This is a genomic window from Streptomyces sp. NPDC037100 (genome assembly GCF_055606225.1).
On record NZ_JBVJSX010000002.1, the window covers coordinates 228,245 to 285,915 of the forward strand.

45 protein-coding genes and 1 pseudogene (1 of these 46 cut by a window edge) are annotated in these 57,671 nt (G+C 72.1%); 19 read left to right on the forward strand and 27 right to left on the reverse strand.

Features of this window, described 5'->3' with window-relative positions:
* Positions 1–1,505: the 5' portion of a TerD family protein gene (locus ACZ7EG_RS06190; RefSeq protein ID WP_471073031.1), read on the reverse strand. Its footprint begins 232 nt before the window's first position; only the first 1,505 of its 1,737 coding nucleotides appear in the window; the start codon lies at positions 1,503–1,505; its stop codon lies off the left edge, out of view.
* A 142-nt stretch (positions 1,506–1,647) separates the two neighbouring features.
* Positions 1,648–2,256, reverse strand: coding sequence for a M48 metallopeptidase family protein (locus ACZ7EG_RS06195; protein WP_471073034.1), 609 nt, complete (start codon positions 2,254–2,256; stop codon positions 1,648–1,650).
* 527 nt (positions 2,257–2,783) lie between these two features.
* Here ACZ7EG_RS06195 and ACZ7EG_RS06200 point away from each other — a divergent pair.
* A complete protein-coding gene (locus ACZ7EG_RS06200) occupies positions 2,784–3,998 on the forward strand; it encodes a ThiF family adenylyltransferase (RefSeq protein WP_471073037.1) in 1,215 nt (404 codons plus the stop codon).
* The gene (locus ACZ7EG_RS06205) at positions 3,991–5,361 is read left to right on the forward strand and encodes an ABC1 kinase family protein (RefSeq protein WP_471073040.1); all 1,371 of its coding nucleotides are present in this window, start codon (positions 3,991–3,993) and stop codon (positions 5,359–5,361) included. Before ACZ7EG_RS06200 ends, ACZ7EG_RS06205 begins: the two co-directional genes overlap by 8 nt.
* Positions 5,362–5,377: 16 nt before the next feature.
* On the opposite strand, the gene ACZ7EG_RS06210 is transcribed toward ACZ7EG_RS06205, so the two are convergent.
* From ACZ7EG_RS06210 to ACZ7EG_RS06230, 5 genes are all read right to left on the reverse strand, one after another.
* Positions 5,378–5,596, reverse strand: a complete 219-nt coding sequence (locus ACZ7EG_RS06210; protein ID WP_471073043.1) for a hypothetical protein — start codon at positions 5,594–5,596, stop codon at positions 5,378–5,380.
* A 323-nt stretch (positions 5,597–5,919) separates the two neighbouring features.
* Positions 5,920–6,243 carry a hypothetical protein gene (locus ACZ7EG_RS06215; RefSeq protein WP_471073046.1) on the reverse strand — a complete coding sequence of 108 codons (324 nt, stop codon included), beginning with the start codon at positions 6,241–6,243 and terminating at the stop codon, positions 5,920–5,922.
* Entirely contained in the window at positions 6,240–6,608 is a 369-nt protein-coding gene (locus ACZ7EG_RS06220; RefSeq protein WP_471073049.1) for a WhiB family transcriptional regulator, read from the reverse strand. The genes ACZ7EG_RS06215 and ACZ7EG_RS06220 overlap by 4 nt, the downstream gene beginning before the upstream one ends.
* 173 nt (positions 6,609–6,781) lie before the next feature.
* Positions 6,782–7,108 (reverse strand): hypothetical protein, encoded by a 327-nt coding sequence (locus tag ACZ7EG_RS06225; protein ID WP_471073052.1) that lies wholly within the window; start codon positions 7,106–7,108, stop codon positions 6,782–6,784.
* Positions 7,109–7,272: 164 nt separating this feature from the next.
* Positions 7,273–9,525, reverse strand: coding sequence for an ATP-dependent DNA helicase UvrD2 (locus ACZ7EG_RS06230; RefSeq protein ID WP_471073055.1), 2,253 nt, complete (start codon positions 9,523–9,525; stop codon positions 7,273–7,275).
* Between the two features lie 126 nt (positions 9,526–9,651).
* On the opposite strand from ACZ7EG_RS06230, the gene ACZ7EG_RS06235 reads away from it, so the two are divergent.
* Positions 9,652–9,894 carry a mycoredoxin gene (locus tag ACZ7EG_RS06235; RefSeq protein WP_003992805.1) on the forward strand — a complete coding sequence of 81 codons (243 nt, stop codon included), beginning with the start codon at positions 9,652–9,654 and terminating at the stop codon, positions 9,892–9,894.
* 87 nt (positions 9,895–9,981) lie between these two features.
* Here ACZ7EG_RS06235 and nudC read toward each other — a convergent pair whose 3' ends face one another.
* From nudC to ACZ7EG_RS06260, 5 genes are all read right to left on the reverse strand, one after another.
* The gene (gene nudC, locus ACZ7EG_RS06240; protein WP_471073059.1) at positions 9,982–10,926 is read right to left on the reverse strand and encodes an NAD(+) diphosphatase; all 945 of its coding nucleotides are present in this window, start codon (positions 10,924–10,926) and stop codon (positions 9,982–9,984) included.
* Positions 10,927–11,081: 155 nt separating this feature from the next.
* A complete protein-coding gene (locus ACZ7EG_RS06245; protein ID WP_471073062.1) occupies positions 11,082–12,485 on the reverse strand; it encodes a dipeptidase in 1,404 nt (467 codons plus the stop codon).
* Between the two features lie 10 nt (positions 12,486–12,495).
* Entirely contained in the window at positions 12,496–16,134 is a 3,639-nt protein-coding gene (locus ACZ7EG_RS06250; RefSeq protein ID WP_471073065.1) for a UvrD-helicase domain-containing protein, read from the reverse strand.
* 91 nt (positions 16,135–16,225) lie between these two features.
* Positions 16,226–19,723 carry an ATP-dependent helicase gene (locus ACZ7EG_RS06255; protein WP_471073068.1) on the reverse strand — a complete coding sequence of 1,166 codons (3,498 nt, stop codon included), beginning with the start codon at positions 19,721–19,723 and terminating at the stop codon, positions 16,226–16,228.
* Between the two features lie 266 nt (positions 19,724–19,989).
* On the reverse strand, positions 19,990–20,382 hold the full coding sequence (locus ACZ7EG_RS06260) for an MGMT family protein (RefSeq protein WP_471073071.1): 393 nt from the start codon (positions 20,380–20,382) through the stop codon (positions 19,990–19,992).
* Positions 20,383–20,568: 186 nt separating this feature from the next.
* Between ACZ7EG_RS06260 and ACZ7EG_RS06265 the strand changes: the two genes are divergently transcribed.
* The 3 genes from ACZ7EG_RS06265 to ACZ7EG_RS06275 all read left to right on the forward strand — a co-directional run bounded on the left by ACZ7EG_RS06265 (position 20,569) and on the right by ACZ7EG_RS06275 (position 26,650).
* Positions 20,569–23,298, forward strand: coding sequence for a lysylphosphatidylglycerol synthase transmembrane domain-containing protein (locus ACZ7EG_RS06265; protein WP_471073074.1), 2,730 nt, complete (start codon positions 20,569–20,571; stop codon positions 23,296–23,298).
* Positions 23,299–23,503: 205 nt separating this feature from the next.
* Complete coding sequence (locus ACZ7EG_RS06270; protein WP_471073077.1) at positions 23,504–25,048, forward strand: alpha/beta hydrolase; 1,545 nt, start codon at positions 23,504–23,506, stop codon at positions 25,046–25,048.
* Positions 25,049–25,183: 135 nt separating this feature from the next.
* Entirely contained in the window at positions 25,184–26,650 is a 1,467-nt protein-coding gene (locus ACZ7EG_RS06275) for an alpha/beta hydrolase (protein ID WP_471073080.1), read from the forward strand.
* 71 nt (positions 26,651–26,721) lie between these two features.
* Here the strand turns inward: ACZ7EG_RS06275 and moeZ are convergent, their stop codons facing one another.
* The 8 genes and pseudogenes from moeZ to ACZ7EG_RS06315 form a co-directional block, all read right to left on the reverse strand.
* Positions 26,722–27,900, reverse strand: coding sequence for an adenylyltransferase/sulfurtransferase MoeZ (gene moeZ / locus ACZ7EG_RS06280; protein ID WP_104777511.1), 1,179 nt, complete (start codon positions 27,898–27,900; stop codon positions 26,722–26,724).
* Positions 27,901–27,963: 63 nt separating this feature from the next.
* Entirely contained in the window at positions 27,964–28,713 is a 750-nt protein-coding gene (locus tag ACZ7EG_RS06285) for a spherulation-specific family 4 protein (RefSeq protein ID WP_471073084.1), read from the reverse strand.
* Entirely contained in the window at positions 28,701–29,660 is a 960-nt protein-coding gene (locus ACZ7EG_RS06290) for an NAD-dependent epimerase/dehydratase family protein (protein ID WP_471073087.1), read from the reverse strand. The genes ACZ7EG_RS06285 and ACZ7EG_RS06290 overlap by 13 nt, the downstream gene beginning before the upstream one ends.
* A 144-nt stretch (positions 29,661–29,804) precedes the next feature.
* Entirely contained in the window at positions 29,805–31,400 is a 1,596-nt protein-coding gene (locus ACZ7EG_RS06295) for a hypothetical protein (protein WP_471073090.1), read from the reverse strand.
* A complete protein-coding gene (locus tag ACZ7EG_RS06300; protein WP_471073093.1) occupies positions 31,400–33,142 on the reverse strand; it encodes a DUF3492 domain-containing protein in 1,743 nt (580 codons plus the stop codon). The genes ACZ7EG_RS06295 and ACZ7EG_RS06300 overlap by 1 nt, the downstream gene beginning before the upstream one ends.
* A 189-nt stretch (positions 33,143–33,331) precedes the next feature.
* Positions 33,332–34,547 (reverse strand): annotated as a pseudogene (locus ACZ7EG_RS06305) (ATP-binding cassette domain-containing protein); the annotation flags it as partial.
* A gap of 1 nt (position 34,548) precedes the next feature.
* Positions 34,549–35,937, reverse strand: coding sequence for a DUF3152 domain-containing protein (locus ACZ7EG_RS06310; RefSeq protein ID WP_471073096.1), 1,389 nt, complete (start codon positions 35,935–35,937; stop codon positions 34,549–34,551).
* 8 nt (positions 35,938–35,945) lie between these two features.
* A complete protein-coding gene (locus ACZ7EG_RS06315; protein WP_471073099.1) occupies positions 35,946–36,992 on the reverse strand; it encodes an alpha/beta fold hydrolase in 1,047 nt (348 codons plus the stop codon).
* Positions 36,993–37,249: 257 nt separating this feature from the next.
* Between ACZ7EG_RS06315 and ACZ7EG_RS06320 the strand changes: the two genes are divergently transcribed.
* The 4 genes from ACZ7EG_RS06320 (at position 37,250) to ACZ7EG_RS06335 (ending at position 39,342) form a co-directional block, all read left to right on the forward strand.
* The gene (locus ACZ7EG_RS06320) at positions 37,250–37,474 is read left to right on the forward strand and encodes a hypothetical protein (RefSeq protein ID WP_344458652.1); all 225 of its coding nucleotides are present in this window, start codon (positions 37,250–37,252) and stop codon (positions 37,472–37,474) included.
* 207 nt (positions 37,475–37,681) lie between these two features.
* Positions 37,682–38,329: a TetR/AcrR family transcriptional regulator gene (locus ACZ7EG_RS06325; RefSeq protein WP_471073102.1), complete on the forward strand. Its 648-nt coding sequence runs from the start codon at positions 37,682–37,684 to the stop codon at positions 38,327–38,329.
* A 136-nt stretch (positions 38,330–38,465) separates the two neighbouring features.
* Positions 38,466–38,693, forward strand: coding sequence for a DUF3107 domain-containing protein (locus ACZ7EG_RS06330; protein WP_030854792.1), 228 nt, complete (start codon positions 38,466–38,468; stop codon positions 38,691–38,693).
* Positions 38,694–39,072: 379 nt separating this feature from the next.
* Positions 39,073–39,342, forward strand: a complete 270-nt coding sequence (locus ACZ7EG_RS06335) for a hypothetical protein (protein ID WP_471073105.1) — start codon at positions 39,073–39,075, stop codon at positions 39,340–39,342.
* Positions 39,343–39,487: 145 nt separating this feature from the next.
* Here the strand turns inward: ACZ7EG_RS06335 and ACZ7EG_RS06340 are convergent, their stop codons facing one another.
* Positions 39,488–40,237 (reverse strand): ferritin-like fold-containing protein, encoded by a 750-nt coding sequence (locus ACZ7EG_RS06340; RefSeq protein WP_389976222.1) that lies wholly within the window; start codon positions 40,235–40,237, stop codon positions 39,488–39,490.
* 475 nt (positions 40,238–40,712) lie between these two features.
* Between ACZ7EG_RS06340 and ACZ7EG_RS06345 the strand changes: the two genes are divergently transcribed.
* Positions 40,713–43,406 carry a DEAD/DEAH box helicase gene (locus tag ACZ7EG_RS06345; RefSeq protein WP_471073108.1) on the forward strand — a complete coding sequence of 898 codons (2,694 nt, stop codon included), beginning with the start codon at positions 40,713–40,715 and terminating at the stop codon, positions 43,404–43,406.
* A gap of 318 nt (positions 43,407–43,724) precedes the next feature.
* Positions 43,725–44,624 (forward strand): alpha/beta fold hydrolase, encoded by a 900-nt coding sequence (locus ACZ7EG_RS06350; protein WP_471073111.1) that lies wholly within the window; start codon positions 43,725–43,727, stop codon positions 44,622–44,624.
* Here ACZ7EG_RS06350 and ACZ7EG_RS06355 read toward each other — a convergent pair.
* Positions 44,621–45,514, reverse strand: a complete 894-nt coding sequence (locus ACZ7EG_RS06355; protein ID WP_471073114.1) for an NYN domain-containing protein — start codon at positions 45,512–45,514, stop codon at positions 44,621–44,623. The genes ACZ7EG_RS06350 and ACZ7EG_RS06355 overlap by 4 nt on opposite strands.
* Positions 45,515–45,743: 229 nt before the next feature.
* Between ACZ7EG_RS06355 and ACZ7EG_RS06360 the strand changes: the two genes are divergently transcribed.
* Complete coding sequence (locus ACZ7EG_RS06360; protein WP_003992775.1) at positions 45,744–45,896, forward strand: hypothetical protein; 153 nt, start codon at positions 45,744–45,746, stop codon at positions 45,894–45,896.
* Between the two features lie 133 nt (positions 45,897–46,029).
* Entirely contained in the window at positions 46,030–48,123 is a 2,094-nt protein-coding gene (locus ACZ7EG_RS06365; protein WP_471073117.1) for a trypsin-like serine peptidase, read from the forward strand.
* A 9-nt stretch (positions 48,124–48,132) separates the two neighbouring features.
* Here the strand turns inward: ACZ7EG_RS06365 and ACZ7EG_RS06370 are convergent, their stop codons facing one another.
* The 3 genes from ACZ7EG_RS06370 to ACZ7EG_RS06380 form a co-directional block, all read right to left on the reverse strand.
* Positions 48,133–48,738, reverse strand: coding sequence for a MarC family protein (locus ACZ7EG_RS06370; RefSeq protein ID WP_471073120.1), 606 nt, complete (start codon positions 48,736–48,738; stop codon positions 48,133–48,135).
* A gap of 145 nt (positions 48,739–48,883) precedes the next feature.
* The gene (locus ACZ7EG_RS06375) at positions 48,884–49,762 is read right to left on the reverse strand and encodes a PHP domain-containing protein (RefSeq protein WP_471073123.1); all 879 of its coding nucleotides are present in this window, start codon (positions 49,760–49,762) and stop codon (positions 48,884–48,886) included.
* Positions 49,763–50,011: 249 nt separating this feature from the next.
* Positions 50,012–50,653 carry a DUF6758 family protein gene (locus ACZ7EG_RS06380; RefSeq protein ID WP_471073126.1) on the reverse strand — a complete coding sequence of 214 codons (642 nt, stop codon included), beginning with the start codon at positions 50,651–50,653 and terminating at the stop codon, positions 50,012–50,014.
* 159 nt (positions 50,654–50,812) lie between these two features.
* On the opposite strand from ACZ7EG_RS06380, the gene ACZ7EG_RS06385 reads away from it, so the two are divergent.
* Positions 50,813–52,075 (forward strand): MFS transporter, encoded by a 1,263-nt coding sequence (locus tag ACZ7EG_RS06385; RefSeq protein ID WP_471073129.1) that lies wholly within the window; start codon positions 50,813–50,815, stop codon positions 52,073–52,075.
* Between the two features lie 30 nt (positions 52,076–52,105).
* Here ACZ7EG_RS06385 and ACZ7EG_RS06390 read toward each other — a convergent pair whose 3' ends face one another.
* Positions 52,106–52,690, reverse strand: coding sequence for a suppressor of fused domain protein (locus ACZ7EG_RS06390; RefSeq protein WP_471073132.1), 585 nt, complete (start codon positions 52,688–52,690; stop codon positions 52,106–52,108).
* A 456-nt stretch (positions 52,691–53,146) separates the two neighbouring features.
* Here ACZ7EG_RS06390 and ACZ7EG_RS06395 point away from each other — a divergent pair, with 456 nt between their 5' ends.
* Positions 53,147–54,262 (forward strand): magnesium and cobalt transport protein CorA, encoded by a 1,116-nt coding sequence (locus tag ACZ7EG_RS06395; RefSeq protein ID WP_471073135.1) that lies wholly within the window; start codon positions 53,147–53,149, stop codon positions 54,260–54,262.
* A 23-nt stretch (positions 54,263–54,285) separates the two neighbouring features.
* Positions 54,286–54,798 carry a hypothetical protein gene (locus ACZ7EG_RS06400; protein WP_471073138.1) on the forward strand — a complete coding sequence of 171 codons (513 nt, stop codon included), beginning with the start codon at positions 54,286–54,288 and terminating at the stop codon, positions 54,796–54,798.
* Positions 54,799–54,802: 4 nt separating this feature from the next.
* Here ACZ7EG_RS06400 and ACZ7EG_RS06405 read toward each other — a convergent pair whose 3' ends face one another.
* Entirely contained in the window at positions 54,803–55,558 is a 756-nt protein-coding gene (locus ACZ7EG_RS06405) for a hypothetical protein (protein WP_471073141.1), read from the reverse strand.
* Between the two features lie 225 nt (positions 55,559–55,783).
* Here ACZ7EG_RS06405 and ACZ7EG_RS06410 point away from each other — a divergent pair, with 225 nt between their 5' ends.
* Positions 55,784–57,067, forward strand: coding sequence for a magnesium transporter MgtE N-terminal domain-containing protein (locus ACZ7EG_RS06410; protein ID WP_471073144.1), 1,284 nt, complete (start codon positions 55,784–55,786; stop codon positions 57,065–57,067).
* Complete coding sequence (locus ACZ7EG_RS06415) at positions 57,057–57,656, forward strand: DUF1003 domain-containing protein (protein ID WP_184559941.1); 600 nt, start codon at positions 57,057–57,059, stop codon at positions 57,654–57,656. Before ACZ7EG_RS06410 ends, ACZ7EG_RS06415 begins: the two co-directional genes overlap by 11 nt.
* The last annotated feature ends 15 nt before the right edge of the window (positions 57,657–57,671 follow it).

Here is a 57,671-nt window from a genome sequence, read left to right on the forward strand (position 1 = left end):
GTGCCCTGGAACTGCATGGTGAACAGTGCGCCGCCGGGGATGCCGTGGCCCTCGATGCGGCGGACCTCGTAGGTGAGGCTCTCGTCGAACGCGAGGACGTTCTCGGCGGAGACGCACACGGCGTCGCCCTGCAGCTCCAGGGGGTGCAGCATGGTCGAGTTCTCGGCGAGGAACACCTGGCCCTGACCCGTACAGCGCATCAGCTGCATCTCCTGGCCGGTCGCGTTGCCCACGATCCGGCCGGAGAAGCCTGCGCCCTTGTAGCTGAAGTCGACCTTGCCCTGGTAGAGCACCATGCTGCCCTGCCGGGCGAGCACGGGCTGTCCGCCGATGCCGAGGTCGACGCGGACGAGTTTCTTGTTCTGCTGCGTCCAGCGCTGCCCGGTGGGGGTCTCCTTGAACTGCTGGAGCGCGGCGGATACGCCGGGGCCCTGGGGAGCGCTTTGCGCGGCGCCCTGCGGCGCTCCGTAGGGGGCCTGCCCGAACGGCGGCTGCTGCTGGCCGTAACCCGGGGGCGGCGTGGGCTGGCCATAGCCGGGGGGCGGGGCCGGGGCGTGGGGGGCCTGTGGCGCATGAGGTGCCTGGGGCTGGCCGTAGCCGGGAGGCGGCGGGGCCGTCTGGCCGGGGACCTGGCCGTACTGAGGCGGCTGCTGGCCGGGCTGGCCGTACGGCGCGGGCGCCGGGGCCGGGGGCGGCACCGGGGAGCCACCGGGCGGGGTGTGCAAGGGCGCGACGATGGTCGGGGCGGCGTGCACCTGGGGCGCCGGGGGCGGGGTGGGGCCGGGCGGGGGCGCGAAACCCTGCGCGGCGGGCTGGGGCGCGGGGGCCGGAGGCGCCGCGGGTGCGGGGGCCTGAGCCGCCGCGGGTGCGGGGGCGGGCGCGGGTTCCGGAGTGGCGGGGACACCGAACGCGGGCGGGGCGAAGCCCGGCGCGGCGCCGGCCTGCGGCTGCTGCGGGGCCGGTGCCGGCGTCTCCTCCTCGGCAACCTCGCCGCCGAAGTTCTTCAGCAGCGCGTCCAGCCCTCCGTCGAAGCCCTGCCCGACGGCGGCGAACCGCCAGACGTCCTTCAGGTAGAAGTCGCCGAGCATCACGGCCCGTTCGGTGGAGAACTCCGAGCCGTTGAAGGAGTAGCGCGCCACCTCCTCGCCGCCCGCGACGATACGGATGTATCCGGAGGCGATCTGCGACATCTGGCCGGCGCCGTCGATCGTCGCCGTGAAGGACAGCTTCTGGATCTGCGACGGGATCCGGTCGAGCGTCACCCGGAAGGACTCGGTGTCGCCCGCCTGGGCGCCCAGGAGCTGAATGGACTCCTCGGGGGATTTCGGCTGGTTGAAGAAGACGAAGTACCGGTCGTCCGAGAGCCGTTCGTCGGCGTCGAGGCCGAAGCAGCTGATGTCGAAGCTCAGTCCGGGGCCGGCGATCTGTACACCTACGTACAGATCCGTACCCGCGGTGAGGTCACTGATCCTGGCCTTGTGGCCGCGTTGGAATTCCCTGGCCATGCGTAACGACCGTCCCCCATCCAGAACGTGAGTGCGTCGCGCCAGGCTAACGGCAAAATCGGACACCGGACGAGGTCGGTACAGAGCCGGTACACAACGCCCGCTCCGCCGTATCGGCCGTTCGCTCGCGGAAAGCGGTCGGTCACTCCGCGGGGCCGTCACTCCTTGCGCCGGGTACATGGGGCAACCGCTCGGCGGCGACCACGCCTTCGAGGTATCCCCGGGCCCGTTCCGTGCGCGGATAAGCCTCCAGCAGTTCCCAGAAGCGTGGTCCGTGTCCGGGAACGAGCAGATGCGCGAGTTCGTGGACGAGGACGTAGTCGACGACGTACTCGGGCATGCCCTGGAGGCGGTGCGAGAGGCGGATACTGCCCTCGGCGGGGGTGCAGGAACCCCAGCGCGTGTTCTGGTTGGTCACCCAGCGCACCGACGCGGGCCGGGCCCGTCCCTCGAAGTACTGGTCCGAAAGACGCCGGGCTCGCTCGGCCAGCTCGGCGTCGCCGAGGGCCCGCTTGCTCTCCTGGGCGGCCAGCTTGTCGAGCATGACGGTCACCCAGCGCTGTTCCTCCGCCTCGGACATCCGGGCGGGGATGAGCACCACGGTGCGATCGCCCTCGCGGTACGCGGAGACCGTTCTGCGTCGGCGGGCACTCCTGCGGACCTCGATCGCGCTCGACCTCGAGCCGCTCGGCGGCTGGCTCGTCGTGCTGCGCTGTGTGGTTCCGGCGCGGTGCAGTGGGTCGGCGGGCACGCCCCGACGTTACCCGCTGCACACGGGGAAGTCCCGACTCGGGGACGCTTCGGTGCCGCCGCGCCCACCGGCCGCCGGACGGGTACGACCCGGTTGCCGGATTTGTACGACACGGTCGCCTGATCGTGTGAGCGGGCCGTCGGGTGGCATGAGCCGGCCACCGTCCTGGTGCGAACTGGCCCCGGTGTTGGTCGGACCCGGCCGCTGGATCGGCGGGACCCGGCCGCTGGAGTTGAGGAGAGCCGGCCGCTGGAGTTGGCGGGGCCCCGCCGCGGGAATTGGCGGGACCCCGCCGCGGGAGTTGGCGGGACCCCGCCGCGGGATAGGTGCGACCCGGCCGCGGGATAGGTGCGACCCCGCTCCGGGGTTTGTACGACGAATGCCCGCTCCTGTGGACAACTTTCAGCAGTCGGCGGCGGGTTTGGGCATGCTGGGTCTCGTCGGCGAAGCGATGGCGAGGCCGGTCCGGGCCAGCACGCTCGCTCCACCGGCGTACGGGGACGATCTACGGCATACGGGGGCCTGTCATGCATCCGATGGTGAAACCCGCGCTCAGGCGCGGCTGGCGCGACCTCAACACCGTGCAGTTCGGGATGACACCGGCGCATGCGATGACGCTCGGCCCGGTGGACCTGGCGACGGGCAGCTTCCTCGACCTGCTGAACGGCACGCGGGGGCTGGAGCTGCTCCGCGAGGAGGGGCGCCGCATGGACCTGCCCGACGGTCATGTCGACAAGCTGGTACGTGGGCTCGCCGAGGCCGGGCTGCTGGACGACGCCCGCGGCGGCGGGCCGGCCGCTGACGCGCTGCGGAAGAAAAAGGAGGTCCTCGACCGGCTGCGCCCCGACCTGGCCTCCCTCTCCCTGACGGCATCGTCCCCCGGCGACGCGATAGGGCAGCTGGCCGCTCGGCGCTCGCAGCGCGTGCAGGTGCGAGGCGCGGGCCGGGTGGGTGCCGTGCTGGCCTCGCTCCTGGCCGGTGCCGGCGTGGGCGGGGTGGACGTGACCGACGGCGGCCGTGTGGAGCCGTGGGACGTGGCGCCCGGCGGGCTTCCCCCGGATGCCGTCGGCGACCGCAGAGACGAGTCGGCCCGCCGTGCCGTGCGCCGGGCTGCCCCCGACCGGCCGCCGCGCCGCGCGACGACGCAGGCGGGCCCAGAGGATGGCGACCCGGGATTCTCACTGGTGATCCTCGCCCCGCGGGACGACGTCGCCGTGCACGCGCCCGACCCGGCCGCCGCAGAGCCGTATATGGCCTCCGGGACACCCCATCTGTACGCCGGTGTCGTGGAGGGCACCGGCGTGGTCGGTCCTCTCGTCCTGCCCGGCGAGACGGGATGCGCGGGATGCCTGCACGAGGACCGTGCCGACCGGGACCCCACCTGGCCGCGTCTGGTCGCCCAGTGGCGCTCCGGCAAACAGCGGCAGGTGCCGCCCTGCGACCTGACGCTGGCCATGGCCGTGGCCGGACTCGCGGCCGCCCACGCACTCGCTTTCCTGGACGGCCGGGCCCCCTCCAGCGCCGGGGCACGCTGGGAGTGCTCCGTGCCTGATCTCCACTGGCGTGCGCGGCCGGTCAGGGCGCATCCGGCATGCCCGTGCGCAGCGGCGAAGAGAGGAAAAGGGGAGCACCTCTCGGAGGACGGGGAGCCACACGAGACAATGGCTGTGCAACGGCCGTCGGAGCAGTGCCGTGAGGCAGAGGCGGAGCGGCCGGCTGGGACTTGGAGGGCGCATGTCTGATCTTCCCCGGAAGGCGGTTACCCGGACCGCCAAGCTCGCCGCGCTCCCGCTCGGCATCGCCGGGCGGGCGACCTGGGGATTCGGCAAGCGGATCGTCGGTGAATCCGCTGAGCTCGTCGGCCGCGAACTCCAGCAGCGCACGGCGGACCAGCTGTTCAAGGTGCTGGGTGAGCTCAAGGGCGGCGCGATGAAGTTCGGCCAGGCCCTGTCCGTCTTCGAGTCCGCGCTGCCCGAGGAGGTGGCCGGCCCTTACCGGGCCGCGCTGACCAAGCTCCAGGAGGCGGCGCCGCCCATGCCGACCCGGGCCGTGCACGCGGTGCTCGCGGAGCGGCTCGGCGAGGGCTGGCACGAGCTGTTCCTGGAGTTCGAGGACAAGCCCGCCGCGGCGGCCTCGATCGGCCAGGTCCACCGAGGGGTGTGGCACGACGGCCGCGAGGTGGCCGTCAAGGTGCAGTACCCGGGCGCCGGCGAGGCCCTGCTGTCGGATCTGAACCAGCTGAGCCGCTTCTCCCGCCTGCTCGGCCCGCTGATTCCCGGCATGGACATCAAGCCCCTGCTCACAGAGCTGAAGGACCGCGTCTCGGAGGAGCTGGACTACGGACTGGAAGCCCAGGCCCAGCAGGCCCACGCGGAGGAGTTCACGGACGACCCGGACGTGGTCGTGCCGCAGGTGGTGCACCAGTCCGACCAGGTCCTGGTCACCGAGTGGATGGACGGCATCCCGCTGTCGGAGATCATCTCGGACGGCACCCGGGAACAGCGCGACCGTGCCGGTCAGCTTCTGGCCCGCTTCCTGTTCTCCGGCCCCGCCCGCACGGGCCTGCTGCACGCCGACCCCCACCCCGGCAACTTCCGGCTCCTGCCCGGCGGCCCGGAAGGGGAGGACGACTGGCGCCTGGGCGTGCTGGACTTCGGCACGGTCGACCGGCTCCCGGGTGGCCTGCCGGCCACCATCGGCGAGTCCCTGCGGATGACCCTCGACGGTGAGGCCGAGGCGGTCTACGAGTTGCTCTGCGCGGAAGGGTTCGTCAAGGAGACCATAGAGCTGGACCCGGACGCCGTCATGGACTACCTGCTGCCGATCATCGAGCCGGCCCAGGTCGAGGAGTTCACCTTCACCCGGGGCTGGATGCGCAGCCAGGCGGCACGAGTCGCCGACCCCCGTTCCCCGGCCTACCAGCTCGGCAAGCAGCTCAACCTGCCCCCGTCCTATCTGCTGATCCACCGGGTGACGCTGAGCACGATCGGCGTGCTGTGCCAGCTGGGGGCGACGGTGCGGCTGCGCGAGGAGCTGGAGGAGTGGCTGCCGGGGTTCGTCCCGGAGGATCCGGCGGACGGCGAGGAGGCGGTGGCGCAGGCCTGAGTGCCGGCCGCGGGCTTCACCACCAGCCCGAATCCAGGCGCCCCTCGATGGATCTGAGGTTCTCCCGGGAGCATGCCTCGCAGTAGTGGCGAAGGGCGCCGTCCTCCACGGAGTACGTCCAGGTGAGAGGTGGGCCTTCGGTCAGGACCTCGGCCGATGTGCCGCAGCGCGCGCAGGCGAAGCGCCGCGGTTCCGCGGCGGGACCGCCGTCGCTGCCTCCAGGAGGACTACTCACCCGGCGACGATATCTCCGCACCCGGCAATGCGGCAGTCACACGCCCCGGGGGACGCCCCATCGGCTCGATGGCGCCAAGCCCAGGGTTCGGTCAGCACACCCGCGCCGGCCCGGCGGGTACCGCACCCCGGCCCGGCGGGCACCACACGCAGACCAGGCAGGCGCCGTGCGCAGACCAGGCAGGCGCCGTGCGTGCGCTCTCTCGGGCGGACAACGCGCCGCGGGGGCCGGTCCGTTCGGTACGGATCGGCCCCCGCGGTGAGAGGTCGGCGGTCGCAGCCCGGTGTTATGAGCCGGAGAGCCCCCGCTTCAGGTGCAGCGGATTACTGCATGACCGCCATGGCGAGCGCCCGGCGGGCACGCCGTGAGGCGCGCTCCGCCCTGCGCTGCATCCGGCGGGCGGACGCCAGGCGCACGGCCAGGCGATCCCGCTCCGCCTCTTGCAGTCGCTCGCGCATATGCGCGCGAGCCATGGCTTCTGGGATGAGTTGCATCTCTCGGGTCCTGTTCTGACGCGAGTCCTTCGCGCCGCTGATGGTGAAGTCTTGGGTCGCCGAGCCGGCGGGCTCGTTAGTGGACGGCTTCATCGGGGCCTGCTTCTGGGGGTCGTGCGTGAAGGGACGGTCGATTGTTCCTGCGGTGTTCATGCCGTGACCGGGTTCTTGCGCGGGCGGCCACGCGGCCGCTTCCGGGCGACGACGACACCCTGGACGAACAGCTCGCCACCCCAGACGCCCCAGGGCTCACGCCGCTCCTTGGCACCGGCGAGGCAGGCCTCGACCAACGGGCAGGTGCGGCAGAGGGACTTGGCGTACTCGACGTCCGCGGGCGACTCGGCGAAGAAGACCTCCGGGTCGTAGGAACGGCACGGGACGGGTACGCCGAGGTTCTCGATGGCGTCGTCGAGCGCGGTGAGCGCGGTGAGCGGGGTCAAGGCGGGGTCCTCCGTGGAGCCGGGCTTGGGGATCGTGCCGGAAGGCGGTACGGACGGGGCGTGCGCTTCGAGTTGCACGGTTGGGCTTCCTCGTCAGGTCGTTCCGGCCTGTTGGCCGGGGGGTGGTGGTACCGGGTTCTTTTCTTGTCCCGAGGCTCCTTCGGTCCGTCATCCCTGTTCAGGGACAAACAGAAGGGCCGCGGATCCCGGATGGGGTTCCGCGGCCCTGAAGGCGCCGGCCTGATCGGCGATCAGGCTGGATGACTCCAGGGTTCTGGCCCACGGAAGGCCCACATCTGGTGGTGCTGCGTCGTCTGCTTCCGGAATCCGGCACCGGTCGCCGTAAAGGCATAGGCCTGTGCCTGTGCCGTTACTGCCGCTTCCAGTGCCTTGGTCGGTCGCTCATCGCGCTCACGGACGGGAAGGCCCGCGGGAGCAACGGAGGAGGACGCCGGGAGGACGGCACGAATGCCGGACAGACCGGTGCCCAGGTTCGAAACGCCGAGCATGCACGCGGAGACGGCCGAGCGATCGGTCATTTTCACGATGCTGACGGAGCTGGTGTTGATGCTGATCACTGGACTCGCCTCCTCTCGGCGTCTCGGGGGACTGGGTGAACCAGTCCGACGGATATGCAAGTACAACACGGAATCAGCGCCTCCGAGAAGGCCGCTGCTCTCGTGCCTAAGAACCTATGGGGATTGCTGGGGCATGCGCAAACTGTTTTTTCGACGAGTTCGTGTCAGTCCCGATCCGTGCTCTGTGCGCCAGACTGGCCTGCGCAGATGGCCAGTACGTCGGCCCCGTAGCGGTTGAGCTTGCGCATCCCGACGCCCGGGATGCGGGCGAGCTCGCGTTCGTCGTCGGGGGCGGACTCGGCGATCGCCATCAGCGTCCTGTCCGTGAACACGCAAAAGGCGGGCTGGCCACTGCTGCGTGCCTGGTCGGCCCGCCACTCGCGCAGCCGCTCGTACAGGCCCTCGTTCATGTCGGAGGGGCAGTCGTCGCAGCGCATCAGCTTCATCTCGCCCGCGTCCGTCAGCGTGCGACCGCAGACCCGGCAGCGGGCGGGAACTCGTTGGGTCCGCCTCGGGGCGGAATCCCTGGTTCCGGAAATTCCACGCTCGATTCCGCCCGCCCCGCCGGAAGTGGCACGGCCCGTGGTGGCCGTCGAGCCCGGGCGCAGTCCGTCGAGGAAACGGCTGGGACGGCGGTTGGGACGGCCGCCGGGCGAGCGGGAGAGCGCCCAGGAGACATGGAGGTGTTCTCGCGCGCGGGTGACCCCGACATAAAGAAGCCGGCGCTCCTCCTCGACCTGTTCGTCGGTCTTCGCGTAGGTGATCGGCATCATGCCCTCGGCCACACCCACCAGAAAGACGACGTCCCATTCCAGGCCCTTGGCCGAGTGCAGGGAGGCGAGGGTGACGCCCTGCACGGTGGGGGCGTGCTGGGCGTTCGCTCGTTCGTCCAGTTCGGCGACGAGGTCGGCCAGGGTGGCGCCGGGTTTGGCGGCGGCGAAGTCCTGGGCCAGGTTCACCAGGGCGGCCAGGGACTCCCAGCGCTCTCTGACGGCACCGGAGCCGGCTGGTGGCTGGGTCGTCCAGCCCTCTCCCGACAGGACGGCGCGCACCTGCGAGGGCAGGTCGACGACATCGTCGAGAAGGGAGTCGTTGCCGCCGAAGCGGGCCGCGCCGCGCAGGGCGATGCCGGCCTTGCGCACCTCCGGACGGTCGAAGAACCGCTCGGCGCCGCGCAGCTGGTAGGGCACCGCGGCGTCGGCGAGGGCCTGCTCATAGGTCTCGGACTGCGCGTTCGTACGGAAGAGGATCGCGATCTCGGAAGCCGGGACCCCCGAATCGATGAGCTCCCGGATCCGGCGGGCCGCGCCTTCCGCTTCGGCGGGCTCGTCGGTGTACTCGCAGTAGACCGGCTCGGGCCCCGGGCCGCGCTGGGAGACGAGCTCCAGGCGGTGGTCGGCGGCCCGGCCCCGGGCCTGGGCGAGCAGGCCGTTGGCGAGGTGGACGACCTGGGGGGTGGAGCGGTAGTCACGGACCAGCTTGACGACGGTGGCACCGGGGTGGCGGGTGCGGAAGTCGAGCAGATGGTCGGGGGTGGCTCCGGTGAAGGAGTAGATCGTCTGGCTGGCGTCACCGACCACACACAGGTTGTCCCGTTCACCCAGCCACAGTTCGAGCAGGCGCTGCTGGAGGGGGCTGACGTCCTGGTACTCGTCGACCACGAAGTGCTGGTACTGAGTGCGGATCTGCTCCGCGATGTCGTGCCGGTCCTGCAGGACGGCCACGGTCAGCAGCAGCACGTCCTCGAAGTCGATGACGGACCGCTCGCGCTTGACGTCCTCGTAGGCGGCGTAGAGCTGGGCGATCTCGGCGGGGTCGCGCGGGGACTCACGGCCGGCCTTGGCGGCGGCGGGCGCGTAATCGGCGGGGACGGTCTGGGTGACCTTGGACCATTCGATCTCGGCGGTGACATCCCGTAGCTCGCCACGGTCGAGTCGGATGCGGCAGGCCGCCGCCGCGTCGGCGACGAGCTGGATCTTGCGGTCGACGAGCCGGGGCATGGAGCCACCGATCGCTTTCGGCCAGAAGTACTGGAGCTGGCGCAGGGCGGCCGAGTGGAACGTACGCGCCTGGACGCCGGCGGCGCCGAGCTGGCGCAGCCGGCCGCGCATCTCTCCGGCGGCGCGGGCGGTGAAGGTGACGGCGAGGACGCTGGAGGGATGCAGGATGCCTGCGCGCACCCCGTAGGCGATGCGGTGGGTGATCGCCCGGGTCTTGCCCGTGCCCGCGCCCGCCAGGACGCACACCGGACCGTGCAGGGCCGTGGCCACCTCGCGCTGCTCGGGGTCGAGCCCTTCGAGCACGGCGTCGGCGGAGTCCGGTGCCTGCGGGAACAGGGTGGAGTGCGTTGCTGCTGTCACACCGCCATGCTGCCAGGTCGCGCGAGACGGCTGCGCCGGTTGTCCACAGGCAGGCACTGATAGTCGTACCAATGCGGCAGGCGTCACGTGGGGCTGGGCCCCTGGGCCGGGAATGGTGGACCTTTCACATACGTTCCACCACAGCGACCACCCGCCCCGAGCCACCGAAGGAGCACGAGAGACATGCTGGGCACTGTGACGATGTACAGCACCACGTGGTGCGGCTACTGCCGCCGGCTGAAGAGCCAGATGGACCGCGAGGGCATCGCGTACACCGAGATCAACATCGAGCAGGACCCGGAGTCCGCCGCCTTCGTGGAGAAGGCGAATGGCGGAAACCAGACGGTGCCCACCGTCCTGTTCCCGGACGGCTCGACGCTCACGAACCCCTCGCTGGCTCAGGTGAAGCAGAAGATCGGCGCCTAGTCGCCGCGTGCCCGTGCAGGGAAGGCGGCTCCTGAGGAAGCTCAGGAGCCGCCTTCTCTCATACCGACGGCGGGCGCGCCGACGAGGTCAGACGACGCTCCGCGTCGGGAGCGGCTTGCCGTACCAGAGCTCGATCAGGCGCGCCGCGATCGAGATGCCGTAGGGCGGGAGCACCTCGCCGGACTCGAAGGCGGCGTGCAGTTCCTCCCGGGAGAACCAGCGGGCCTCGTGGATCTCGTCGCCGTCGACCTCGATCTCGGTCGAGGTGGCCCGGGCCATGAAGCCCAGCATGAGGCTGGACGGGAAGGGCCAGGGCTGGCTGGCGATGTACTCGACCTGGCCGACGCTGATGCCGACCTCCTCGTGCACCTCGCGGCGCACCGACTGCTCGATGGCCTCGCCGGGCTCGACGAAACCGGCCAGCGTCGAGAAGCGGCCCTCGGGCCAGTGGACCTGGCGGCCGAGCAGGATGCGGTCGTCCTCGTCGGTCACAGCCATGATCACGGCGGGGTCCGTGCGCGGGTAGTGCTCCGCGCCGCAGGCCTGGCAGCGCCGAATGTGTCCGGCGGCGGCGATGAGGGTGCGCTCGCCGCAGCGCGAGCAGAAACGGTGCGTGCGCTGCCAGTTCTCCAGTCCCACCGCGTGCACCATCAGGCCCACGTCGCGGGCCGACAGCAGGGCGCCCGCCTCGCGCAGGCCGGCCGGGCGCGCGGACTGGTCCATCCGTCCGGGCAGAGAGTCCTTCTGGAGGGCGAAGTAGCTGACACCGTCCTCGTCGATACCCAGGAAGTAGCGGTGTGCCTCGGTGAGGGGAGCTTCGAAGGAGGGGGTCATGACGAGTTCGGTGCGCCCGTCCGCCGTCTCGTCGATGAGGACCTGCCCGCCGGAGACCACGAAGCAGCGCGTCGTGGGGTGGCTCCACGCCGCCGCGAGCCAGGCCTCGTCGAGCCGGTGGTGGGCGGCCCGGTCGATGCCGCTCGGGGCGGTGAGCGAGATGGGGCGGTCGGCGTTGTGGTCGGTCCAGGTGGTCACGGGTGCTTCCAACTCCCCGGTGGGACGGTCGGGTTCGGCGGGTGGTTCAGCGGGACGTACGGCAGGGGGCGACCGGGTCCGGCGGGCTCGGGCGGTGCGGGGCGGCGCTTCCAGTGTGCCCCGCGTGCGTGGCCGGCCCGGACGGAACGGGACGCTCAGGTCTCATGGCGCCAGTTCTCGGCGAGGTCACCCCACAGGTACGCGGTGGTCTCGACGCCTTTGAGGAGCAGGTCGAGTTCGACTTTCTCGTTCGGGGCGTGCCAGCCGTCCGAGGGGACGGAGATGCCCAGGAAGAGCACCGGGGCGCCGAGGACGTCCTGGAGGTCCGCCGCCGGGCCGGAGCCACCCTCGCGCGTGAAGCGGACCGGCTGCTCGAAGGCACGGCCCATGGCGCGGGTGACCGACTGGAGGGCGGGGTGGTCCAGCGGCGTCAGGCACGGGCGCGTGGCTCCGCTGAAGGTGATGTCGCAGCGGATCCCGGGCGGCACCTGCTGCTCGGCCCAAGCGCGGACGGCCTTCTCCACATGGCCGGGGTCCTGGCCTGCCACCAGGCGGAAGGAGAGCTTCACCAAGGCGGAGGCGGGGATGATCGTCTTGCTGCCGTGGCCCTGGTAGCCGCCGCCGATGCCGTTGACCTCCGCGGTGGGTCGGGCCCAGATCCGCTCCAGGGTGCTGAAGCCGGCCTCCCCCAGGGTGGCGTTCGACTTGGCCGTGCGCAGCCACTGCTGCTCGTCGAAGGGCAGTTCGGCGAAGAGTTCGCGTTCACGGTCGGTGAGTTCGACCATGCCGTCGTAGAAGCCGGGGATCGCCACGCGCGTGTGCTCGTCGTGCAGGGCGGCGACCAGGCGGGCTACGGCCGTCGCGGGGTTGGGCACCGCGCCGCCGAAGGAGCCGGAGTGGATGTCCTGGTCGGGGCCGTACAGGCGTATCTCGCACTCGGCGAGGCCACGCATGCCGGTGCACACCGTGGGGGTGTCCTCGGACCACATGCCCGTGTCGGAGACGATCACGGCGTCGGCGGCGAGCCGCCCGGCGTGCTGCTCGACCAGGGCCCGGAAGTGCGGGGAGCCGGACTCCTCCTCGCCCTCGACGATCAGCTTGAGGTGCACGGCCGGGTTGCTGCGTCCGGTGGCGGCGAGGTGGGCGCGGACGCCCAGGGTGTGAAAGAACACCTGGCCTTTGTCGTCGGCCGCCCCGCGCGCGTAGAGGCGGTTGCCGCGTACGACCGGCTCGAAGGGTTCGCTGTCCCAGCCGTCCTCCCGGGCGGCGGGCTGCACGTCGTGGTGGCCGTAGACCAGCACCGTGGGCGCCTGCGGGTCGTCACAGGGCCACTCGGCGAAGACCGCGGGGGCGCCCGGGGTCGGCCAGACCTCGACTGTCGGGAAGCCGGTCTCCTTCAGCTTGGCGGCGAGCCAGTCGGCGCTGCGTCGTACGTCGGCCGCGTGGTCCGGCTGGGCTGACACCGACGGGATGCGCAGCCACTCGGCGAGGTCGTCGAGGAAGGCGGCGCGGTGCCCCTCGATGTACGTACGGACGACACTGTCCGGGGTCTGGCTCATGGTCACGAGCCTATCGGCCCGCACCGACGTCCTCGGAGTGCGGTTCCTCACCGGGCCGCACCCCCGTCCGTGCGCTCCTCCGGGCACCCGCCTCGCCGTCGGACGGGTCCTCCAGCAGCAGCCGCTCCACGGCGGCGCGGTCCGGCAGCTCCGGGCGCACGACCTCCCCGCTGCGCACATACAGGAACGCGGCCGTGACCGACTCCGGCGGCACGCCCCGCTGCTCGGCCCAGGCCAGGCGGTAGACGGCGAGCTGGAGCGGGTCCGCGGTACGGGAACGGTTGGTCTTCCAGTCGACGATCTCGTACGTCGCCTCGTCTCCGGCGCCCTCCTTGTAGACGGCGTCGATGCGGCCCCGGACGATCCGGCCGGCGATCTCGAGCTGGAAGGGAGCTTCCACCCGGTAGGGCGTGCGGTGCGCGTACGGGGTGCGCTCGAAGGCGACCTTGAGGGTCTCCAGGTCCTGTTCGTCGGCGATCTCGGCCTCGCTGCCGGGCAGGTCCTCCGGTTCCAGCATGGGCAGCATGAGCTCTTCGAAGCGGGCCTCGACCCAGGCGTGGAAGCGGGTGCCGCGGCGGGCCGCGGGCTGGGGCGGCCGGGGCATGGGGCGGGCCAGCTCCTGGGCCAGGCCGTCCGGGTCGGCGGCGAGGCGCAGCAGCTGGGACGCCGAGAGCGACGCGGGGAGGGGGACGTCGGTGACGCTGTCGCGGGCGCGCAGGAGTTCGCCGGTGAGGGCGTCGAGATCGCGGTCCCAGGAGGCGATGGTGCGGGCTTCCTCCGGGGTGAGGTGTGGGTGTTCCCGGTGACGGGGGCCCGGGTGCCCGGGGTCCTTGGGGTGGGGGCGGGCGGCCTGGCGCTCGGCCGGCACCGCCTGGTGGGGGACGGTGGGACGGACTGCGGCCCGGGCGTCGCCGCCGGCCGCGTCTTCCCCGGGGGCCCTTTCGTATGGGTCCTCTGCGGCGGAACCTTCACCGAGGGGGTCCTTGTCGAAGGGGTCTTCGTCGAACGGGTCCTCGTCGAACGGGTCCGGCTCGTCGCGCAGAGGCCCTTCGTACGGAGGCTCGTCGTCCTCGGGCGGCGGCGGCCACTCCGGATCGGCGAGGTCGTCCGGGTCGTGCGTGGCCGTGGGATGCCCGCCCTCCCGGGAGGCGAGGTCCTCCAGGTGGGCCAGAACGGTCTCGGCGGCCGCGCGGCGGCGGGCCAGGGCCGTCTCGTCCAGGGGCAGGGGCCAGACCTGGTCGGCCGTCGCCTGGTGCAGGGCAGGGTTCTCCTCGTCCTCGGCGGGTTCGTCCGCCCAGGCCTCGATCTCGCCGTACCCGGCCTCGCAGTGCTCGTAGAGGGCCTGGAGGAAGGCGGACGGCCCGCGGCGCTTCTTCTGGGTCGGGCCCCACCAGTGGCCGGAACCCAGGAGGAGGGAGCGGGGTCGGGTGAAGGTGACGTAGCCGAGGCGGAGTTCCTCGGTGTGCTGGTGGTCCTTCATGGCCTCGTGGAAGGCCTTCAGGCCCTTGGCGTCCCAGGACGTCACGTCGGGCAGGGTGTCGGCGTCGCCGCGCAGCCCGTGCGGCAGGACCTTGCCCTGGGAGGTCCACTTCTCGCGGCCCTGGCTGCTGGGGAAGGTGCCGGTGACCAGGCCGGGGACGACCACGACGTCCCACTCCAGGCCCTTGGACTTGTGGGCGGTGAGCACCTTCACGGTGTTGTCGCCGCCCGGGAGGGCGTTGTCGAGCCCCTTCTCGTACTGGGCGGCGGTGCGCAGGAAGCCGAGAAAGGCGAGCAGGGTGGCCTCGTTGTCGCCGGCGGCGAAGGAGGCGGCGACGTCCAGGAAGTTGGACAGGGTCTCGCGGCGGCGGGCGGCCAGGGCGTGCGGGGACGCCGACAGCTCCACCTCCAGGCCGGTGACGGCGAGGACGCGGTGCAGGACGTCCATCAGCGGGTCGGCCAGGGAGCGGCGCAGTTCGCGCAGTTCGGTGGCGAGGCGGGCGAAGCGCACGCGCGCGTCGGGCGAGAACGGCAGTCCGTCGTCGTCCCCGCGCCCGTCCAGCGGTGTCTCGAGGAACGTGTCGAGGGCGTCCGCGAGGGAGATCACCTCGGACGGGTCGACCCCTTCGACTGCCTCGGCGAGGCGGCGGTCCTGGTCGTCGTCGTCCGCCACGCGCGCATGGGCGACGAGGAGCCGGGCACGCCGCCCCAGGAGGGCGAGGTCGCGCGGTCCGATGCGCCAGCGGGGCCCGGTGAGCAGGCGTACCAGGGAGGCGTTGGCCCCGGGGTCCTGGAGGACCTCGCAGACGGCGACGAGGTCGGCGATCTCGGGCAGGTGCAGGAGCCCGGACAGGCCGACGACCTCGACCGGGATGTCCCGCGCGACCAGGGCTCCCTGGATCTCGGCGAAGTCGGTCGCCGTGCGGCACAACACGGCGATCTCGCCCGGTGCCGTCCCGGTCCGGACGAGGTGGGCGACGGAGTCGGCGGCCCATTCGATCTCTTCGGCGTGGGTGCGCAGCAGGGCGCAGCGGACCGTGCCGTCGCGTTCGGCGCCGGGGGCGGGGCGGAGGGCCTCCACGCCCGCGTGCAGGGCGCGCAGGGGCTCCGCGAGGCCGTTGGCGAGATCGAGCAGGCGGCCACCGCTGCGGCGGTTCTCGCTGAGCGCCTGGCGGGTCGCGGGGCGGCCGTCGGCGTGTGCGAAGTGCTCGGGGAAGTCGTCGAGGTTGGCGACGGAGGCGCCGCGCCAGCCGTAGATCGCCTGGCAGGGGTCGCCGACGGCGGTGACGGGGTGGCCGGTGCCCTCGCCGAACAGGCCTGCCAGGAGGACGCGTTGGGCGACCGATGTGTCCTGGTACTCGTCGAGCAGGACCACCCGGAACTCGTCGCGCAGGAGGCGGCCCACCTCGGGGAGCCCGGCGAGCCGGGCCGACAGGGCGATCTGGTCGCCGAAGTCGAGCAGGTCCCGCTCGCGTTTGGCGGCCCGGTAGCGGGTGACCAGCTCGGCGAGTTCACGCCGGGCGGCGGCCGCGTCGGGGACCTTGCGCAGGTCGGCGTTGCTGAGCTTGGCGCCCCGCAGCGTCAGCAGCAGTTCGGCGTCGTGGGCGCGCAGTGCCTCCGGGCGTACGAGGTGCTCGGCGAGTTCGGCGTCGAGGGCGAGGAGGTCGCCGACCAGGTCGGGAAAGGAGCGGGTCAGGGCCGGGTAGGGCCCGGGCGCCTCGCGCAGGACGCGCGCGGCGAGCTGGAAGCGGGTGGCGTCGGCGAGCAGCCGGGACGTGGGCTCGAGACCGATGCGCAGGCCGTGGTCGGTCAGCAGACGGCCCGCGAAGGAGTGGTACGTGGAGATCACCGGCTCGCCCGGCGGGTTGTCCGGGTCGATGGCGTCCGGGTCGGTCACGCCGGCCTTCACCAGTGCCTTGCGGACGCGCTCGGCGAGTTCGGCGGCGGCCTTGTTGGTGAAGGTGAGGCCGAGTACCTGCTCGGGGGCGACCTGGCCGGTGCCGACCAGCCACACCACGCGGGCCGCCATCACCGTCGTCTTGCCCGAGCCGGCTCCGGCCACGATCACCTGCGGGGCGGGCGGCGCGGTGATGCAGGCCGTCTGCTCCGGGGTGAACGGGATGCCGAGGAGCTCTTTGAGCTGTTCGGGATCGGTGATACGGGCGGGCACATCGAAAGGCTAGCGGCGGCCACTGACAACGCTGGCCGCAGCGACCTCCGGGGGAGGAAGAAGCGCAGGTCAGCACGGGTGGTGCGATACCTCACTCGACGACGTGACGCCCCTCCTGGCGCGCGCTGCACGAGGCCCGGAAGGCGCAGTGGGTGCAGTGCTGCCCGGCGGTCGGCGTGAAGCGTTCGTCGAGGACCTTGCCGGCGGCGGTGGCGAGCAGGTCGCCGACCCACTCCCCCTCCAGCGGCTCCTGGGCCTGCACCTTGGGCAGGCTTTCCCCGCCGTCGCGCTTGGCCGCCCCCTGCCGGAGGTGGACGAGTTCGGCGCCGCCCGGTTCGGGACGTACGCCGTCGAAGGCCTCGTCGACGGCACCCTCGCGGACGGCCAGCTGGTAGACGGCGAGCTGCGGGTGGCGCTCCACCTCCTTGGAACTGGGCGCCTGTTTGCCGGTCTTGAAGTCGACCACGTAGGCGCGGCCGTCGCCGTCCGCCTCGACCCGGTCCATCTGGCCGCGGATGCGCACCCGGTAGTCGCCCGCTTCGAGGGTGACGTCGAAGTCGTGCTCGCTGGCCACGGGGGTGCGGCCGGTGCGGTTCATGACGTGCCACTGCAGGAACCGTTCGAGCGCCACGCGCGCGTTGTCCTTCTCCTGGGCCGACTTCCACGGCGCGTCGAAGGCCAGCGCGTTCCACACGGAGTCGAGGCGTTCCATGAGGACGCCGAGGTCGGCCGGGGTGTGCCCGGAGGCGACCTCGTCGGCGAGGACGTGCACCACGTTGCCGAAGCCCTGGGCGGCCGTCGCGGGCGCGTCGGCCTTCACCTCGCGGCCCAGGAACCATTGCAGGGCGCAGGTGTTGGCCAGTTGGTCGAGGGCGCTGCCGGAGAGCACGACGGGCTGGTCGCGGTCGCGCAGCGGCACCTTGGACTCGGTCGGCTCGAACATGCCCCACCAGCGGTAGGGGTGCGCGGACGGCACCAGGGGGCGGCCGTCCTCGTCGGCGAGGGCGGCGAGCCGGGCCAGGCGGTGCGCGGCGGCCTCCCGGAGAGCGTCGGAGACGCGCGGGTCGACCGTGGTGGCACGCAGTTCGGCGACGAGTGCGGCGACGGACAGCGGGCGGCGCGGGCGGCCCGAGACGTCCTTGGGTTCGACGCCGAGTTCGGTGAGGAAACGGGAGGGCTGGTCGCCGTCGTCGGCCGGGGCCTTGACCGCGGTGACGACGAGGCGTTCACGCGCGCGTGTGGCGGCCACGTAGAACAGGCGGCGCTCCTCGGCGAGCAGCGCGCCGGGGGTGAGGGGTTCGGCGAGTCCGTCGCGCCCGATGCGGTCGGCCTCAAGGAGGGAGCCGCGGCGCCGCAGGTCGGGCCAAAGGCCCTCCTGAACGCCCGCGACGACCACCAGGCGCCACTGAAGGCCCTTGGAGCGGTGCGCGGTCATCAGGCGCACGGCGTCGGGGCGTACTGCACGGCGCGTGAGGGTGTCGGCGGCGATGTCCTCGGCGTCGATCTCCGCCAGGAAGTTCAGGGTGCCCCGGCCGCCGGTGCGCTCCTCGGCGCGGGCCGCGGTGGCGAACAGGGCGCACACGGCGTCCAGGTCGCGATCGGCGTTGCGCCCGGCGGCGCCGCCCCGGCGTGCGGCCCGTTCCAGCCGCGCGGGCCATGGTGTGCCCTCCCACAGGTCCCACAGCGCCTCCTCGGCCGTACCACCGCCGGCCAGGCGCTCGCGGGCCTTGCGCAGCAGCGCGCCGAGCCGCTGTGCGCCACGCGCGTAGGTGGGGTCGTGCACGGCGAGCCGCTCCGGCTCGGCGAGCGCCTGTGCGAGCAACACGTCGGAGGGCGGCGGCAGGGGGTTGCCGGCGGCGCGCTCCTCGTCCCGCAGGGCGCGGCCGAGGCGGCGCAGGTCGGCGGCGTCCATGCTCGCGAGGGGGGAGGTCAGGAGGGTGAGGGCGGTTTCTGTGTCGAGCCAGCAGGTGCCCCGATGCACGGAAGGGGCGACCTCGGAGGAGGGGTCCTGCTCGGGCTCCGCAGGTTCTGAAGAGGCATCGGCGTCCTGAAGCTCGGAAGACGCATCCCGCTCGGCCTCCGCAGACTCGGGAAACGCATCGGCGCCCTGAAGCTCGGAAGACGCATCCCGCTCGGCCTCCGCAGACTCGGGAGACGCATCCCGCTCGGCGGCCTGAGGCTCCTCGACGGGTCCCGCCTCCGCCGCTGCCACCGCCCGCAGAGCCGTCAGCAGTGGTGCCACCGCCGGTTCCTGCCGCAGGGGCAGATCGTCACCGTCGACGTCCACGGGGACGCCCGCCGCCGAGAGGGCGCGGCGCAGCGTCGGGATGGTGCGGGAACCGGCGCGCACCAGGACGGCCATGTCACTCCACCGGACGCCGTCCTCCAGGTGTGCCCTGCGGAGGATGTCGGCGATGTTGTCCAGCTCCGTCCCGGACGTCGGATACGTGTACACCTCGACGCGGCCGCCGTCCCGCACCGGCGCGAGTTCGCGATGGGCGCGGACCTTCTCGGCGGGCAGGCGGGTCAGCGGCATGCGCTGGGTGAGGAGGCGGGTGGCGGCCAGCAGGCCGGCACCGGAGCGGCGGGACGTCCGCAGGACCGAGACGGGGGCCGGGCGGCCGTCCGCGCGCGGGAAGGCGTGCGGGAAGTCCAGGATGCCGTTCACATCGGCGCCGCGGAACGCGTAGATCGACTGGTCGGGGTCACCGAAGGCCACGAGGGTGCGTCCGCCGCCGGCCAGGGCGTCCAGCAGCCGCACCTGAGCGGGATCCGTGTCCTGGTACTCGTCGACGTAGACAGCGTCGTACCGGGCGGCGAGCCACGCGGCGACCTCGGGGCGGCGGGCGAGGAGCACCGCGCGGTGGACGAGCTCCGCGTAGTCGATCACGCCCTGCAGGTCGAGCACGTCGAGGTACTCGGCGAGGAAGGCGGCCGCGGCGCGCCAGTCGGGCCGCCCCGTGCGGCGGGCGAAGGCGTCCAGGGCGTCGGGCCCGAGGCCCAGTTCACGGCTGCGGGCGAGGACCGCGCGGACCTCGTCGGCGAAGCCGCGGGTGGTCAGACAGGCGCGCAGCTCGTCCGGCCAGCGCACGTGTGCGAGCCCGAGCCGCTCCAGATCGACCTGGCCCGCGAGCAGCTCCCGCACCGAGACGTCCTGCTCGGGGCCGGACAGCAGGCGCAGCGGCTCCACGAACAGGTCGCTGTCCTGGTGGGCGCGGACCAGGGCGTAGCAGAACGAGTGGAAGGTGGTCGCCTGGGGGGCGCGGGCGGCGCCGGTCCGCAGGGCCATGCGGTCGCGCAGTTCGACGGCCGCCCGGCGGCTGAACGTCAGCACCAGGACCCGCTCGGGGTCACCGCCCCGGGCGACGCGCTCGGCCACGGACTCGACCAGGGTGGTGGTCTTGCCGGTTCCCGGACCTGCGAGGACGAGCAGCGGACCGGCCGTGTGGTCAACCACGGAGCGCTGCGGGGCGTCCAAAAGAGGGGGGTCCATGCGGGCAGGAGGGGTACGTACCAGTCGGTAAGCGCCACGGCTCCCCCGCCGCACCCGGGGGTGCGACAGGCCGCTGGTGGAGGAAGAGGAGCTCACGTGGTTCGCCGGTTCTGGTGGAAGTGCTGGGTGGCGGGCCACCGCGCGTGGTGGGCGGTGACCGCGGGGTGACGGGGGCACGCGCAGCCGACGCTACGCCGACGGGTCAGGCGGAAGCAGGACTTCCCCTTCTTCCCACCGACCACTCGCGGTACTCGTGGCCCTCATGCCCCTCACCTCACGAACGTACGTCATGTTCCCGGGGTGCCCCGATTCCCCCATACGGATCACCGGTCACACGGGCGGCCGTCCGATGGCGGAAGCTGTCAGGTGTGGCCCTCCGCGCGATCACCGCCGTCCCACCGCGCGCGTCTCATGTCGATGCGCGGCAGGTGGCCCTCGGCGGCGCGGCTCGCCTCCCTCAGGGGCGTGCCCTCCGCCCGGTAGTGGCCGAGCGCCCGTTGTTCGTGCCCCGGCAGCAGGACACCGTCCGCGCGGACGACCCGCCACCACGGAGCGGCTCCGCCGTAGAGCGCCATCACACGGCCGACCTGGCGCGGGCCGCCCTGCTCCAGCCACTCGGCGACGTCCCCGTAGGTCATGACACGACCCGCCGGGATCAGTTCGGCGACGTCGAGGACCCGCTCGGCGTACTCGGGCAGCGCCTGCGCGAGCTCGTCCTCGTACCGGCCCCCCTCAGGGCTCCTCTGCTCACTCATCCGCCCCATCCTGCCCCACCCCACCGACAACGGGCCGGGCGCGCTCCGGAGCGTTTCCCCCACCAGGCAGGGACGCATCGGGCAGACTGTCCGCCCCCGCATGTGCACCCTGATTGCCCCATGTGCCGGTGCGGCATGCCACCATCGTGCGGGCGGTGACCGGTGATACGAGACCAAGAAGAGACGATGAAGCAGCAGGGTGCGCACCCCGAGAACACGGAGGGCATCTCTGACGCTTCGTCGCGCCCGGGCACTCCGGACGACGGCCCGAAGGGCGCGGCGAAGAAGACGCGCGCGGCCGCCGAGGAACCCGACTTCGCGCACATCGACGAGGTGGAGGGCGACGAACCGCTGCTCCCCGCGCGCGTGCACCGCCCGTCCGACCTGATGCGCCTGCTGGTGGGTGTGCTCGCCGTCGCGGTCCTGATCGGGATCGCCGCGTTCGCGCACGGCACCACCTCGGGCCTCGAACAGGACATCAACAAGGGCACCGGGCAAGCACCCGACCTGCTCATCAAGATCGCGGGACTGGCCTCCAGCATCGCCATCCTGCTGGTGCCGGTCGCATTCGCCATCGAACGGCTGATCAAACGGGACGGGCTCCGCATCGCCGACGGTGTCCTCGCGGCCGTCCTCGCACACGGTGTGACCCTCGCCACGGACCTGTGGGTCGCCCGGGCCGCCCCCGACTCCATCCAGGAGGCGCTCACCCAGCCCTCCCCCGGCGACATCCACGCACTGACCGACCCCGTGCACGGATACCTGGCCCCGGTCATCGCCTACATGACGGCCGTCGGCATGTCCCGCAGACCGAGATGGCGCGCGGTGCTGTGGGTCGTGCTGCTCCTCGACGCCTTCTCGATGCTCGTCACCGGGTACACGACCCCGTTCTCGATCATCCTGACCGTGCTGATCGGCTGGACCGTGGCCTATGGCACGCTCTACGCGGTCGGCTCGCCCAACGTCCGGCCCACCGGGCAGACGCTGATGGCCGGCCTGCGGACCGTCGGGTTCCGCCCGGTCAGCGCGTCACGCGAGGACGCCTCGGACAACCCGGACACCGGGGACCGGGGGCGGCGGTACTTCGTCACCCTCGAGGACGGCCCGCCCCTGGACGTGACGGTGGTCGACCGCGAGCAGCAGGCACAGGGCTTCTTCTACCGCGCGTGGCGCAACCTCACCCTGCGCGGCTTCGCCACCCGCAGCAGTCTCCAGTCGCTGCGGCAGGCCCTGGAGCAGGAGGCTCTGCTGGCGTACGCGGCCATCGCGGCCGGGGCCAACGCGCCCAAGCTGATCGCCACCTCCGAGCTCGGCCCCGACGCGGTGGTGCTCGTCTACGAGCACAGCGGCGGGCGCACCCTCGACTCGCTGCCGGACGAGGAGATCACCGACGGCCTGCTGCGCGACACCTGGCGCCAGGTGAAGGCCCTGCAGTCGCGGCGCATCGCGCATCGCAGGCTGGTGGGCGACGCGATTCTGGTGGATCGTTCCGGCAAGGTGATCCTCACCGACCTGCGCGTCGGCGAGATCGCGGCCGGTGATCTGCTGCTGCGCATGGACACCTCCCAGCTGCTGGTGACGCTCGGCCTGCGGGTGGGCGCCGAGCGGGCGGTGGCCTCTGCGGTCGGCGTGCTCGGTCCCGACGCGGTGGCGGACTGTCTGCCGATGCTCCAGCCCATCGCGCTCAGCCGTTCCACGCGCGCGACGCTGCGCAGGCTGGCCCGGGAGCGGGCACAGCGCGAGCGCGAAGCGGTACTGGAGGCCTCCCGGCTGGCCAAGCAGGCCCGCCTGGAGGAGCACGCGGACGAGTCCGGGCCCGTCCTGGAGAAACCGGACAAGAAGGCCGTACGGGCGGAGCAGCGCGCCGAGAAGCGGGCGATCGACGAAGCTCTGGAGGAGGCGCGCGAGGAGGACCTGCTCACGCAGATCCGGCACGCGGTGCTGCGGATCAGGCCGCAGGCACCCGTCGAGCCGGCGCGGCTGGAGCGGGTGCGTCCGCGCACGCTGATCAGTTTCATCGCCGGCGCGATCGGTGCGTACTTCCTGCTGACGCAGCTCACGCACATCGAGTTCGGGCCGCTCATCGCGAACGCCGAGTGGGGCTGGGTCGCCGCGGCCGTGCTGTTCTCGATGTGCAGTTACGTCGCCGCGGCGATGGCCCTGCTGGGATTCGTACCCGAGCGGGTGCCGTTCGTGCGGACCGTGGCCGCGCAGGTCGCCGGGTCGTTCGTGAAGATCGTCGCCCCGGCGGCCGTCGGCGGTGTCGCGCTGAACACGCGCTTCCTGCAGCGCGCGGGAGTGCGGCCGGGGCTCGCGGTGGCGAGTGTCGGCGCGTCGCAGCTCTTCGGGCTCGGCTGCCACATCCTGATGCTGCTGGCCTTCGGCTATCTGACCGGCACCGAGAAGACGCCGTCGCTGTCGCCTTCCCGGACGGTTATCGCCGGCCTGCTGACGGTGGCGGTCCTCGTGCTCGTGGTGACCTCGGTGCCGTTCCTGCGGAAGTTCGTCGTCACGCGCGTGCGGTCACTGTTCGCGGGTGTCGTGCCGCGCATGCTGGACGTGCTTCAGCGGCCGCAGAAGCTGGTCACGGGCATCGGCGGCATGCTGCTGCTGACGGCCTGCTTCGTGATGTGCCTGGACGCGTCGATCCGCGCGTTCGGCGACGACTCCACCTCGATCAGCATCGCCAGCGTCGCCGTCGTCTTCCTCGCGGGCAACGCCCTCGGGTCCGCGGCGCCGACACCGGGCGGTGTGGGCGCGGTCGAGGCGACCCTGACGGTGGGTCTGATCGCCGTGGGGCTCCCCAAGGAGGTCGCGGCACCGGCGGTCCTGCTGTTCCGTCTGCTGACCCTGTGGCTGCCCGTCCTGCCGGGCTGGCTGGCCTTCAACCACCTCTCGCGCAAGCAGGCCCTCTGACCCGACCGGGCGGGCGCGGGCTCCTCAGCCTCTCCGACCTGACCGGGCGGGCGCGAATGCGTCAGCCCCTCCGACCCGACCGGGCGGGCGCGGATGCGTCAGCCCCGTCGGCCTGGCGAACAGGCCCTTTCGCCTCACCGAACCCTCCTACCTCGTACGGCACGCGTCCCGCGCGCCCCGTCCGGGACCGCCGCAGGATGGAACCATGCCAACCCTCCTCCGGCTGCGCGCCGCCGCCCTGACCGCCTCGGCCGTGCTGCTGTCCACCGTGCTGGCGGGCTGTGGCGAGGACGCCCAGGACGAGGACGTGACGCGGCAGGAACTGAGCTGGAAGGCCTGTCCGGCCCCGGACGAGGCCCAGGGCGGCGGTCCCCCGCCCACTCCCCTGCCGGACGACGGTGAGTGGCAGTGCGCGACGATGAAGGCCCCGCTCGACTGGAGCGACCCCAAGGGCGACACGATCGGCATCGAGCTGATCAGAATCAGGACCACCGGCACCGGGAACGAACGCATCGGCTCGCTCGTCTTCAACTTCGGCGGCCCCGGCGGCTCTGGCGTTGCCACGCTGCCCGCTTTCGCCAAGGACTACGAGAAACTGCGCACCCGCTACGACCTGGTCAGCTTCGACCCGCGCGGGGTCGGCCGCAGCGACCCTGTGATCTGCGAGAACGACCAGCAGCTCGACGCCTACTTCCAGCAGGACGGCACCCCCGACGACGCCGCCGAACGCACCCAGCTCCTGGACAGCACCAAGGAGTTCAACGACGCCTGCGAGCAGAAATCGGAGGAGATCCTGCCGCACGTGCGCACCACCGACGCGGCCCGCGACCTGGACCTGATGCGCCAGGTCCTCGGCGACGACAAGCTGCACTACTTCGGCATCTCCTACGGCACCGAACTGGGCGGCGTCTACGCCCACCTGTTCCCCGAGCGGGTCGGCCGTGCCGTGTTCGACGCCGTCGTCGACCCCACGAGGAACCCCGAACAGAGCAGTCTGGGGCAGACCAGAGGCTTCCAGCGCGCGCTCGACAACTTCGCCGAGGACTGTGTGTCGAAGACCGAGGAGTGCCCGATCGGCGACAGCGCGCAGGACGTGAAGGACCGCATCGCCGCACTGCTGGACGATCTCGACCGCACACCGCTCCCGGGAATCTTCCCCCGCCAGCTGACGCAGACCGCGGCGACCAGCGGCATCCTGCAGGCCCTGTACTCGAAGGACCTCTGGGAAGTCCTCACCGATGGCCTGGAGGAGGCCTACGACGGCGAGGGCAGCACCCTGATGCTGCTCTCCGACTCGATGAACGGACGCAGCGAGAACGGCGAGTACGACAACTCGACCGCCGCCTTCACCGCCATCGGCTGCGCCGACGCCAAACCGCGCTACGACGCCGCCTACGTCGAGCGGAGGCTGCCGGAGTTCCGGGCCGCCTCACCCCTGTTCGGCGATTCCCTGGCCTGGGGCATGATCGGCTGCACCGACTGGGCCGTGGCGGGCGCCGCCGACCACCCGGACGTCAGCGCTCCGGGCTCGGCGCCGATCCTGGTCGTCGGCAACACCGGTGACCCGGCCACGCCGTACGAGGGCGCGAGGGCGATGGTGAACGCGCTGGGCAAGGGCGTCGGAGTCGAGCTCACGTACCGGGGCCAGGGCCACGGCGCCTACGACAGCAAGAACCCGTGTGTGCAGGGCGCGGTGAACGGCTATCTGCTGAACGGGAAGGTGCCAGCGACGGGGACCGTCTGCACCTGACACCCTCGGCACTCCGGACAAACTCGCAGCTCAAAGGGTTATCCACAGGCTGAGACGGTCGAGGCGGGATGTGCCTACCATGGCCGGACCGCCATCCGCGGCACGTAGCGGACGGCCTGCGAGGGGGGATGGTCAATGACACGCTTCGTTCGATGGACCGCTCTGGCGGCCGTATCGGCCCTGCTGAGCGCGGGCTGCAGCGGAGGTCCGTCCGGCGACGAGAGTGGGCTGTCCTGGGGGCGTTGCAAAGCCACGGCCGACGGCCCCGCACCGAGCAGCGACTGGCAGTGCGCGACGCTGAAGGTGCCGCTGGACTGGTCGGAGCCGGACGGCGAGACGATCGGTCTGGGGCTGATCCGAGCCAAGGCGCGCGGCGGCGACCGCATCGGGTCGCTGCTGTTCAATTTCGGCGGCCCAGGTGCCTCGGGCGTGTCCATGATGCCGTCCTACGCCCCGACCGCCTCCTCACTGCGCGAGCGGTACGACCTGGTGAGCTGGGACCCCCGCGGGGTGGGCGCGAGCGAGGGGGTCCGCTGCCGGGGCGACAAGGAGATCCAGGCCGCCGAGTCGGTGGACCTCACCCCGGACACCCCGGCCGAGGAGAAGGCGTACCTGGAGGACGCCGCCGACTTCGGCAAGGGCTGTGAGAAGGACGCCGGGAAGCTCATGGCCCACGTCTCGACCGCCGACTCCGCCCGTGACATGGACCGCATCCGTGAAGTCCTCGGCGACAAAAGGACGAACTACTTCGGCATCTCCTACGGCACCGAGCTGGGCGGCACCTACGCCCACCTGTTCCCGAAGAGGGTGGGACGCATGACGCTGGACGCGGTCGTCGACCCCGGGGCGGATGCCGTGGGCCACGCCGAGAACCAGGCGGGGGGCTTCCAGCGCGCGCTGAACAGTTACCTCGAGTCCACCGGCCAGGACCCCCAGGAGGGCTCGCGGAAGATCGCGGCCCTGTTGCAGCGGATCGACGCCCGCCCCCTCCCGGCGGGCGTGCCCGGGCGGAAGCTGACCCAGGCCCTCGCGGTGACCGGCATCATCCAGCCGCTGTACAGCAAGGACAGCTGGCCGACGCTGACCAGCGCCCTCGACGCGGCCGAACAGGGCGACGGCTCGGAGCTGCTGGCCCTCGCCGACCGCTACAACGAACGTGCCCCGTCGGGGCGCTACGGCACGACGACCCACTCCCAGCGGGTCATATCGTGCCTGGACGACCGGCAGCGGCCGACGGTGGCCGAGACGAAGCAACTGCTGCCCCGGTTCGAGAAGATCTCCCCGGTCTTCGGAGCGTTCCTCGGCTGGGACACGGCCGGCTGGTGCCACGACTGGCCGGTGCCCGGACAGCACGACACTCCGGAGGTGAGCGCCCCCGGCGCGGCACCGGTCCTGGTGGTGGGCAACACCGGCGACCCGGCCACCCCGTACGAGGGCGCGCGCAGGATGGCCGACGAACTGGGCAAGGGTGTCGGAGTGATGCTCACCTGGCGGGGCGAGGGCCATGGCGCGTACGGCAGCGGGAGCGACTGCGTCGACTCCACGGTGAACGCGTACCTGCTGGACGGTTCGGTGCCGAAGGACGGCAAGGTCTGCTCATGACGACGGCGGGGGCTTCTGACACCCGTGGTGCCCGAAGCCCCCGCCGGTCGGGAAGGGAGGCCGGATACGGTTCAGTACACCGGCTTGGACGGCTCGATCTGGTTGACCCAGCCGATCACGCCACCGCCGACGTGCACCGCGTCCGAGAAGCCCGCGGACTTCAGCACCGCGAGGACTTCCGCACTGCGGACACCCGTCTTGCAGTGCAGGACGATCTTCTTGTCCTGCGGGAGGCTCTCCAGGGCGGTGCCCATGAGGAACTCGTTCTTCGGGATCAGCCGGGCGCCCGGGATGGAGACGATCTCGTACTCGTTCGGCTCACGGACGTCGATGATGTCGATGCTCTCGCCGTCGTCGATCCACTCCTTGAGCTGCTTGGGAGTGATCGTGGAGTCGGCGGCCGCCGCCTGGGCCTCCTCGGACACGACGCCGCAGAAGGCCTCGTAGTCGATGAGCTCGGTGACGGTCGGGTTCTCGCCGCAGACCGCGCAGTTCGGGTCCTTGCGGACCTTGACCTGGCGGTACTGCATCTCCAGGGCGTCGTAGATCATCAGCCGGCCCACCAGCGGGTCACCGATGCCGGCGAGCAGCTTGATGGCCTCGTTGACCTGGATGGAGCCGATGGACGCGCACAGCACGCCCAGGACGCCGCCCTCGGCGCAGGAGGGGACCATGCCGGGGGGCGGGGGCTCCGGGTACAGGCAGCGGTAGCAGGGGCCGTGCTCGGACCAGAAGACGGACGCCTGTCCGTCGAAGCGGTAGATCGAGCCCCAGACGTACGGCTTGTTCAGCAGCACGCAGGCGTCGTTGACGAGGTAGCGGGTCGCGAAGTTGTCCGTGCCGTCGACGATCAGGTCGTACTGGCTGAAGATGTCCATCACGTTGTCGGCCTCGAGCCGCTCCTCGTGAAGGATCACGTTCACGTACGGGTTGATGCCCTTGACGCTGTCGCGGGCGGACTCGGCCTTGGGGCGGCCGATGTCGGCCTGGCTGTGGATGATCTGGCGCTGCAGGTTCGACTCGTCGACCTCGTCGAACTCCACGATGCCGAGAGTGCCGACGCCCGCGGCGGCCAGGTACATCAGCGCCGGCGAGCCCAGGCCGCCGGCGCCCACACACAGCACCTTGGCGTTCTTCAGCCGCTTCTGCCCGTCCATCCCCACGTCGGGGATGATCAGGTGGCGGGAGTACCTGCGGACCTCGTCTACGGTGAGCTCGGCAGCCGGCTCGACCAGGGGTGGCAGCGACACGGGGACTCCGTTGGTCGGTCAATCACTACGGTTGTTCTCCCCGTAACAGTGCCATGCGTTTTTTCATTCCGAGACACCTGTTCCGACACGCGAGACGAATTCGTCCCAGTAGCCGGGCATGGCCTCCCAGGGGTCCGTGTGACCGCCCCCGTCCGTGTGGTCGGTGATCCAGACCGTCGCGGCGCCCTGCCACCGGGCGATCTGCAGTGCCTCGGCCAGGTGGGGGCGGGGCACGCCGTGGACGAAGTGGCAGAAGCGCTCGGGCGCATGGTCGGCGGTCCACTCGGCCACCTGCGACCAGCGGTAGTCGCTCCAGGGCCCGGAGAAGGTGACCAGTTGGTCGGCGAGCTCGACGTAGCCGGGGTGCGGGTGGATGCCGTGGCCGAGGACGATGTGGGCAGCGTCACGGATCACGCGGAGCGTGGCGACCGTGCGGCGGATCTCGGGCAGCCCGGCGTGGTCGGCGGGGCAGCGCTCCAGGAGAAAGCCGTCGACCTGGTACCAGTCGACGAACCGGTGTGCGTCCGAGATCAGTTCCCCGAAGTTCCGGGTGCCGTACCGGGTGTCGAGCCGGCCGAGGACGCGGATGCCCGTGTTGCGCAGGCGGCCGGCCGCCGCCAGGCAGTGCGGGTCGGGGCGCGCGCCGGGACCGTCGGCCACATTGAGGACCACCCAGTGCAGCGGGGTGCCGGGGCGGGTCAGCTCGCCCCATTCGGTCGGGGCGAGGAGGGGGTGTGCGTAGCCGGGCACCCCGACGCCGGGGCGGAGTTCCGTGCCCGAGGTGCTCCGCCGGGATCTGGTCAGATGCGGCATGCCGCCTCCATCCAGATGTCGGCGAGGGACTCCTCCAGGCCGATCCGGGGACGCCAGCCGAGCCGGTCGCGCGCGGTGCGCACATCGGCCTGCTGCCAGCTGCCGCAGCCGTCCGGGTACGGGTACGTGACGGGGGGCGCGTGGTCCGGGTCGGGGCGGGGGTGGCCGATGGCCGTGCGCAGGGCGCCGGGCGGACCGTCGAGTTCGTGGAGGGCGCCGCCGTATCCGGCGACGCGGGCGAGGACCGCGGCGGCGTCGCGCAGGCGCACGGCGCGGCCGGAGCCGATGTTGATGACGCCCTGCGCGGCGGAGAGCGAGGCGGCGTGGACGGCCCGGGCCACGTCCCGGACGTCGACGAAGTCGCGCTGGGCGCCGAGCCCGCCGAGTTTCAGCTCGCCGTCGCCGGACTGCATGGCGCGGCGCATGGCCTCGGCGAGACGGCCCAGCGGGGAGCCGGCGGGGGTGCCGGGCCCGGCCGGTGAGAAGACGCGCAGGACGACGGCGTCCAGGCCGGAGCCGAGGACCAGTTCGGTGGCGGCGAGTTTGCTGACGCCGTACGGGCCGCCGGGCCGGGGCACCGCGTCCTCGGCGGTGGAGGAGCCGGGCTGGCTCGGGCCGTATTCCGCGCTGCATCCGATCTGCACCAGCCGGGCTCCGCAGCCGCTGCGGCGCAGGGCCTCGCAGACGGTGGCGACGGCGACGGTGTTGTGGCGGGTGAGCTCGCGAGCCCCGCCGCGGGTGGCGCCGGCGCAGTTGACGACGACACCCGGGTGGACCGCGTCGAGGAAGCGGGTGAGGGCTCCGGGGCTGCCCGAGGCGAGGTCGAATCGGACGTCGGCGTCGTCACCCCGGCCGAGGGCGGTGAGCTGCACGGCCGGGTCGGCGAGCAGGCGGTCGGCGACGAAGCGCCCGATGTAGCCGTTGGCTCCGATCAGCAGGACTCTCATAGCGCGGCTCCCCGTGTCGCCGGGGTTCCTGGGTGGGTGGTCATGCGGGTTCTCCTCGAGGCGGAAAGGAAGGGAGGGAGGGAAGGGAAAAGAAGGAATGGGCCGGGGGAATGCCGCCTGCGGCACGGCCGGCGTCGGCGGCGGTCACCGCGCGGGCTCCGAGGGTGCGTGGGCCGAGGCCCGGGTGAGCTTGCGGGTCGTGTGGACCAACAGGGCGAGGGCCGCCGCTCCGCAGGCGAGGGTGGGGACGCTGCCGGCGCCCCACGTGGTGACGAGGGTTTCGACGGGGGTGGCGAGGAAGCCGAGGCCGGGGAGGCGGGAGGCGAAGACCGTGGCGAGGGCGACCGCCTCTGCCGTGGCCGTCGCGGTGAGGACCACGGCGGGGGCGTAGGTGAAGCCGTGCGTGGTGAGGAGGCGGGCCAGGAACAGGAGCGCCCCCAGGGCGAGGGCCTGACCGGAGGCCCCCGGCTCGCCGAGGACTGCCCCGCAGAGGGTGAGCAGGGCCGCCAGGGCGCCCAGGAACAGGGCGAACATGCCGAGCAGGAGGGGGCGTACAGCGGCGGCGAAGTCCTCCAGGCCGCGGCTGGAGGCCAGTTTGCGGCGGGCGCGCACGGTGAGGAGGTGTGCGATCCAGGCGGCGGGAGCGCAGGCCAGGGCGAGTGCCAGGACGGGGGCGGCGGTGAGGGGCCAGGGACCGTCGGGCGCGCCGGTGGGCAGAGCGTCGGGGCCTCCGGCGAGGGCGCTGCCGAGCAGCCCGTTGCCCAGGAGGGCGTAGAGGACGAGCCACAGGGTCCAAGGAGTGGTTCTGCCTGAGGTTGCGCCGGATCGCGGCCCGGGCCGGTCCGTCTCGGTCCTGCTCAGGGGCCCTCGGCGCAGGGCCGCGCGGACGCCCAGGGCCACGACGAGGACGCCCGCCGCTGCCGCGAACAGGCGCTGCTGGCCCTGTGTGAGATGCACGGCGGTCACGGCGGCGGCGCACAGCACACCGGGCAGCAGGGTCAGAAGGGCCCAGTCGGCGCGCACCCGGGGAGGGGCGGGCGGGGCGGGCAGGGGTGCGTCCCCCTCCCGCGAGACCCTCGCGTACATCTCCTCGGCGAGGGAGAAGACGTCCCGGTGGCGGAAGCGGGCGGCAGTCCGGTCGGTGATGCCGTGCGCCTCCAGGCCTGCGGCGATCTCCAGGGGGTCCACCGCCCGCTCACAGAGTTCACGGTGCCGGTGCATCAGCGCCTTGACCGGATCGGCAGCCCCCCGACGCGGGGCGGAGGCCTTGCGATCGACGGCCGGCTCCTGATCCCCGAGCCCTCGGCCATCGGCGACCGGCTCCTGATCCCCGAGCCCTCTGCGATCGACGGCGGGCTCCCCCTCCCCGGGCACCTTGCGCACAGCAGCCGGTTCCCCGGGCACCCTGCGCACAGCAGCCGGTTTCCCGGGCACCTTGCGCACAGCAGCCGGTTCCCGGCCCCCGGGCATCGCGCCTTCGGCGACCGCGACCGCGACCGCCTCAGGGGCCGTCGCTTCCGCGGTGGCCGGGCCCGGGGCCGAGTCCCTGGCCGGGCTTGTGCCCGGACCCGCCGCCGGACCCGCCGCCGGACCCGCGGCCAGCCCCGCGGCCGCGTCCGCGGGCGGGCCCGAGTCCGGGCCCGAAGTCGTCGTGTCCCCTTCCCGCTCCGAGCGCGCGTCCCACGCCCCGGGGCCGACGGGGATGCCCGGACGACGGTCCAGTTCGCCCAAGTCGCTCATCACGCACCCTCCGGGGCGGGCACGGCAGTGGTCGCCCGCACGGGCCTGTCAGTCGCCCAGCCGGGGCCACTGCGGGCCGCGGTGAGTCGGGGGGTCGCGGCGGTCCAGCGGACGGGTACGTGAGCCTCGGCGGGCACCGCGAAAGGCAGGGGCGCCCCCGTCCCGTCGAGGAGGACACGGCGGACGGGCGCACGCGAGACGATCTCCAGGTAAATGCCGTGAAACGCCTCGATGTTCTGCTCGACCGTGAACAGTTCGAGGGCGCGGGCGCGAGCGGCGGCGCCCAGGCGCGCACGGCGCTGAGGGTCGCGCAGCAGCGCCACGCACGCGTCGGCGAGCGCTCGCGGATTGCGCGGCGGTACGACGAGGCCCGTGCCGCCGATGATCTCCACGACCGCGCCGACGTCCGTCGACACCGTCGCGCGCCCGCAGAGCATGGCCTCGACGAGGCCGATGGGGAAGCCCTCGACCACGCTGGACAGGACGGTCACGGCACCCGAGGCGTGGGCGTCGGCGACGGCCGGGAGTTCAGGGCCGCCGATCTCCTCGAAGGACACCGGATTGTCGCCGGCGGCGTGCGGGCCCTCGGCCTCGTCGGGGAAGAGCTGGGCGGCCAGCGTCCTGCAGTGACCGAGGTAGGCGGCGCCCTCGGGACCGGTGGGGGCGCCCACGATGCGCAGCCGCGTCCTCGGCTCCTGCTTGCGCACCTCCGCCAAGGCGTGCAGCAGCGAGACGAGGTCCTTGGCGGGCTCGACGCGGCCGACCCAGACGAGCGTGTCCGGGTCCGCGCCGTCCGGGGACTCGCCCACCTCGGCGAAGGGCCGGGCCTCCATGCCGGGGTAGACCGTGCGGAGCTTCTGGCGGTCGGCGCCGCAGCGCTCCTGCCAGCGGCGGGTGTGGGTGTTTCCGGCGGTGACGACCTCGGCCCGCCCGTAGGCCTCGGCCGCGAGCCGGCCTTGGAAGGCCGCCAGCAGGGACCGTACGGCGGGCGGGGCGTCCGGAGCGGTGAGGTAGTGCGTCCGCAGGCGCACGCCGTATTCGGTCACCATCAGGGGCACGCCGGTGAAGTGCCGGGCCAGCAGGCCGGGCAGGACCGCCGTGCCGCCGGACGCGGCGTGACAGAGGTCGACCGCACCGAGCCCGTCGTCCTCGTACCAGTCGCGGGATAGGGGGCGCAGGGCGCGTTCGAGATGTGCGGCGACGGCGAGCAGATCCGGTACACGCGCCTCGCGCGCCGCACGATGGGCGCCGGGCGCACGACAGGCGCGTTCCAGGGTGCGTACGGCGGCCTCCGACCGGAGCGCCCCCGCCAGCCCGCCCTCCTCGCGGGCGAGTTCGGCGAGCCCGTACAGGGCGTTGGCGAAACGGTCCGCCTCGGGGGTCGGCGCACTTCCGGAAAGCCTTCCGGCAGCGCTTCGAACGCCCCCGGCCGCAGGGGGGGCTCCCCCCGGCCCTCCGCACAGCACGGCGGCCAGTTCTCCGAAGTACTCGGCGAACCGCCGGCGTGCGCGGCGCCCGAGCACCACCTCGTCGTCCTCGGCCATCCACAGGGGCGCGGTGCGCACCCGGCGGACGTTCGGTGACAGCGGGACCCAGCCCTCGTCCTCCTGGTGCTCGCTGCGACTGAGCGCGTAGACGTCGAACTCGTGCTGGGCGAGCCCGCGCACCAGCCGGTCGCACCAGAGCCTGGCGTCACCGCTCACATACGGATAGCCACCCTCCGTAAGCAGTCCGATGCGCACGTGTGCACCCCCGATCTCCCGTATGGGGAGCCGCCGTTGCCCGGCGGCTCGCAGCGGGACGAACGTATGCGGACAAGGCGGTGGTGCGACGGACGGTTGTCCGTCGCACCACCAAAAGGGGTGAACGGTCGTAACTTTCCCGTGCGGGTCGCGTTCTGTCGCGCTAGGAGATCAAGCGGACACGGATCGTCATGCGGCGGCCAACTCCCGGCGCTCCGCCCTGCGTCGTGCGGCGGCCTGCGGATCGAGCGCCGGTACGGCGGCCGGCAACTGCCTGGTGTAGGGATCGCGCGGCGACTCGTACACCTCCCCGACGGGCCCTTCCTCGACGATCCTGCCGCGCCGCATCACCGCGACCCGGTCGCTGACCTGGCGGAAGACGGCCAGATCGTGCGCGGCAAAGACGAGCGCGAGCCCGGGTTCGCGCTGCAACTCCCCCAGCAGGTCGACCACATGGGCATGGGTGGTGACGTCGAGGGCCGAGACCGGCTCGTCGCAGACGATGACCCGTGGGTCGGCCGCGAGCGCCCTGGCGATGCCGACCCGCTGGCGCTGCCCGCCGCTGAACTCATGGGGACAGCGGTCGTAATGCGCCGCTTCGAGCCCCACGCGCTCCAGCAGTTCGCCCACGCGCTCCCGGATGCGCCCCTCCTGCCGCTCACCTCGTGCGCGCAGCGGGTCGGCGATGGACTCGCCCACACTGCGGCGGGGATTGAGGGAGGAGAGCGGATCCTGGAAGACCATCTGCACGCCCGGGTTCCCCGGTGTGCGGACGGCCCTCGAAGGTCAGCGATCCCGCCGTGGGCTCCAGCAGCCCGACGAGCATGCGCCCGAGGGAGGTCTTGCCGCTGCCGCTCTCGCCGACGCCCCCGAGGGTCTCGCCGCGCCGCAGGACCAGCGACACGTCGTCCACGGCCGTGAACGCCCGCTTCCCGCGCCCGAACTCGCGCCTGAGGCCGGTCGCCTCCAGGACGGCCTTCTCGGGGGCCGTCGAGGCCTTCCGGGGCGCGTCCAGCCGGGGGACCGCGGCCGGCAGCTCCCGGGTGTACGGCTGGGCCGGTGCGCCCAGCACGTCGGCGACCGGGCCGTGTTCGACCGCCCGGCCGTGCCGCATCACCAGCACCTCGTCGACGCTCTCGGCGGCGACGCCGACGTCGTGCGTGACGAGCAGCAGGCCCGTGCCGGTCTCCTCGCGCAGGGTGTGCAGCAGGTCGAGGATCTGGGCCCGGACCGTCACGTCGAGGGCGGTCGTCGGCTCGTCGGCGATCAGCAGCCGGGGTTCGCACGCGAGCGCCATGGAAATCAGGGCGCGCGGCCGCATGCCGCCGCTGAACTCGTGCGGCCGGGACCGGGACGAGTTTCCGAGCATGTCAACGCGAGTCGCGCCACACCGCCTGAGGCGCCTGTCAATTCCCGGGGTACGCCCAGGCGTTGGCGCGGCAGTGGATGCCGTCGTGGTCGAGGAACTTGGTCTGCTGCTGCATGACCGGAGCCAGGTCCCCGTCCTTGTCGCAGGTGACGTGGTTGTAGCCGAGGCGGTGGCCGACCTCGTGGTTGATCAGCATCTGCCGGTAGGAGTGGATCTTGCTGTCGCCGTAGGTCTCCGAGCCCTGCGCCCACCGATAGGCGTTGATCATCACGCGCTCGGTCGCTGCCGAGTCGCAGGAGACGTTGTCCTCGGTGGTGTCCAGGCCCGACTTGGCGCACCAGTCGGCGGTCGTGCCGGGGCTGGCGAGGGTGATCACGAAGTCGGGCTTGCCGGAATAGATCCGCTCGAAGGTGCGCGCGCCGTTGTGGGCCCAGCTGCGCCGGTCGTTGAGCGTCTTCTGCACGGCCTCGGCGAACAGCGCCCCGTCGAGCCCGAGGCCCTGCTCCACGTCCACGCGATAGGTGAACTTCTGCCCGGCACCCGGCGCCTGGGCGATGCCGGGGACGGCGTCGAACGTCCCGGAGCCCTTGAGGGTGGCGCCGAGCGGATACGTCCTGCTCATCTTCTCGTCGTACGTCAGCGGCACGACTTCGGGGGCCGGCGCCCGGCCGTCCGCGCGGGACGCCGGGTCCCGGACGTCACGGGCCTGGTCGGTGGCGGACTGCGACTGCACGCCGGTGACCCCGTGATCGTCGGCGACCTGCCCGGCGACGATGACGGCCAGCACGGTGGTGACGGCCGCGGCCGCGATGCCGGTGAAGGTACGCCCCTTGCCGCCCCTGCCCGGCGCGGGCGTGCCGGTGGGCCCCGCGTCGTCGTGACCGGACCCGGAGTCGGCAGGGCTGCCGACGTTCCAGTCCGTGACGGAGGCGTAGGCGTCCGCGGCGTGCGCGGAGGCGGGCGTACGGGGCGCGAAAACGTCGTCCTCCTCTTCGACGAAGGCGTCGATGTAGTCCTGCCGTGGCCCGGGCACGGATGCCCGGCGCTGCCGCGGTATGGGTACGCCGACACCGGCGGTCCCGCCGCCGGCCCCCCTCAACTCACCCCAGCCGCCTCCGGCTTCCCGCTGTTCGGGATGCCCTCCGCGGGCTTGCGGGAAGCCGTGCGCGGGAGTGCCGTGCGCGGGGGTGCCGTGCGGCGGCGTTCCGTCCGTCGGCGCGGACCTCGGCCCCGGCACCCTGCGCGAGCTCTGCGACGGCCCGCCGCCCTGCGGTCCGCCGGGCGGTGCGGTCCTGGCTCCCCGGCCGGCGTCCGGTGCCTGGCCCGGCCTCTGCCCCTGCGCGGCGCCGGTCCGGCCGTCCCGTGCTGCGGTCTTGTCCGCGCTGTCGTCCTTGACGACCGGTCCGCGGCGGCTGTGGCGTCCCACGTCGCGCCTCAGCCCCCCATGCTCTCGTCAGTGCCTGCTCCGTCGACGGCGGCGCCCCCGACATCCGGCCGGCCGGCCCCCTTGGCCCGCTGCGCGCCCAACTCGCCCGCGTCTTGGAGCAGTTCCCGAAATGCCGTGGCAACGGTCTCCGGGTACTCCATCATCGCCACATGGCCCGCATCGGGCAACGTCACCATCCGGGAGTCACGGAAGGCCCGGGCCGCCTTCCGGGCCATGCGGAAGCCGACGAGCTGGTCGCGGCCGCCGTAGACGAGCAGGGTCGGCGCGAGGACCCGTTCCGCCTGGCGCCACAGCCCCTGCTGGCCGCCCAGCGTGTAGGCGTTGACGATCCCGCGCGCGGAGCGCGCCATCGCGTCCCAGAAGTATGGCAGCCGCAGCCGCCGCTCCATCTCCTGCACGGCGTTGCGGAATCCTTCCGGCGTCACCCTCCCGGGGTCCCCGTAACACAGCGCCATCACGCCACGGACCCGCTGCTCCGCCGTCCACTCCCGGGTGAGCCGGGTGAAGAGCAGAGCGACACCGGGCACCGCCAGCAGCCCCGTGGGCACGGCGGTGCGCTGCACTCGGATTTCCGGCAGAGCGGGCGACACAAGCGTCAGCGTACGGATCAAATCCGGTCGAACCGCGGCGACACGGGTGGTGATGGCGCCGCCGAGCGAGTTCCCGAACAGGTGCACGGGGCCGCGGCCGGAGGCGTCGAGGTAACGGATGACCGCGCGCGCGTGCCCCGTGACGGAGTAGTTGCCGTCGTCCGGTGGCGGGGAGTCGCCGAAGCCGGGCAGGTCGAGGGCCTCGCCGTCGACGGAGTCGTCCAGCAGCGCCATCAGCGCCGACCAGTTCTGCGAGGAACCACCGAGCCCGTGCACGAACAGGGCGGGAGGCAGCCCCTCGCGCGCCGGAGGCCTCGACCGCATCGTGAGCGTGACGCCGGGCAGCTCGACCGACCTCAGCCGTTCACCCTCCGCGACCCGTACGGTCCCCACCTTGGGCAGCACATTGGCGGGCGGCACGAACGGCAGCTCGGTCGAAGACATGCGGCAATGTTACGAGACGATCACGCAGTGACTCATGTGTTCGGCTGTGTTCGCCGTCACAGGAATCGGCCGGTTGAGGACGCGGAAAAAGGAGGCACCCGGGCATGGAGGGGCAGCAGTCGACGGGACCAGCACTGCGTCATGTCCAGGACGCGGATCGCATAGCGTCCGGATCGGGTGTCTCCTAGGCTCGTACACAGGGCACCCGCGTGTGGCCCCTGCATTCCCCAGGGACGTTCGTAGGAAGGGAGCCCAGCATGGCCGTAGACCCCACCGACCCGGAGACGTTCGAGGCCGAGGATGCACCGGAGGCGCAGGAGTTCGACGTCGAGGCGCCCGAGGTCGACGCGGCCGAGCAGCAGGCGGACATCGCGCCGGACCGCGACGACCCGCTGACCGGCGTCGACCCGGACCGCGCCAACGAGGCGGACCTGGTGGAGCAGGCCCGGATCGTCTCGCTCGACGAGGACGACTACCGGTGACACTCGCCGCCCACGGGCGACGAACCGCTCCACAGAACAGGAAAGAGGCAGCCTTTTGCCCGCTCTGACCCTGTTTGAAACCTTCGAAACCGCTTTCGCATCCGTCCGGTCCGTGAAATTCTGCGCTCTCACCGCGCACACCACGGTTACTGAAAAGTACGATGGCGACGCGGCCAGATCCGCACGTGGACGACTATGGGAGGCGGCGTGACAGCCATCGAGCAGACAGAGGCGGTTCGCCCGCGGGGCACACGCCTGCCACGCCGTGCCCGACGGAACCAGCTCCTGGGTGCCGCCCAGGAAGTCTTCGTGGCCCAGGGCTACCACGCGGCCGCGATGGACGACATCGCGGAGCGTGCCGGCGTCAGCAAGCCGGTGCTCTACCAGCACTTCCCGGGCAAGCTCGACCTCTACCTCGCCCTGCTGGACCAGCACTGCGAGTCGCTCATCCTGGCCGTACGCAACGCGCTGGCGTCGACGACCGACAACAAGCAGCGCGTGCGGGCGACGATGGACGCCTACTTCGCCTACGTCGAGGACGACGGCGGTGCCTTCCGCCTGGTCTTCGAGTCGGACCTGACGAACGAGCCCGCCGTGCGCGAGCGCGTCGACAAGGTCACGAACGAGTGCGCGGAGGCGATCTGCGACGTCATCGCCGAGGACACCGGCCTGTCGCGCGCGGAGTCGATGCTGCTCGCGTCGGGCCTCGGTGGCCTCGCCCAGGTGGTGGCACGGTCCTGGCTGCACAGCGACCGCAGCGTGCCGCGCGACCAGGCCGTGCAGTTGCTCACCTCGCTGGCATGGCGCGGTATCGCGGGCTTCCCGCTGCACGGCATGGAGCAGCCGCAGCACTGACGGGTGCCGTTGTTCCCGCCCGATGTTCGCTCGTGGCGTTCTCGGGCGGAGCATGTACGTCCCCTCACCGGGCTAATGTGTGCTGCGTACGGCGCGGAAGGTCGCGCACATCACTGACCGTCGGAGGGACATAGCCGTGGAGGTCAAGATCGGCGTGCAGCACGCGCCCCGCGAGATCGTTCTGGAGAGCGGTCAGACTGCCGAGGAGGTCGAGCGCGTGGTCGCCGAGGCACTGGCCGGGAAGTCGCAGCTGCTGAGCCTCGTGGACGAGCACGGCCGCAAGCTCCTCGTCCCGGCCGACCGTCTCGCCTACGTCGAGATCGGTGAGCCGGCCCCGCGCAAGGTGGGCTTCGGCGCGCTGTAGGCGCACGCGTGGAGCGGGGCGGGACGGCTTCGGCCGACCCGCCCCGTTTGCGTTGCCGCCGACCCGCCCCGTTTGCGTTCCCGCCGACCCGCCCCGTTTGCGTTGCCGCCGCCGACCCGTCCCGCCGCGGTTGCTGACGACCCGTCCCGCCGCGGCTGCCGACGATCCGGCCCGCCGCGGCTGCTCCCGGCCCGCCGCGTTTGCGTCGGCCTCCCTCGGACACCCCTCTTGCGTAGCCCACAGCGTGCCCTTGCGACGCACCGGTTCCTCCACGGATGGCGCACAAGTCGCCCACAGAGGTGGATTGGATTCCGCAGGTCAGGGGTAAGACGGGCTACGACCGATTTGGGCAGGCCGGCCGTGTGGGAGGGACCCCGACATGCTCCTGGAAGCGTTGAGCTCCGCGATCCTCGGCCTGGCTCTGTCGTGGGCGGCCGTGCACCGCCTGCCGCACCGTCTCCCGGCCCGCTCCATGGTGCTGTCCACCGGAGTCGCCGGCGCCCTCTTCGGGGCATTCGTCATGCACAGCGCTCTGGACGCCGGGCATGTGCTGCTCGTCCTGCTCGGCGCGGTGATCGTCTCGGTGGCCTCGCTGTCGCTGCTGCTGCGCCCCTCGGGAAGACTGCGCCGCCGGTCGGCGACCGCGTGACGGGTCGCCGAGGGTGGCGCTTGCGAGGACGCGGATCGGCCGAAAGGCGACAGGGGCCCGTCCGGCCGGATCATCCCGGCGTCGCGGGGCCCGGGTCGGCTGAAGGCCCCGCGCCCCGCAGCCGACCTTCGACAGACGACAGGGACTAGGCGGCCAGCCCCAGTGCGGCCATCCGCTTGGTGTGGGCCTCGGTGATCCGGGAGAACATCTTGCCGACCTCGGCGAGGTCGAAGCCGTCCGCGACACCGCCCACCAGCATGGTCGACAGCGCGTCCCGGTCGGCGACCACCCGCTGGGACTGCGACAGGGCCTCGCCCATCAGCCGCCGCGCCCACAGCGCGAGGCGCCCGCCCACACGCGGGTCGGCCTCGATCGCGGCCCGCACCTTCTCCACGGCGAAGCCGCCGTGCCCCGTGTCGTCGAGCACGGCCAGCACCAGGTCGCGGGAGTCGGAGTCCAGCCGGGCGGCGACCTCCCGGTAGAAGTCGCTGGCGATGGAGTCGCCGACGTAGGCCTTGACGAGGCCCTCCAGCCAGTCCGAGGGGGCCGTCTGCTTGTGGAAACCGTCGTACGCGGCCACGAACGGCTCCATCGCGCTCGTCGGCTCCTCACCGATCTCGGCGAGCCGGTCCCGCAGCCTCTCGAAGTGGTGGAACTCCGCCGACGCCATCTTCGCCAACTCCGCCTTGTCCGCCAGGGTCGGCGCCAGTTTGGCGTCCTCCGCGAGCCGCTCGAACGCCGCCAGTTCCCCGTAGGCGAGCGCACCGAGCAGATCCACGACCGCGGCACGGTACTGCGGGTCGGCGGAGGCCGTCGCCCAGTCGCGGGCGGCAACGGAGGTGGGTTCGGCGGCGGCGGTGTCCGAGGCGTTCTCAGGCTTGTCAGAGCTCGTCATGAAGCGCACAATAACCCGCTCGCCGGGAGGCGTAAGGCCCTGGTCAATCACTGTGACGACGACTACGTGACCGAATCGGCCGTCGCATGTGCGCGATTCCGGGGTATGGTGGTAATGCGCCTGCTGGTACGTCGCCGTACCTCGACAGGCCGCACGTATGAGGATGCCCGGTCGGTGGCCCGATCGGCTCCGACCCGACAGCCCTCCCCGGCCGTCCGCCCCAGTGCGTACGAGTCCCGGAGGGGGACACCCTCAGCGGCACGAGCGCTAGAGCGTCGGCGCGGTCCCGTGCTCTACGGCCCGCCCGTAGGCAGCCGACGTCCCCGGCACGGTCTGACACGACCCCGCGCTCGCCTCGCGCCGCCCACACAGAAGAGGCAGCACCCTGACTACGTTCCGAGAGCTCGGAATCCTCCCCGAGACCGCCGAGGCCCTTGAGGCCGTCGGCATCATCACCCCCTTCCCCATCCAGGAGATGACGCTCCCCGTTGCCCTCTCGGGCAAGGACGTCATCGGCCAGGCCAAGACCGGCACCGGCAAGACGCTGGGCTTCGGCCTCCCGCTCCTCGAGCGCGTCACCGTCCCCGCCGACGTCGAGGCAGGACGCGCCGAGCCCGAAGCCCTCACCGAGGCCCCGCAGGCGCTCGTCGTCGTCCCCACGCGCGAGCTGTGCACCCAGGTCACCAACGACCTGCTGACCGCGGGCAAGGTGCGCAACGTCCGCGTCCTCGCCATCTACGGCGGCCGGGCCTACGAGCCCCAGGTCGAGGCCCTCAAGAAGGGCGTCGACGTGGTCGTCGGCACCCCGGGCCGGCTCCTCGACCTCGCCGGTCAGAAGAAGCTGAACCTGAAGCACGTCAAGTCCCTGGTCCTCGACGAGGCCGACGAGATGCTCGACCTGGGCTTCCTGCCCGACGTCGAGAAGATCATCAACATGCTGCCGGTGCGGCGCCAGACCATGCTGTTCTCGGCGACCATGCCGGGCGCGGTCATCGGCCTCGCCCGCCGCTACATGTCGCAGCCCACGCACATCAGTGCCACGTCGCCTGACGACGCGGGCGCGACGGTGGCGAACACCAAGCAGTACATCTACCGCGCGCACAACATGGACAAGCCCGAGATGGTCGCGCGCATCCTCCAGGCCGAGGGCCGGGGACTGGCCATGGTCTTCTGCCGCACCAAGCGCACGGCGGCCGATCTCGCGGACCAGTTGAAGCAGCGCGGCTTCGCCTCCGGCGCGGTCCACGGCGACCTCGGCCAGGGCGCCCGTGAGCAGGCGCTGCGGGCCTTCCGCAACGGCAAGGTGGACGTGCTCGTCTGCACCGACGTCGCCGCCCGCGGCATCGACGTCGAGGGCGTGACGCACGTCATCAACTACCAGTCGCCCGAAGAGGAGAAGACGTACCTGCACCGCATCGGCCGTACGGGCCGTGCGGGCGCCAAGGGCATCGCGATCACCCTCGTCGACTGGGACGACATCCCGCGCTGGCAGCTGATCAACAAGGCGCTGGAGCTGGACTTCAACGACCCGCCGGAGACGTACTCCACCTCCCCGCACCTCTACTCCGACCTCGGCATCCCCGAGGGCACCAAGGGCGTCCTGCCGCGCTCGGAGCGCACGCGCGCCGGGCTGGACGCGGAGCAGATGGAGGACCTGGGCGAGCCGGGCGGCCGCGGACCGCGCGGACGTGGCGGGCGAGGAGACCGGGGCGATCGGGACGAGTCGCGTTCGGCCGACCGCGAGCGGTCGCCGCGTCGCCGCCGCCGTACCCGCGGCGGGGCCTCGGTGGACGGGGCTCCCGAGTCCGTCGGCACCACCGGACCGGACACCACGGCCACCGACGGCGCCGCCGAGGCGGACGCCGTGGCGGCTCCGCGCACCCCGCGTCGCCGTCGCCGCACCCGCGGCGGGGCCCAGTCCCAGCCGGCTCCGGTCGCGGCGGTCGAGTCCGCCCCGTCCGAGCAGGCGGAGAGCGCCGTCGCGACGGCGGAGGGCTCGGCCACGGAGGCCGCCGAGACGGCCGCGAAGCCGCGTCGGCGCCGTACGCGTCGTTCGGAGGCGCCGGTGGTGGAGACCGAGGCCACGGTGACCCCGGCGGTCGCGGAGCCGACGGTCGTCGCCGAGGCTCCGGCCGCCGCGGATGCCGCACAGCCCGAGGCCGCCGCCAAGCCGCGCCGCCGCACCCGCAAGGCCACGGCGGCGTCCGCGGCCGAGTCGGCGCTCGACACGGCCGAGGGGACCACCGAGGCCACGCCGGAGCCGGCGGAGACCAAGCCGCGCCGCGCCCGCAAGACGGCCGCGAAGGCGGAGGCGAGCGTCGACACGGCCGAGGGGACCACCGAGTCCGCTCCGGAGCCGACCGAGGCGAAGCCGCGCCGCGCCCGCAAGACGGCCGCGAAGGCCGAGGCGAGCGTCGACACGGCCGAGGGGGCCGAGGCCAAGCCGCGTCGCACCCGCAAGTCGGCCGCAGCGGCGCCGGGCGCGGAGGACGCCGTCGAGGCGGCCGAGGCCAAGCCCAGGCGTACGCGCAAGGCGACGGCTGCGGCCGAAACTGCCGTCGACACGGCGGAGGCCGTCGAGGCCGGGCCGCGTCGCCGCACCCGCAAGACCGCCGAGACCACGGCCACGGCCACGGGCGAGGCTTCCGAGGTCGCGGAGACCAAGCCGCGTCGCACCCGCAAGGCCACCGCTCCGGCGGAGGAAGCCGTCGACACGGCCGAGGGCACCGAGGCCAAGCCGCGCCGCCGGACCCGTAAGGCCGCAGAGCCTGCTCCGACCGTCGCCGAGATCCCGGCACAGACGGCCCAGGAGCCGGAGGCCGCTGAGGCCAAGCCGCGCCGGACGCGGAAGACCACCGCTGCCGTCCCGGACGCGGAGGCCGCCGAGGCGAAGCCGCGCCGCACGCGCAAGACGGCTGCCGCGGCCGAGGCCGCGGTCGACACGGCCGAGGGTACGGAGGCCAAGCCGCGCCGCCGCACCCGCAAGGCCGCCGAGCCGACCGAGATCCCCGCGCAGGCGGACCAGGAGCCGGAGGCGGCCAGGCCGCGCCGCACGCGCAAGACGGCGGCGGCTGCCACAGCCGCCGCCTCGGAGGACGCGACGGAGGCGAAGCCCAGGGCCCGCCGCACCCGCAAGGCCACGGCCGCCGCGGAGCCCACGGAGGGCTGACACACCCCTCTTCGACGGCCCGGCGCCCCTCACGGGGAGCCGGGCCGTCGGCATTCACTCGGAGCACCGGGGCGGCCCCACGATTCACCCAGAGCACCGGGACAGCCCCCCACCACTCACCCGGAACACCGGGACAGCCCCCACCACTCACCCGGAACACCGGGGCAACCCCCACCACTCACCCAGAGCACCCGGGGCAACCCCCACCACTCACCCAGAGCACCCGGGGCAACCCCCACCACTCACCCGGAGCACCCGGGGCAACCCCCACCACTCACCCGGAGCACCGAGACAGCCCCCACCCGCTACCCTCGCCCCGTGACCAGCCACCCCGCCTTCCCCCCGCCCCCGGGCGCCCGCGCCTACCCCCTGCGCACCTCGCGCGGCGAGTTCGCCGTCGTCGACTCGTCGCCGAAGCAGGGTGCGCAGGTCAGGGGAGTCGTCCTGATGCTGCCCGGGTTCACCGGGAGCAAGGAGGACTTCAGGCTGCTCCACGAGCCGCTCGCGGAGCGGGGATACCGGGTCGTCGCCGTGGACGGGCGGGGGCAGCACGAGTCGGACGGGCCCCTGGACGACGAGTCGGTCTACGCCCAGCGGGAACTGGCGCGGGACGTGCTCGCCCAGGCCGAGGCGCTGGGCGAACCCGTGCACCTCGTGGGGCACTCGCTCGGCGGGCAGATCGCCCGTGCGGCCGTGCTGCTCGACCACTCCCCCTTCGTCTCGTTCACCCTGGTCTCGTCCGGCCCGGCGGAGATCTCCGTCTCCCAGCAGCAGCGCGTGAAGCTGCTGCGGGACGCGCTCGCCGTGCTGTCGATGGCCAAGGTGTGGGAGGCCATCCAGGCCATGGGGCCGCCGGAGGAGGTCGGCGGGCCTGCCCGCGGCCTCGGTGACCAGGACCAGTTGCGCCGCCGCTGGCTGGGCCACAGCCCTGCCCAACTCCTCGCGACGGGGCGTCAGTTGTGCACCGAGCCGGACCGCGTGGCCGAACTCGCCGCGGTGCCGCTGCCGTTCCACGTGCTGTCGGGCGCGCACGACGACACCTGGCCGGTGGCGATCCTCGACGACATGGCCCTGCGGCTGGACGCGCACCGCACGGTCATCACGGGAGCCGAGCACTCCCCCAACGCCGACCAGCCCCTGCCGACGGCCCACGCCCTCGCGGACTTCTGGGACGGCCTCGGAGAGGGCCGGTTCCCGGAGGCCCCCGGGACGGCCTAGTACTGCGTCCGCAGGTGTTCCCAGAAGCCGTCCCGCAGCGCCCGCCGCAGGTCCGCCTGGCCGCGCAGCGAATACTGCAGGAGGCCCTCCGCCTCCACGAGCAGGTCCTGGTCCACCGAGCCCGGCAGGTACGGGTGCCCGGGCAGCAGCTGGACCAGCGTGTCCCGGCCGCGTGCCGCCAGCCATTTCGCCGCGATCTGCGCCCCCACGAACCGCACGTCCTCGCGGGTGGGCCGTTCCGCCGCCGTCTCGTGGGCGGGGGCGGTGCGGCGGGAGACGTACGGCTTGAAGAAGTCGAGGTCGAGGGTGCGCTGGCTGTCGACCTCCCACAGCAGGGGCTCCGCCTGGTTGCGGCCCTCCGGCGCCTCGATGCCCCAGAGGTGGACCCGGGCGCCGTACCCCTGGGCCGCCTCCACCGCCGAGACGAGGTCCTCGTCGCCGCCGAGCAGGGCCGCGTCGCTGATGGCCCGGTGCCGGGCGAGGGACTCCAGGTCGGAGCGGATGAGTGAGTCGACGCCCTTCTGCTGGTTGTTGGCGTTGAGGTTGCCGAGCCGCACCTTGACGTCCGGCAGTTCCGCGATGGTCTGCTGTTCGGCCGTGTGGATGCGGCGCCGGGCGCCGTCGTACCAGTAGACCCGCAGCAGCCGGCTGTCCGCGAAGATCGTGCGGGCCTTGTCGATGAGCGCGTCGATCAGGCCCTCGGCGTCCACGTCGAAGGCGCGGCGGTCCTCCGTGCCGGCGACGAGGCGGCCGGCGGCCGCGTACAGGTACCCGGCATCGACGAAGATCGCGTGGGTGGAGGGCGTCTTCGCCACCTCGGCGAGCATGCGCTGGAGCAGCTCGTTGGTGCGGTCGATGCGGGCGCTGAGGGCCGCGAGGTCGTCGTTCATCGCCTTCATTGTCCCGGCGGTCACGCTGCGAACACAACCGGTCCCGGTCGGTCCCGTAACGACACTCTTACGACTCAGTAATTAGCCGTTCGAAAAATTTCCTTAGCGTAGGGAATGTTTGAACCATGCAGCCCTGTTGACCCATATGGAACACCGAGCGCCGCAGCCTGGTGGGCCACCCACTCAAGTAGTTCTCCTCAGGAGGATGACCAGACGAAGGGAGAAGCCCTTGCGCTTCGAAATCATGCGACTCGACGACGTCGACGGCACACCCGTGGACTCGACCGTTGTGGACGCCGCCTCCGTCAACCGCATCGTTCAGCAGGCCGCCGCCATCGGGCAGCGCCTGTGGATCCGCCCGGCCGAGACCACGGCCTCATAACGCGCGCGGATCTCCCACGCTTCGCAGCCCCCGCCCGGCATCGGCCGTGCGGGGGCTCCGCTGTTGCGGACCTCCCTGGCCGGGGGCGTACTGGCTGGAAGGGACAGTACGAACCAGAACAGGACGGTGGGACATGTCGGTGACGGACCGGTCGCACGAGGAACTGCACCAGCAGGCCGCCGCCGAGGCCGCGCGGCGCTACGAGGACTCCACCGCGGAGCGCGAGCGGGTCGAGGGCCGGCTGGCGGCCGGGGTGCGCTACCCGGACTCCCCCGACGCGCTGGCCGTCCGCGCCGACCGGATCCTCGACCGGGGCGGCCTGTCGCCCTCGGCGGTGGTGGCCGACATCCACCGCGAGGCCATGGACCTGCCCGACGCCAACGAGCGGATCATCGATCTGTCCAACGAGCTCCAGGCCTGGAGCTTCCTGCCGCGCGGGGTCAGGGCCGGGGCCACGGTCGCCCGGATCACCCTGCGGCGCGACGGCCGCGAGCTGCCGCACGGCACCGGCTTCCTGGTGTCGCCACGGCTGCTGATGACCAACCACCACGTCCTGCCCGACGAGAGCTTCGCCCGGACCTGCTTCGCGGAGTTCAATGCCCAGGTCACGGCGGACAACCTGCCCGACACCGTCGTCCGGATGGAGCTCGACCCGCAGATCTTCTTCGCCGCGGACCGGCGGCTCGACTTCGCCCTCGTGGCGCTGGCGCCCACGGTGGACGGCCCCGCGCCGGGCGAGATCTTCGGCTGGAACCGGCTGAGCGTGCAGACCGGCAAGCTGGTGCTCGGCGAGAAGGTGAACATCATCGGCCATCCCTCGGGGCGGCTGAAGGAGATCGCGTTGCGCGACAACGCGCTGCTGGTCCGCCTCGACGACTTCGTGCACTACACGACCGACACCGAACCGGGGAACTCCGGCTCCCCCGTCTTCAACGACCAGTGGGAGGTCGTCGCGCTGCACCACAGCGGCGTGCCGAAGAAGGACGGCCAGGGCCGGGTCCTGCGCAAGGACGGCCGGCCCTGGCAGCAGGGCGACGGCGACGACGCCATCGACTGGGTCGCCAACGAGGGCGTCCGGATCAGCTCGATCCTCAAGCACCTGGCCGGGCTGGACCTCGACCCGGGGCGGCGCGCCCTGCTGGCCGAGATGGGCCCGGACGCCGGCCTGGACCAGACCATGACCACAGCGCCGCCTCCCGGCACACGGCTGCAGCCGATGGCGGTACCGGGCGTCACCACCCCGTCGGCCCCCGCGGCCCCGGTGCCGGTCCCCGCGACCGGGCGCGAGGCCGCGGACCGCGGACCCCAGGTCGGGCTCCCGGCCCGTGGCACCGCCTTCGGCGGCCGCCGGCACCTGGTGTTCCTGCACGGCCGGGACCAGCAGAAGAAGGACCCCGAGTTTCTCCGCCGCTCCTGGACGGCAGGCCTGAACCACGGGCTCACCCTCGCGTCCCTGCCGCCGCTCGACCCGGAGGACGTGTGGTTCCCGTTCTACGGCACGCGACTGCACGGCCTCGTGAGCGGCAGGGAGAGCACGGCCGAGCCCATCGGCCTCGACCAGGTGAGCGCCGCCGCTGCCGCCGAGGTGTTCGCAGCGGAATCACCCACGGGCTCCTACGAACGGCTGCTCTACGAAGCGGCCGCCCGGGCCGGCATGCCCCAGAACGGTCCGGCGGCCACCGAGGGCTTCGGTGCGGGCCTGGTCGGGGCACTGCACCGGCCGCTGAGCTGGCTCGCCGCCCGGTCGGACCTGGACGAGTGGACCATCGCCACATTCCTGCGGGACGTCGACCTGTACCTCGGTGACAGCGCCGTGCGGCAGGCGGTGCTGGACAGCGTCATGGAGACGATGCCGACCAGCGGCGAGCTGGTGCTGGTCACGCACAGCCTGGGCACGGTCGTGGGCATGGACCTCCTGAACCGGATCCCCGAGGACCTCGACCCCGTCCTGCTGGTCACGGCGGGCAGCCCGCTCGGCCTGGACGGCGTCAACGAACGGCTGCTGAGCCACGGCCCGCACCAGCCGCCCAGGGTGCGCAACTGGGTGAACGTCTGGTGCCCCACCGACGCGGTGGCCATCGGCTGCCCCTTGGAGGACGAACGCTGGGGAAAGCTCAGCCAACTGGCCGTCTCCAACGGCCGCGACCGTGCGCACAAGATCGAGGAGTACCTCGGCCACCCCGGCCCGGCCCGGGAGATCCGCAGCGTACTGCCCCAGCAGGGCTGAAGCGGGCCCTCAGCTCTGCTGGATCACCTGCGTGACGCCGTTGATGATCTGCTGCACGGCGATCGCCGAGAGCATCATGCCGGCCAGGCGGGTCACCAGGACCACACCGCCGTCCTTGATGATCCGGATGATCACCAGCGAGTAGCGCATCACCAGCCACAGCACGACGTGGATGGCGAGGATGGCCGCCCATACGGACACCTGCGCGGCGACGCTGTGGGCCTTCTGCACGGCGAGGATGACCGACACGATCGCGCCTGGTCCGGCCAGCAGCGGCATGCCCAGTGGCACCAGGGCGACGTTGACGTCCTTGGTCTGCTTGGGCTCGTCGGTCTTGCCGGTGAGCAGGTCCAGCGCGATCAGGAGAAGCAGCAGGCCACCCGCGATCATCAGCGCGGGCACGGACACGTGCAGGTAGTCGAGGATCTGGTGACCGAGCAGCCCGAACACGGTGATCACGCCACCGGCGACGCAGACGGCCTGGAAGGCCATCCGCTTCTGCACCTTGCCGGGTCGGCCCGCGGTGAGGGCGAGGAAGATCGGTGTGATCCCCGGGGGATCCATGATGACGAAGAGGGTCAGGAACAGGGAGCCGAAGACGGCGAGGTCGAACATGAGTGAGCCTTGCGCAGGGGGCCGCCGCTGCGGGCAGGCGTCACACAGGGCGGAACGCCTGGGCGCAGCGGGCAGCGCCGGGTGAGAGGAGGAGAAGCAGGAAGAGAAGCAGGAAAGAAAGAGACGGAACTACGGCAGAGAGCCCTCAGACGGCCCCGTCGGCCCCGTCGGCCCCGCCGGCCCCCGGCACGGGAAACGCCCCGAAGGCCCGCCGCGTGATCTCCCCGTACACCTCGGGATCCGTCGTGTACTCCCCGAGCACGCAGGTCTTACGGCTGCCGTGGTAGTCCGAGGACCCGGTCACGAGCAGCCCGAGCTCCTTGGCCAGACCCCGCAGCCGCGCCCGCGTGTCCGCGTCGTGGTCCATGTGGTCGACCTCGACGCCGTCCAGCCCGGCCGCGGCCATCTCGGCGATGGCGGCCTCCGGCACCGTGAGCCCCCGCTTGCTCGCCCCGGGGTGCGCGAACACCGCGACCCCGCCCGCACCCTTGATCAGGCGGATGGCCTCGAAGGGGTCGGTCTCGTGCTTCTCCACGAAGACCCGGCCGCCGTCGGCCAGCCAGTCCTGGGTGAAGGCGTCGTTCACGGTCGGCACGACACCCAGCTCGACGAGCGCGCTCGCCACGTGCGGGCGCCCGACGGACCCGCCGCCGGCGATCCGTGCCACCTGTTCCCAGGTCACGGGCACGCCCAGCTCCTGAAGCTTGGCGATCATGCCCTGGGCGCGCGGTACCCGGTCGTCCCGGACCAGCTCCCGCTCGGCGAGCAGCGCCGGCTCCTCGGCATCGAAGAGGTAGGCCAGCATGTGCATGCTGATGCCGTCGATCCGGCAGGAGAGCTCGGCCCCGGTCACCAGCGTGACGCCCTCGGGCAGCGCGGCGATCGCCTCGGCATGCCCGCGCGTGGTGTCGTGATCGGTGAGCGCGACGACGTCGAGCCGGGCCACAGCGGCTTTCCGCACCAGCTCGGCGGGCGAGTCCGTGCCGTCGGAAGCGGTGGAGTGGGTGTGCAGATCGATACGCACGACACGGACTCCAGACACGACGGCAGGAACAGGACCGCTCAAGGATAACCGGATTTTCAACGACCGATGTCACACCCGAATCCGGCAAGCACCCCCTACATCGCAAGCGCCCCCTACATCAACGCGCCTCAAAGGGGCATCGCAAGCACCCCCTACATCAACGCGCCTCAAAGGCACGCGGGGAACTGCGCGACCAGCCACAGCGAGCCGGCAGCCGCCGGCGCACCCGAACTCTCACCCCAAGAGGCGTTACGGCTGAAGCAAGCGCGGCGACAACGCCCCACAAGGCACCAGCTCCACCTCCGCCCCCGCCTCCCGGAGATCCGCCAGCACCAGTTCGTCGTACATCAGCAGCCCGGACTGCTCGGGCCACACCACGGCCCACAGCCACATTCCGAGCGCCTCCCCCGCGAACACCGCCCGGTCCTCCGGCGCCCCGGCCACGTGCCACAACGGCGTAGGGCGCCCGGCGGCCAGCACCTTGGCCTGCGGCGGCTTCTCGACGTTCATGTGCGGCCCCGGGTCGGGACCGTCCATGCCCGCGTAGCGCGCCCCGAGCCCGACCCCGAGCTCCTCGGCCACCAGGATCAGCTCGCCCATCCCGCCGAGCGGCCCGGGCCCCGTGCAGGCCACTGCGGTCGCGCGGCCGCCGGTGCGGTCGTCCCCCGCGCAGGCCACCCCCGTGAACAGCCATCCCACCGGCAGGGGCCAGGGCATCCACAGCGGCACCCGGGTGCGGTGCACCACGACGTCGAGGGCGTCGACGCTGGGCGGTATCACGGGCTGCACCGGATGGACGGTGCCGTGTACATCGCACTGCCACGAGTCGGAGAAGAGGCCGGGAGCCCTGACCCGGCCACCACACTTCGGGCAACTGGGTTCGCCCCTCATAGGGCCCCACGGTCCTACCCGCGCCCCGCCGCGTCAAGGACGATCACCCATCCGGACGGAACCCTTCACCTCCACATTAGATGTAGCTTGCATTAATTAGCTTGGCTAACTTAGTGTGTGCATATACCAACTACCTCGTCTCGGGAAAGGGAGCAAGCAATGGACCCCTTCGACGCCGGAGCGGGCGGCCTCCTGAAGCAGCCCAAGTCCGTGTGGGCGACCGCCGGGGCCTCGGTCGTCGCCTTCATGGGCATCGGGCTCGTCGACCCGATCCTGCCGTCCATCGCCCAGGGCCTCGACGCCACGGCCGGCCAGGTCTCCCTGCTCTTCACCTCGTACTTCCTCATCACCGCCGTCGCGATGCTGGTGACCGGATTCGTCTCCAGCCGGATCGGCGGGAAGAAGACCCTGTTGCTCGGCCTCGCGTTCGTCGTGGTGTTCGCCGGGCTCGCGGGCGCCTCCGGCTCCGTCGGCGAACTGGTCGGGTTCCGCGCCGGATGGGGCCTCGGCAACGCGCTGTTCGTCTCGACGGCACTCGCGGTCATCGTCGGCGCGGCGGCCGGCGGCAGCGCCGCGGCGATCCTGCTCTACGAGTCGGCACTCGGCCTCGGCATGGCCTGCGGCCCGCTGCTGGGCGCCCTGCTCGGCGACGCCAGCTGGCGCTACCCGTTCTTCGGCACCGCGTTCCTGATGGCCGTCGGCTTCCTGTGCATCACGGTGTTCCTGAAGGAGCAGCCGAAGCCGGCCCGCAAGACCTCGCTGCTGGATCCGCTCAAGGCCCTCGGACACGGCGGCCTCGCCTCCGCGGCGGTCTCGGCGTTCTTCTACAACTACACGTTCTTCACCGTGCTGGCCTTCACCCCGTTCGTGCTGAACATGAGCCCGTACCGGTCGGGTGCGGTGTTCTTCGCCTGGGGTGTGCTGCTCGCCGTCTTCTCGGTGATCGTGGCGCCCCGGCTCCAGAAGCGGTTCGGCTCCCTGAAGGTGCTCGGCGGTTCGCTGGTCCTGCTCGCGGCCGACGTCCTGGCGCTCGGCTACGGCTCGCACACGGCCGCCGTCGTCTGCACCATCCTGTCCGGCGCCTTCATCGGGGTGAACAACACCGTCTACACCGAACTGGCCCTGGGCGTCTCGGACGCACCCCGGCCGGTGGCGAGCGCGGGCTACAACTTCGTGCGCTGGTTCGCGGCGGCGGCAGCCCCCTACTTCGCGCCGAAGATCGAGGAGTGGACCGACATCCACATCCCGTTCGTGGTGGCGGCGGTCACCGCCATCGTGGGCGCGGTCGTGGTCGTCGTACGGCGCAAGGCCCTCACCCTCCCCCAAGCTCTCGACTCCGCTCGAGCAGGGGGGACCCCCACCGCCGAGGAGCCGGAGCCGCGGCACGCGACCGAGGGCGGCGTCACCGTCTTCGCCAACTGACGCCGCGCAGCCCGAGGTTGGTGAGCTTCCTCACTCCAGCGGGACGGACTTCCGGGACGGGTCCCGGAGGTCCGTCCCCTGGTTCAGCCACCGCTCCTGGAGCGCCTGCGCGCCGTGCACGCGCTTCCAGGCGGCCTCGTTCGGGGTCATCGGCAGCAGCGGCAGGAACCGCACGGGGTCGAGGGGCTCGTCGAGCTCCAGGTCCTCGACCAGACCGCCCGGCTCGGCGACCAGGACCGATGTGAAGGGAGCGCCCGGCCACAGCGGCTCACCGACGTCGAGGGACGCTCCGGGGGCCACGACCACTCCCTCCACCTGCGGAGACGCGGCGAGGACGGCGAGCGGCCGGAGCGCCTTGTCGGTGTCGGCGATCCCGGCACGGACCGACAGGACGAGCTCGGCGCGCGGGCCCTTGACCGGGTCGGCGACCACCGCCGTGGGGTCGGTCATGGGGTGCGCGGACATGCCGAGCGAGGCGTAGCGGACGATGCCGCCCTCCTGGAAGCGGAGCACCTCGATGCGGTCCGTGCCCAGGAAGGTGACCGCCGCGCGTGCGTCCGGTTCACCCAGTGCGCTGCGCAACCGGGCTTCGACCAGAGGGAGAACATCTGCCATGCGGCGAGCATAGAACTCGTCAGTAGCGGGCAAAGCAGCACCTTGACAGTTGTGTCGGCTGCTACTCTTGCCCGGTGGTTCGGGGCAGCACGCAGAAGCGTCGCGATCAAGCCCCGACGCCGAAGGAACTCCCTTACGAGGGACCGGCCGGAGGAGGTGGGGCTGCAATGGATCGAAGTCGACCGTGCAGTAGCACCACGCTCTTCGCGCCGCCGATGTAGCTGCTTCTGTTCCCCGGCTGCCACCTCTCGCACTCGCTTCACCGCGGAAGAGCGCTTCGTTTCGCTTTGCCTGATCTGCCTCAGTAGCTGAATCAGTAACGAAACCGGCCACCGCGACGATGCGGTGCTCCCCGCTTTGTGGACGTGCCAAACATCCGTAGTCACAACGTCCTCATTCCGGGTAGTTCCACCCGTCGCCGGCGTCGTTCGTTGCCCGCCCGCGAAGGAGCCCGCCATGTCGATGATCCGCGACCTGCGCGCCGTTGTCCGTCCGTCCCGTGTGTCGCTGCGCAAGGAGAGCGGGACCTACGACGCCACCCGCAGCCCCGCCGCGGCCTCGGCCGTCGTCGACTGCGCCGTCTACCGCGACGGCCGCCGCATCGAGACCGAGACCGCACTGACCCCGCACGAGGCGGTGCGCCTGGCGCGCCGCGACGGGGGTTTCGTGTGGATCGGCCTGCACGAGCCGACCGAGGCCGAATTCTCCGGCATCGCCGGTGAGTTCGGGCTGCACCCGCTGGCCGTGGAGGACGCCGTCCAGGCCCACCAGCGGCCCAAGCTGGAGCGCTACGACGACTCCCTCTTCACGGTCTTCAAGACCATCCACTACGTCGAGCACGACCAGCTCGACGCCAACAGCGAGGTCGTCGAGTCCGGCGAGGTCATGTGCTTCACCGGACGGGACTTCTTCATCACCGTCCGGCACGGCGGGCAGGGCTCCCTGCGGGCCCTCAGGCACCGCCTCCAGGACGACCCCGAGCTGCTCGCCAAGGGCCCCTCGGCCGTGCTGCACTCCATCGCGGACCACGTCGTCGACGGGTACATCGCCGTCGCCGACGCGGTGCAGGACGACATCGACGAGGTGGAGACCGAGGTGTTCTCCCCGGGGCGCAAGGGCTCACCGCGCGGTTCGGACGCCGGCCGGATCTACCAACTCAAGCGCGAGGTGCTGGAGTTCAAGCGGGCCGTGTCGCCGCTGCTGCGGCCCATGCAGCTGCTGAGCGAGCGGCCGATGCGGCTGATCGACCCCGACATCCAGAAGTACTTCCGGGACGTCGCCGACCACCTGGCCCGCGTCCAGGAGCAGGTCCTCGGCTTCGACGAGCTGCTCAACTCCATCCTCCAGGCCAACCTCGCCCAGGCGTCCGTCGCCCAGAACGAGGACATGCGGAAGATCACCTCCTGGGCCGCGATCATCGCCGTGCCGACGATGGTGTGCGGCGTGTACGGCATGAACTTCGACCACATGCCGGAGCTGCACTGGCGCTACGGCTACCCGGTGATCCTCGGTTTCACCGTGCTCGTCTGCCTCGGCATCCACCGCACGCTGAAGCGGAACGGATGGCTGTGAGCGGCCTGGTTAGGCTGGGCCCCATGACAAGCGAGCTGCTCGACCAGGCCCTCGTCGAGGAGGCCACGAAGAAGTCCGGCCTCGTCTGGGTGCAGGGCCCCGACGGCCCGGTGCGCGCGCTGTGGCACGTGTGGCACGAGGGTGCCGCGTGCCTGGTCGGCGACGGGCCGGGCGAGCAGCCGCTGCCGGGGCTGGCCGACGGCGCCGAGGCGAAGGTGACGGTCCGCAGCAAGGACAAGGGCGGCCGGCTGGCCACCTGGACGGCGCGGGTCACGGAGCTCGCCCCGGGTTCGGAGGCGTGGGACGCGGCGGTCGCCGACCTCAAGGGCAAACGGCTGAACGCGCCCGACGGCGAGGCCATGACCGACCGCTGGGCCCGCGAGTGCCGGGTGCTGCGCCTGGAACCGACGGGGGCGACGGCGCCCCTGCCCGACGGCTCGCTGTCCGAGCCGCCCCTGCCGTCCCCGGCGATCACCCGCCGGCCGGTCCCGGCGGGGCTGCCCCGCCTGCTGCTGAAGAAGCGCAAACGGACCTGACGGCCTACGACGACGGCAGCTGCTCGCCGTAGTCGACCGTCTCGTTCCGCTCCGGCTCCCTGAGGGAGAAGTCCTCGCCCCAGCCGGAGAACGTGAGGGTGCCCGCTCCGCCGGCCCGCTCCAGGCGCAGCGGGTACGGCTTGCCCTCGAGGGAGACCTCCAGGGTGCCGCCGGAGCCCTTGTCACCGGTGACGCGGATGGTGCGGACGCCCGCCTCCTCGTCGTGGCCGTCCGCCGCGAGCGTCCCGTGCAGGGTCAGCAGACCGTCGAGGAGGAGAGTCTTGTCCGTGAAACCGCTGAACTTCTTGTACGCGGGATCGTCCTGCGGCACCTTCACGAACTTGCCGTCGAGCTTGGAGGCCGCCGCCGCGTCCGCCTCGCCGTCCCCGCCCTGGCTTCTGCCGTGAGTCCAGAACTCGGCGTCCGCCTTGACGAAGAGCTGCTCGCCGATGCGCAGCAGCTTGAAGGTCGCGCCCTTGCTGGTGACCGAACCGTCGCCGCCGTCGTCCTTCAGCCGCATGTCGAGCGCGTACGTCCGCCCGCCGCTGACGACGTTGCCGTGCACCCGGACCGCCCCGGCGGACTGGGCGGCAGACCGGGTCTTGCCCTGGATCTTGGCGGCGGGGAGTCTGCCGACCCCGTTGGTGCCCTCGTTCGGATCCTCCGCGCAGCCGGTGAGCACCGTTCCCGTCACGAGCAGGGCGCACGTCGCGCTCGCGAGTGCGGCACGGCGGCCACGGCTCTGGCGAATCGGGGTCACAGGTGGGGCTGCCTCTCTGACGGGAGACCTGAACGGCGTACCGCAGGGTACCGGGGTCGTGCGGGCGGATCGGAGCCAGTCCGTCCGGACCGGCCGCCGACGCGTCGCCGATCGGGACGGGCTAGCCTGAAGCCCACCCGAGCGGGCAATTCGGAAGACACAGGCACAAAGACAGCCGCACAGACAGCCACCACGAACCACCCCGCACGAAAAGGAGCCGCGGCCATGGCAGCGGGCGCCCCCCGGATCTTCGTATCGCACCTCCAAGGTGTCGCCGTCTTCGACCCAGCCGGCGACCAGGTGGGGCGGGTGCGCGATCTGGTCGTCATGCTTCGAGTGGGACAGCGGCCGCCGAGGCTGCTCGGCCTCGTCGTCGAACTCGCCACCCGCCGCCGTATCTTCCTGCCGATGACCCGGGTCACCGCCATCCAGTCCGGCCAGATCATCACCACCGGCGTGCTCAACGTCCGCCGCTTCGAGCAGCGGCCCACCGAGCGGCTGGTCTTCGGGGAACTGCTGGACCGGCGCGTGACGCTCACCGAGACCGGCGAGGAGGTCAGCGTCCTGGACCTGTCGGTGCATCAGCTTCCGGCCCGCCGGGAGTGGGAGATCGACCGGGTCTTCGTCCGCAAGGGCCGGAAGGGCGGGGCGTTCCGGCGGGCCAAGGGCGAGGCGCTGACCGTCGAGTGGACCGCTGTCACCGGGTTCTCGCTGGAGGAGCAGGGGCAGGGTGCCGAGAGCCTGCTGGCCACCTTCGAGCAGCTGCGGCCGGCCGACCTGGCCAACGTCCTGCACCACCTCTCCCCCAAGCGCCGGGCCGAGGTCGCCGCCGCCCTCGACGACGACCGGCTCGCCGACGTCCTGGAGGAGCTTCCGGAGGACGACCAGATCGAGATCCTCGGCAAGCTGAAGGAGGAGCGCGCCGCCGACGTCCTGGAGGCCATGGACCCGGACGACGCGGCCGACCTGCTGGGCGAGCTGCCGACGGACGAGCAGGAGCGGCTGCTGAGCCTGATGCAGCCCGGCGACGCGGCCGACATGCGGCGCCTGATGTCGTACGAGGACCGGACGGCGGGCGGTCTGATGACCACCGAGCCGATCGTGCTGCGCCCGGACGCCACCGTCGCCGACGCCCTCGCCCGCGTCCGCAACGCCGACCTCTCCCCCGCCCTGGCCGCCCAGGTCTACGTCTGCCGGCCACCCGACGAGACCCCGACCGGCAAGTACCTGGGCACGGTCCACTTCCAACGCCTGCTGCGCGAGCCACCGCCCTCTCTGGTCAGCTCCATCCTGGACAACGACCTCCAGCCGCTCGACCCGGAGGCGGACCTGCCCGCCATCGCGGGCTTCTTCGCCACGTACGACATGGTCGCGGCGCCCGTCGTCGACGAGGCCGGGTCGCTGCTGGGCGCGGTGACGGTGGACGACGTGCTCGACCACATGCTGCCGGAGGACTGGCGGGAGACGGAGTTCCACCTGGACGAGGAGGTGGCCACCGATGGTTCCTGAGCGCGAGAGCCTGCGCGAGCGCACCCCGGCGGGCGCCACGGCCGCCTCCCGGCCGCGCACCACCCGTCTCGACCAGCCGCTCCCGCGCCGGCGCCGCTTCCTGCCCGAGTACGACCCGGAGGCTTTCGGGCGCCTGTCGGAGCGCATCGCCCGCTTCCTGGGCACCGGGCGGTTCATCGTCTGGATGACGGTCGCCATCATCCTGTGGGTGGTGTGGAACGTCTTCGCACCGAGCGGCCTGCGCTTCGACGAGTACCCGTTCATCTTCCTGACGCTGATGCTGTCCCTCCAGGCCTCCTACGCCGCGCCGCTGATCCTGCTCGCGCAGAACCGGCAGGACGACCGCGACCGGGTCAACCTGGAGCAGGACCGCAAGCAGAACGAGCGGTCGATCGCGGACACGGAGTACCTGACCCGGGAGATCGCCGCCCTGCGCATCGGCCTGGGCGAGGTCGCCACCCGCGACTGGATCCGCTCGGAGCTGCAGGACATGGTCAAGGAGATGGAGGAACGGCAGAACGGCCATCGTCACGACCCCGTCGTATTCCCGGCGGAACGGTCACGCGGACGTGACGCAGACGACCGCTGAGACGCTTTCCTACGC

Excerpts from the sequence above, each read along its gene's own strand:
- ACZ7EG_RS06285 (WP_471073084.1), bottom strand. The coding sequence starts at position 28,713 with ATGCCGCATCTGACCAGATCCCGGCGGAGCACCTCGGGCACGGAACTC.
- ACZ7EG_RS06200 (WP_471073037.1), top strand. The coding sequence starts at position 2,784 with ATGCATCCGATGGTGAAACCCGCGCTCAGGCGCGGCTGGCGCGACCTC.
- ACZ7EG_RS06385 (WP_471073129.1), top strand. The coding sequence starts at position 50,813 with ATGGACCCCTTCGACGCCGGAGCGGGCGGCCTCCTGAAGCAGCCCAAG.
- ACZ7EG_RS06270 (WP_471073077.1), top strand. The coding sequence starts at position 23,504 with ATGCCAACCCTCCTCCGGCTGCGCGCCGCCGCCCTGACCGCCTCGGCC.
- ACZ7EG_RS06345 (WP_471073108.1), top strand. The coding sequence starts at position 40,713 with ATGACGCTCCCCGTTGCCCTCTCGGGCAAGGACGTCATCGGCCAGGCC.
- ACZ7EG_RS06365 (WP_471073117.1), top strand. The coding sequence starts at position 46,030 with ATGTCGGTGACGGACCGGTCGCACGAGGAACTGCACCAGCAGGCCGCC.
- ACZ7EG_RS06275 (WP_471073080.1), top strand. The coding sequence starts at position 25,184 with ATGACACGCTTCGTTCGATGGACCGCTCTGGCGGCCGTATCGGCCCTG.
- ACZ7EG_RS06205 (WP_471073040.1), top strand. The coding sequence starts at position 3,991 with ATGTCTGATCTTCCCCGGAAGGCGGTTACCCGGACCGCCAAGCTCGCC.
- ACZ7EG_RS06415 (WP_184559941.1), top strand. The coding sequence starts at position 57,057 with ATGGTTCCTGAGCGCGAGAGCCTGCGCGAGCGCACCCCGGCGGGCGCC.
- ACZ7EG_RS06265 (WP_471073074.1), top strand. The coding sequence starts at position 20,569 with ATGAAGCAGCAGGGTGCGCACCCCGAGAACACGGAGGGCATCTCTGAC.
- ACZ7EG_RS06320 (WP_344458652.1), top strand. The coding sequence starts at position 37,250 with ATGGCCGTAGACCCCACCGACCCGGAGACGTTCGAGGCCGAGGATGCA.
- ACZ7EG_RS06340 (WP_389976222.1), bottom strand. The coding sequence starts at position 40,237 with ATGACGAGCTCTGACAAGCCTGAGAACGCCTCGGACACCGCCGCCGCC.
- ACZ7EG_RS06410 (WP_471073144.1), top strand. The coding sequence starts at position 55,784 with ATGGCAGCGGGCGCCCCCCGGATCTTCGTATCGCACCTCCAAGGTGTC.
- ACZ7EG_RS06290 (WP_471073087.1), bottom strand. The coding sequence starts at position 29,660 with ATGAGAGTCCTGCTGATCGGAGCCAACGGCTACATCGGGCGCTTCGTC.
- ACZ7EG_RS06315 (WP_471073099.1), bottom strand. The coding sequence starts at position 36,992 with ATGTCTTCGACCGAGCTGCCGTTCGTGCCGCCCGCCAATGTGCTGCCC.
- ACZ7EG_RS06260 (WP_471073071.1), bottom strand. The coding sequence starts at position 20,382 with ATGAGTGAGCAGAGGAGCCCTGAGGGGGGCCGGTACGAGGACGAGCTC.
- ACZ7EG_RS06355 (WP_471073114.1), bottom strand. The coding sequence starts at position 45,514 with ATGAACGACGACCTCGCGGCCCTCAGCGCCCGCATCGACCGCACCAAC.
- ACZ7EG_RS06370 (WP_471073120.1), bottom strand. The coding sequence starts at position 48,738 with ATGTTCGACCTCGCCGTCTTCGGCTCCCTGTTCCTGACCCTCTTCGTC.
- ACZ7EG_RS06395 (WP_471073135.1), top strand. The coding sequence starts at position 53,147 with ATGTCGATGATCCGCGACCTGCGCGCCGTTGTCCGTCCGTCCCGTGTG.
- ACZ7EG_RS06390 (WP_471073132.1), bottom strand. The coding sequence starts at position 52,690 with ATGGCAGATGTTCTCCCTCTGGTCGAAGCCCGGTTGCGCAGCGCACTG.
- ACZ7EG_RS06235 (WP_003992805.1), top strand. The coding sequence starts at position 9,652 with ATGCTGGGCACTGTGACGATGTACAGCACCACGTGGTGCGGCTACTGC.
- ACZ7EG_RS06335 (WP_471073105.1), top strand. The coding sequence starts at position 39,073 with ATGCTCCTGGAAGCGTTGAGCTCCGCGATCCTCGGCCTGGCTCTGTCG.
- ACZ7EG_RS06215 (WP_471073046.1), bottom strand. The coding sequence starts at position 6,243 with ATGAACACCGCAGGAACAATCGACCGTCCCTTCACGCACGACCCCCAG.
- ACZ7EG_RS06380 (WP_471073126.1), bottom strand. The coding sequence starts at position 50,653 with ATGAGGGGCGAACCCAGTTGCCCGAAGTGTGGTGGCCGGGTCAGGGCT.
- ACZ7EG_RS06245 (WP_471073062.1), bottom strand. The coding sequence starts at position 12,485 with ATGAGCCAGACCCCGGACAGTGTCGTCCGTACGTACATCGAGGGGCAC.
- ACZ7EG_RS06400 (WP_471073138.1), top strand. The coding sequence starts at position 54,286 with ATGACAAGCGAGCTGCTCGACCAGGCCCTCGTCGAGGAGGCCACGAAG.
- ACZ7EG_RS06295 (WP_471073090.1), bottom strand. The coding sequence starts at position 31,400 with ATGAGCGACTTGGGCGAACTGGACCGTCGTCCGGGCATCCCCGTCGGC.